This is a genomic window from Mucilaginibacter dorajii (genome assembly GCF_024808255.1).
GTDB lineage: Bacteria > Bacteroidota > Bacteroidia > Sphingobacteriales > Sphingobacteriaceae > Mucilaginibacter > Mucilaginibacter dorajii.
Genome location: NZ_JANTYS010000010.1, coordinates 173,014 through 230,205 on the forward strand (window position 1 = coordinate 173,014; position 57,192 = coordinate 230,205).

48 protein-coding genes (1 of these 48 only partly in view) are annotated in these 57,192 nt (G+C 43.3%); 12 read left to right on the forward strand and 36 right to left on the reverse strand.

What is annotated here, in order from left to right; genetic code table 11:
- The 3 genes from glyA to FHS10_RS15580 all read right to left on the reverse strand — a co-directional run.
- Nucleotides 1-695: the 5' portion of a serine hydroxymethyltransferase gene (glyA, locus tag FHS10_RS15570; protein ID WP_259092053.1), read on the reverse strand. 592 nt of this gene lie to the left of the window's left edge; the window shows 695 of its 1,287 coding nt (coding positions 1-695); it begins with the start codon at nt 693-695; the stop codon falls past the left edge of the window.
- A gap of 214 nt (nt 696-909) precedes the next feature.
- Complete coding sequence (locus FHS10_RS15575; RefSeq protein WP_259092054.1) at nt 910-1,104, reverse strand: hypothetical protein; 195 nt, start codon at nt 1,102-1,104, stop codon at nt 910-912.
- Nucleotides 1,105-1,121: 17 nt separating this feature from the next.
- Entirely contained in the window at nt 1,122-1,868 is a 747-nt protein-coding gene (locus FHS10_RS15580) for a segregation and condensation protein A (RefSeq protein WP_259092067.1), read from the reverse strand.
- Between the two features lie 304 nt (nt 1,869-2,172).
- Here FHS10_RS15580 and dxs point away from each other — a divergent pair, with 304 nt between their 5' ends.
- The 3 genes from dxs to FHS10_RS15595 all read left to right on the forward strand — a co-directional run bounded on the left by dxs (nt 2,173) and on the right by FHS10_RS15595 (nt 6,795).
- Nucleotides 2,173-4,104 (forward strand): 1-deoxy-D-xylulose-5-phosphate synthase, encoded by a 1,932-nt coding sequence (dxs, locus tag FHS10_RS15585; RefSeq protein ID WP_259092182.1) that lies wholly within the window; start codon nt 2,173-2,175, stop codon nt 4,102-4,104.
- Between the two features lie 237 nt (nt 4,105-4,341).
- Nucleotides 4,342-5,214 carry an ABC transporter ATP-binding protein gene (locus FHS10_RS15590; protein WP_259092069.1) on the forward strand — a complete coding sequence of 291 codons (873 nt, stop codon included), beginning with the start codon at nt 4,342-4,344 and terminating at the stop codon, nt 5,212-5,214.
- 3 nt (nt 5,215-5,217) lie between these two features.
- Nucleotides 5,218-6,795, forward strand: a complete 1,578-nt coding sequence (locus FHS10_RS15595; protein ID WP_259092071.1) for an ABC transporter permease — start codon at nt 5,218-5,220, stop codon at nt 6,793-6,795.
- 99 nt (nt 6,796-6,894) lie between these two features.
- Here FHS10_RS15595 and FHS10_RS15600 read toward each other — a convergent pair whose 3' ends face one another.
- The 19 genes from FHS10_RS15600 to FHS10_RS15690 all read right to left on the reverse strand — a co-directional run bounded on the left by FHS10_RS15600 (nt 6,895) and on the right by FHS10_RS15690 (nt 26,130).
- Complete coding sequence (locus tag FHS10_RS15600) at nt 6,895-8,484, reverse strand: gliding motility protein RemB (RefSeq protein ID WP_259092073.1); 1,590 nt, start codon at nt 8,482-8,484, stop codon at nt 6,895-6,897.
- A 27-nt stretch (nt 8,485-8,511) separates the two neighbouring features.
- Nucleotides 8,512-9,648: a GDP-mannose 4,6-dehydratase gene (gmd, locus tag FHS10_RS15605; protein ID WP_259092076.1), complete on the reverse strand. Its 1,137-nt coding sequence runs from the start codon at nt 9,646-9,648 to the stop codon at nt 8,512-8,514.
- Nucleotides 9,649-9,878: 230 nt separating this feature from the next.
- Nucleotides 9,879-10,442 (reverse strand): DUF3109 family protein, encoded by a 564-nt coding sequence (locus FHS10_RS15610; RefSeq protein ID WP_259092077.1) that lies wholly within the window; start codon nt 10,440-10,442, stop codon nt 9,879-9,881.
- Nucleotides 10,443-10,451: 9 nt separating this feature from the next.
- Nucleotides 10,452-11,228 carry a DUF3108 domain-containing protein gene (locus FHS10_RS15615; protein ID WP_259092080.1) on the reverse strand — a complete coding sequence of 259 codons (777 nt, stop codon included), beginning with the start codon at nt 11,226-11,228 and terminating at the stop codon, nt 10,452-10,454.
- Nucleotides 11,229-11,438: 210 nt separating this feature from the next.
- Nucleotides 11,439-11,954 (reverse strand): DUF2480 family protein, encoded by a 516-nt coding sequence (locus FHS10_RS15620; RefSeq protein WP_259092082.1) that lies wholly within the window; start codon nt 11,952-11,954, stop codon nt 11,439-11,441.
- A gap of 291 nt (nt 11,955-12,245) precedes the next feature.
- A complete protein-coding gene (locus tag FHS10_RS15625) occupies nt 12,246-14,381 on the reverse strand; it encodes a peptidylprolyl isomerase (protein WP_259092085.1) in 2,136 nt (711 codons plus the stop codon).
- A 95-nt stretch (nt 14,382-14,476) separates the two neighbouring features.
- Entirely contained in the window at nt 14,477-15,058 is a 582-nt protein-coding gene (gene lptC, locus FHS10_RS15630; RefSeq protein ID WP_259092087.1) for an LPS export ABC transporter periplasmic protein LptC, read from the reverse strand.
- A gap of 7 nt (nt 15,059-15,065) precedes the next feature.
- The gene (bamG, locus tag FHS10_RS15635; protein WP_259092089.1) at nt 15,066-16,385 is read right to left on the reverse strand and encodes a BamG family beta-barrel-assembly machinery protein; all 1,320 of its coding nucleotides are present in this window, start codon (nt 16,383-16,385) and stop codon (nt 15,066-15,068) included.
- Complete coding sequence (locus FHS10_RS15640; RefSeq protein WP_259092091.1) at nt 16,378-17,121, reverse strand: type III pantothenate kinase; 744 nt, start codon at nt 17,119-17,121, stop codon at nt 16,378-16,380. Before FHS10_RS15640 ends, bamG begins: the two co-directional genes overlap by 8 nt.
- A gap of 216 nt (nt 17,122-17,337) precedes the next feature.
- Entirely contained in the window at nt 17,338-18,324 is a 987-nt protein-coding gene (locus FHS10_RS15645; protein WP_259092094.1) for a DUF6427 family protein, read from the reverse strand.
- 44 nt (nt 18,325-18,368) lie between these two features.
- The gene (locus tag FHS10_RS15650; protein WP_259092097.1) at nt 18,369-19,376 is read right to left on the reverse strand and encodes a glycosyltransferase family protein; all 1,008 of its coding nucleotides are present in this window, start codon (nt 19,374-19,376) and stop codon (nt 18,369-18,371) included.
- A 227-nt stretch (nt 19,377-19,603) separates the two neighbouring features.
- Entirely contained in the window at nt 19,604-20,458 is an 855-nt protein-coding gene (locus FHS10_RS15655; protein WP_259092100.1) for a UDP-2,3-diacylglucosamine diphosphatase, read from the reverse strand.
- A gap of 259 nt (nt 20,459-20,717) precedes the next feature.
- Nucleotides 20,718-21,242, reverse strand: a complete 525-nt coding sequence (locus tag FHS10_RS15660) for a DinB family protein (protein ID WP_259092102.1) — start codon at nt 21,240-21,242, stop codon at nt 20,718-20,720.
- Nucleotides 21,243-21,250: 8 nt separating this feature from the next.
- Nucleotides 21,251-21,448 (reverse strand): type II toxin-antitoxin system HicA family toxin, encoded by a 198-nt coding sequence (locus FHS10_RS15665; RefSeq protein ID WP_259092104.1) that lies wholly within the window; start codon nt 21,446-21,448, stop codon nt 21,251-21,253.
- Nucleotides 21,449-21,451: 3 nt separating this feature from the next.
- Nucleotides 21,452-21,679: a type II toxin-antitoxin system HicB family antitoxin gene (locus tag FHS10_RS15670; RefSeq protein WP_259092107.1), complete on the reverse strand. Its 228-nt coding sequence runs from the start codon at nt 21,677-21,679 to the stop codon at nt 21,452-21,454.
- A gap of 80 nt (nt 21,680-21,759) precedes the next feature.
- Complete coding sequence (locus FHS10_RS15675) at nt 21,760-22,461, reverse strand: YjjG family noncanonical pyrimidine nucleotidase (RefSeq protein WP_259092110.1); 702 nt, start codon at nt 22,459-22,461, stop codon at nt 21,760-21,762.
- Between the two features lie 188 nt (nt 22,462-22,649).
- Nucleotides 22,650-23,633, reverse strand: a complete 984-nt coding sequence (locus tag FHS10_RS15680; RefSeq protein WP_259092113.1) for an MBL fold metallo-hydrolase — start codon at nt 23,631-23,633, stop codon at nt 22,650-22,652.
- Nucleotides 23,634-23,727: 94 nt separating this feature from the next.
- Nucleotides 23,728-24,297: a Crp/Fnr family transcriptional regulator gene (locus FHS10_RS15685; protein ID WP_259092116.1), complete on the reverse strand. Its 570-nt coding sequence runs from the start codon at nt 24,295-24,297 to the stop codon at nt 23,728-23,730.
- Between the two features lie 273 nt (nt 24,298-24,570).
- Entirely contained in the window at nt 24,571-26,130 is a 1,560-nt protein-coding gene (locus FHS10_RS15690; protein ID WP_259092123.1) for a DHA2 family efflux MFS transporter permease subunit, read from the reverse strand.
- Nucleotides 26,131-26,352: 222 nt separating this feature from the next.
- Between FHS10_RS15690 and FHS10_RS15695 the strand changes: the two genes are divergently transcribed.
- From FHS10_RS15695 to FHS10_RS15710, 4 genes are all read left to right on the forward strand, one after another.
- Entirely contained in the window at nt 26,353-27,261 is a 909-nt protein-coding gene (locus FHS10_RS15695) for a helix-turn-helix domain-containing protein (protein WP_259092125.1), read from the forward strand.
- A 97-nt stretch (nt 27,262-27,358) separates the two neighbouring features.
- Entirely contained in the window at nt 27,359-28,099 is a 741-nt protein-coding gene (locus FHS10_RS15700; RefSeq protein WP_259092135.1) for an SDR family oxidoreductase, read from the forward strand.
- Between the two features lie 154 nt (nt 28,100-28,253).
- Nucleotides 28,254-29,168, forward strand: coding sequence for a helix-turn-helix domain-containing protein (locus FHS10_RS15705; RefSeq protein WP_259092137.1), 915 nt, complete (start codon nt 28,254-28,256; stop codon nt 29,166-29,168).
- A gap of 117 nt (nt 29,169-29,285) precedes the next feature.
- Nucleotides 29,286-31,211: a M1 family metallopeptidase gene (locus FHS10_RS15710; RefSeq protein WP_259092139.1), complete on the forward strand. Its 1,926-nt coding sequence runs from the start codon at nt 29,286-29,288 to the stop codon at nt 31,209-31,211.
- Nucleotides 31,212-31,221: 10 nt separating this feature from the next.
- On the opposite strand, the gene FHS10_RS15715 is transcribed toward FHS10_RS15710, so the two are convergent.
- The gene (locus FHS10_RS15715; protein WP_259092141.1) at nt 31,222-31,560 is read right to left on the reverse strand and encodes a winged helix-turn-helix transcriptional regulator; all 339 of its coding nucleotides are present in this window, start codon (nt 31,558-31,560) and stop codon (nt 31,222-31,224) included.
- A gap of 120 nt (nt 31,561-31,680) precedes the next feature.
- On the opposite strand from FHS10_RS15715, the gene FHS10_RS15720 reads away from it, so the two are divergent.
- From FHS10_RS15720 to FHS10_RS15730, 3 genes are all read left to right on the forward strand, one after another.
- Entirely contained in the window at nt 31,681-32,091 is a 411-nt protein-coding gene (locus FHS10_RS15720; RefSeq protein ID WP_259092142.1) for a DoxX family protein, read from the forward strand.
- Nucleotides 32,092-32,129: 38 nt separating this feature from the next.
- Entirely contained in the window at nt 32,130-33,044 is a 915-nt protein-coding gene (locus FHS10_RS15725) for a helix-turn-helix domain-containing protein (RefSeq protein WP_259092145.1), read from the forward strand.
- A gap of 91 nt (nt 33,045-33,135) precedes the next feature.
- A complete protein-coding gene (locus FHS10_RS15730; protein WP_259092147.1) occupies nt 33,136-34,026 on the forward strand; it encodes an NmrA family NAD(P)-binding protein in 891 nt (296 codons plus the stop codon).
- Between the two features lie 85 nt (nt 34,027-34,111).
- Here FHS10_RS15730 and FHS10_RS15735 read toward each other — a convergent pair whose 3' ends face one another.
- Nucleotides 34,112-35,041, reverse strand: a complete 930-nt coding sequence (locus tag FHS10_RS15735) for a winged helix-turn-helix domain-containing protein (protein WP_259092148.1) — start codon at nt 35,039-35,041, stop codon at nt 34,112-34,114.
- Nucleotides 35,042-35,145: 104 nt separating this feature from the next.
- Here FHS10_RS15735 and FHS10_RS15740 point away from each other — a divergent pair, with 104 nt between their 5' ends.
- Nucleotides 35,146-35,748: a YceI family protein gene (locus tag FHS10_RS15740; RefSeq protein WP_259092150.1), complete on the forward strand. Its 603-nt coding sequence runs from the start codon at nt 35,146-35,148 to the stop codon at nt 35,746-35,748.
- 223 nt (nt 35,749-35,971) lie between these two features.
- Here FHS10_RS15740 and FHS10_RS15745 read toward each other — a convergent pair whose 3' ends face one another.
- The 3 genes from FHS10_RS15745 to FHS10_RS15755 all read right to left on the reverse strand — a co-directional run bounded on the left by FHS10_RS15745 (nt 35,972) and on the right by FHS10_RS15755 (nt 38,880).
- Nucleotides 35,972-36,880: a helix-turn-helix domain-containing protein gene (locus FHS10_RS15745; RefSeq protein WP_259092152.1), complete on the reverse strand. Its 909-nt coding sequence runs from the start codon at nt 36,878-36,880 to the stop codon at nt 35,972-35,974.
- Between the two features lie 45 nt (nt 36,881-36,925).
- Nucleotides 36,926-37,690: an SDR family NAD(P)-dependent oxidoreductase gene (locus FHS10_RS15750; RefSeq protein WP_259092154.1), complete on the reverse strand. Its 765-nt coding sequence runs from the start codon at nt 37,688-37,690 to the stop codon at nt 36,926-36,928.
- 281 nt (nt 37,691-37,971) lie between these two features.
- A complete protein-coding gene (locus FHS10_RS15755; RefSeq protein WP_259092156.1) occupies nt 37,972-38,880 on the reverse strand; it encodes a metallophosphoesterase family protein in 909 nt (302 codons plus the stop codon).
- Between the two features lie 216 nt (nt 38,881-39,096).
- Between FHS10_RS15755 and FHS10_RS15760 the strand changes: the two genes are divergently transcribed.
- A complete protein-coding gene (locus FHS10_RS15760) occupies nt 39,097-39,906 on the forward strand; it encodes a lysophospholipid acyltransferase family protein (protein WP_259092158.1) in 810 nt (269 codons plus the stop codon).
- Between the two features lie 328 nt (nt 39,907-40,234).
- Here the strand turns inward: FHS10_RS15760 and FHS10_RS15765 are convergent, their stop codons facing one another.
- The 9 genes from FHS10_RS15765 to FHS10_RS15805 form a co-directional block, all read right to left on the reverse strand.
- The gene (locus FHS10_RS15765) at nt 40,235-41,269 is read right to left on the reverse strand and encodes a hypothetical protein (RefSeq protein WP_259092161.1); all 1,035 of its coding nucleotides are present in this window, start codon (nt 41,267-41,269) and stop codon (nt 40,235-40,237) included.
- A 399-nt stretch (nt 41,270-41,668) separates the two neighbouring features.
- Nucleotides 41,669-42,646, reverse strand: a complete 978-nt coding sequence (locus FHS10_RS15770) for a glycoside hydrolase family 43 protein (RefSeq protein WP_259092164.1) — start codon at nt 42,644-42,646, stop codon at nt 41,669-41,671.
- A gap of 278 nt (nt 42,647-42,924) precedes the next feature.
- Entirely contained in the window at nt 42,925-43,929 is a 1,005-nt protein-coding gene (locus tag FHS10_RS15775; RefSeq protein WP_259092168.1) for a family 43 glycosylhydrolase, read from the reverse strand.
- Between the two features lie 179 nt (nt 43,930-44,108).
- Nucleotides 44,109-46,082: an alpha-L-arabinofuranosidase family protein gene (locus FHS10_RS15780; RefSeq protein ID WP_259092170.1), complete on the reverse strand. Its 1,974-nt coding sequence runs from the start codon at nt 46,080-46,082 to the stop codon at nt 44,109-44,111.
- A gap of 310 nt (nt 46,083-46,392) precedes the next feature.
- Nucleotides 46,393-47,877 carry an arabinan endo-1,5-alpha-L-arabinosidase gene (locus FHS10_RS15785; protein WP_259092171.1) on the reverse strand — a complete coding sequence of 495 codons (1,485 nt, stop codon included), beginning with the start codon at nt 47,875-47,877 and terminating at the stop codon, nt 46,393-46,395.
- 226 nt (nt 47,878-48,103) lie between these two features.
- On the reverse strand, nt 48,104-49,660 hold the full coding sequence (locus FHS10_RS15790) for a RagB/SusD family nutrient uptake outer membrane protein (protein ID WP_259092173.1): 1,557 nt from the start codon (nt 49,658-49,660) through the stop codon (nt 48,104-48,106).
- A 31-nt stretch (nt 49,661-49,691) separates the two neighbouring features.
- Complete coding sequence (locus FHS10_RS15795; RefSeq protein ID WP_259092174.1) at nt 49,692-53,036, reverse strand: TonB-dependent receptor; 3,345 nt, start codon at nt 53,034-53,036, stop codon at nt 49,692-49,694.
- Between the two features lie 156 nt (nt 53,037-53,192).
- Nucleotides 53,193-54,287 carry a FecR family protein gene (locus tag FHS10_RS15800; RefSeq protein WP_259092176.1) on the reverse strand — a complete coding sequence of 365 codons (1,095 nt, stop codon included), beginning with the start codon at nt 54,285-54,287 and terminating at the stop codon, nt 53,193-53,195.
- Between the two features lie 274 nt (nt 54,288-54,561).
- Entirely contained in the window at nt 54,562-56,946 is a 2,385-nt protein-coding gene (locus FHS10_RS15805) for an ABC transporter permease (protein WP_259092178.1), read from the reverse strand.
- Nucleotides 56,947-57,192: the final 246 nt, after the last annotated feature.

Consider the following 57,192-nt stretch of genomic DNA (forward strand, 5'->3'; position numbering starts at 1 on the left):
ATCAAACCACCACGCGGACCACGTAAAGTTTTGTGGGTAGTGGTAGTAACAATATGGCAATGTGGCAGCGGATCTTTCAACAAACCACGGGCGATAAGGCCAGATGGGTGCGAAATATCGGCCAGTACCAAAGCGCCAATCTCATCGGCCACGGCACGGATAAACTCATAATCCCAATCGCGCGAGTATGCAGATGCACCGCAAATGATCAGTTTTGGTTTTTGCTCCAAAGCAACTCTTTTAAGCTGCTCATAATCAATTAAACCGGTTTCTTTAACCACACCATAAAAATGAGGCTCATATAATTTACCAGAAAAATTTACCGGCGAACCATGGGTTAAGTGACCACCATGTGAAAGATCAAAACCTAATATTTTATCACCAGGCTGTAAGCAAGCCAACATTACCGCGGCATTGGCCTGCGCGCCAGAGTGCGGCTGCACGTTTGCCCATTCGGCATTAAACAATTGCTTGGCACGGTCAATGGCAATGGTTTCAATTTCATCAACCACTTCGCAACCGCCATAGTAACGTTTGCCAGGTAAGCCTTCGGCGTATTTATTGGTAGCAACAGAACCAGCCGCTTCCATCACCTGCCGGCTTACAAAATTTTCAGATGCTATCAGTTCAATGCCTTCTTCCTGGCGTTGCTGTTCTTCATCTAAAAGTTTAAATATTAGTTTGTCTCTTTTCATTATGTGTTTTTAAACGCCGCTAAGATAAGCAATTGATATAGATTTGAGATGCGAGATATGAGATTTGAGACCGAAGGGATTAGATTTTACCTATAAGATAATCAGCACAATATAATTTGCCATACAAGCTTTTATAGCTAATATTTTTTTGCGAAAATTAGCTTTAACCTATCGTACAGCGATGATAGGCTGATTCAGAAAATTCGTAACTATTCTATCTGTTTAAAAAGCGCGCCCTTAAGGTGGCCATTACCTGATCATGAGAAATCCCTTCGCCCCTGTCGAGTTGATGTTTAGCTTTATCAATAGCGCACTTAACCTCGTCCGGAACATCAGCCCAAAAATCGTTTTCAGATAAATTAATTGATGACGTCAGCTTTGTAGAATCGCACTTTCCGTTCTGTCTCATATCTCAAATCTAATATCTCAAATCTCCTTAGCCGAAATCCAAAAATTATTATATCCCAAGCCTATCTGAATATCAATCAGCTCCTGCTGCAGCATTTCTAATACTGCCAGGAAGTTGTATACAAAGTGCACCTTATTTTCTGATTCTTTGGCCAGCGCCTTAAAATCCAGCATTTTATTGATCTTCAGCAACTCGGCAACCGCCTTCTTTTGCTTTTCGATGGTGTAAGGATATTGTACTACGGTATGCTTTACCTCGGTGCTACGGTTAAGGTAATTACGCATCAGGCGATCATGTACCATCATCAGTTTATAAAGGCTTATTTCTGATAGTTCTTCACCGGGTAAAACCACTTTTTCCACCTGCTCCAGATCGTGCTTAATGTTACCGCGCTTTTCCTGTTTAAAGCGTTCATCTTCGTAAGGGCGCAGTTCCTCGCACAGTTCTTTGAACTTTTTGTATTCTATCAGCTTACGGATCAGGTTTTCTTTGGTATCGGTATCATCGCCGGCTGCTTCGCTTTCGTATCGCGGCAACAACATTTTGGCTTTGATGCGCATCAGCGTGGCAGCAACAAATATGAACTCGCTGGCCAGCTCCATGTTAAGGCTGGTCATCTGGTGAATGTAGTTTAAAAAATCATCGGCAATTTTAGCAATGGGGATATCGTGAATATCCAGTTCATCGCGCTCAATAAAAAAGAGCAGCAAATCAAACGGACCTTCAAACTGGGGCAACCTTATCGCAAAACTATCGTCGATCATAATTGTAAAAGTAAAGAGGAGAGTCAAGAATCAAGAATCAGGAGTCAAGATTTTTTGATTTCGGATTTCGGATGTTCGATTTCGGATTTATTTCTGAACCGCGATTAAACAGATTTATCAGATTTCAGGATTTTGATTAACTCGATTGGCCGTTTTTACTCACAAAAACTGCCCTTGCTCCTTTGTCCATAAGTCCTTGCTCTATAAGTCCATAAATCCTTACTCTATTTTTTACGCAAATCGATGGCCTATATTTATAAATAAATGGCTTACTTTGTAAGTTAAAATACGCTAACTAATGTCAATGCAGGTACCGGCCGGAGATTTATTATCGAAAATAAATTACCCTTCTGATTTAAAGCAACTTACCGAAGATCAACTTGAGAAAGTTTGCCAGGAACTGCGCCAGTATATCATAGATGTGGTATCGGTAAATGGCGGGCACTTTGCCGCCAGCCTGGGTGTTGTTGAGCTTACTGTTGCCCTGCAATACGTATTAAATACCCCTTACGATCAATTGGTATGGGACGTTGGCCACCAGGCTTACGGTCATAAAATACTAACCGGTAGGCGTGAGGATTTTCATACCAACCGGGTTTATAAAGGTATCAGCGGCTTTCCCAAACGATCAGAAAGTGAATACGACACCTTCGGCGTAGGGCACTCATCCACCTCAATATCAGTAGCTTTGGGCATGGCCGTGGCATCGCAATACAAAGGCGAAACCGACAGGCAACACGTAGCCGTAATAGGCGATGGTGCCATGACCGCCGGTATGGCTTTTGAGGCACTTAACCATGCAGGTATTGAAAATTCCAACCTGTTGGTGATCCTGAACGACAACAACATGTCTATAGACCCTAATGTTGGGGCTTTGAAGGAATATCTTACTGATATTACTACCTCTAAGCCTTATAACCGTTTCAGGGATGATATTGCACACGTACTGGCCAAGTTATCAGCTATTGGTCCGGATGCATTTAAGATGGCTCAAAAATTAGAGAAAAGCGTAAAAGGCACCCTGCTTAAGCGCAGCAACTTTTTTGAGGCTTTAAAATTCAGGTATTTTGGCCCGATAGATGGTCATGATGTAAATCACCTGGTGAAGGTTTTAAAGGATCTGCGCGATATTCCCGGTCCTAAGTTACTGCACTGCGTTACCACCAAAGGTAAAGGCTATGCTTTGGCCGAAAAGGACCAAACCAAATGGCATGCGCCCGGCTTGTTTGATAAAATAACCGGCGAGATCAAAAAAGCTAAATTTGATAAACCACAACCGCCTAAATACCAGGATGTGTTTGGTATCTCTATCATAGAACTTGCGGAGCAAAACCCTAAAATAATGGGTATTACCCCGGCTATGCCATCGGGCTGCTCATTAAACCTGATGATGAAGGCTATGCCTAACCGCGCTTTTGACGTGGGCATTGCCGAGCAGCACGCTGTAACTTTTTCGGCAGGTTTGGCAACACAAGGCTTAGTTCCATTTTGTAATATCTACTCCAGCTTTATGCAAAGGGCATATGACCAGGTTATACATGACGTGGCCATACAAAAGCTCAATGTAATATTTTGCCTTGACCGTGCCGGTTTTGCCGGTGCCGATGGCCCAACCCACCATGGTGCTTATGACCTTGCTTTTATGCGTTGCATTCCAAACATGACCATATCGGCACCAATGAACGAGGAAGAACTGCGTAACCTCATGTACACTGCCCAACAGGAAAACATGGGTCCGTTTGTCATCCGGTATCCGCGGGGTAACGGTGTTATGGTTGACTGGCAGCGCCCGTTCAAAGCCATACCTGTTGGTAAAGGCCGTAAGATATGTGATGGCGAGGATGTTGCTATTTTATCCATAGGTGCTATCGGTAACGAAGTTGTAAAAGCGACCGCCGCTTTAAATGCCGAAGGCTATTACCCTGCTCATTATGACATCCGCTTTGTTAAACCGCTTGATGAGGCATTGCTGCATGAAGTATTTAAAAAATTCAGCAAGGTGATCACTGTTGAAGATGGTTGTATTGAAGGTGGCATGGGCAGCGCCATATTAGAGTTTATGGCCGATAACGGTTACCAGCAAACCCAGGTAAAACGCTTAGGTATCCCAGACAGGATTGTTGAACATGGCGAACAACCCGAGCTTTGGGCCGAATGCGGCTTTGACGCCGCGGGTGTAGCCCAACAGGTTAAAAACTTAGGGGCAAAAAGGAATGCGCATACGATAGCATCATAAGAATAGCTATATCCTTTACTAAATATAGTCTTAATCGTTATTACTTGGTTTTCACTCATTACAAATTGTAGATCCCAGACTTACGAAGTTTTGAAAACTTCGTAAGTCTTTCTTCGCTTTATCATTACCATATTCAAAGTCCTCAGGTTTTAAAACCCGAATGACGCACGGGTTTATTTGCTTCCTCCTGTAACTTAAATCTTCACCACGCATCTTATAGGCCATAAAAGCACCCCTATGTCCTTAGTCATTAAAGATCTTACCAAACAATACAACAAACATAAAACCGGCCTTTCCGATTATTCCATCACCATTGAAAAAGGCGTATTAGGTTTACTTGGGCCCAACGGGGCGGGTAAATCTACCCTGATGAAGATCATCGCCACCATCAGTAAACCAACAACCGGCACTTTATTTTTAGATGGCGAAGATATAGTGGCCAATCCCGACCGTATCCGTAAGATCCTCGGGTATTTACCACAGGATTTTGGCGTATACCCCAACCTGAACGCTTACGAATTTTTAGAGTACATAGCTGCTATGAAAGGGGTGGGCGGTAACAATCTGCGTAAGCGGATTGATCTGCTGTTGGAGGGCGTTAATTTAACGGCAGATGCCAAACGCCCCATAGGCACCTACTCTGGCGGCATGAAACAACGCATTGGCATTGCGCAAGCACTGCTCAACGATCCTAAAGTGTTGATATTTGATGAGCCAACCGTAGGACTTGATCCCGAGGAACGGGTAAGGTTCAGACAGCTAATCTCCGACCTGGCCGACGATTGCATCATCATCCTTTCATCTCACATCGTATCAGATATTGAAACCATTGCCGATGAAGTGGCGATCATGAAAAACGGTAAATTAATAACCAAGGCTGCCCAACCCGATATTATTAAATTGGTTGAGGGCAAAGTTTTTGAAACACTGGTTGACAATAATGACGTTGCCGCTATTAAAGCTAAATACCAGGTAATTGATACCGGCAGGCAAAAAGATAAAACCCGGGTACGCTTCATTTCGCATACCGGGGCAACAGAATTAGCTGCGGCAACCGTGAGTGCTACCTTAGAGGACGCTTATTTGTTTTTAACCCACGATAATAAATAAGCCGTGAGATACATCAACAGCATTATTAAGGCCGATTATCTGCAGCGCATCCGCAGCTATGCTTTTTTGATTACCCTGGCCATCACTTTTTATGCCGCTTATTCATTTGTTCCGCCACCAACGGCATCATATACCACACTAAACGTAGTGGGCTATAAGGGTGTTTATAATTCGGCCTGGGTAGGGTATGTTTCGGGGATGATGACAGCTATTATGCTATCTATGTATGGTTTTTTCCTGGTAAACGGCGGCATTAAAAAAGATATCGATACCGAAGTGGGCCTGATCATTGCCACAACCCCTATCAGCAATTTTGGTTACCTGCTTAGTAAAATGCTCAGCAACTTTTTGGTGCTGCTTACCATTGCAGGCTGCACCTTTGTGGTAAGCATCATTATGTTTTTTGTGCGTACAACCGGTTCACCTTTTATCATCGGCAACTTTTTAACGCCCTATCTGCTATTTGTAGTACCTGCCATATTTGTAATCTCGTCCCTGGCCGTTATTGCCGAAGTTTTTTTAGGCAGGCGCAGTATATTGCAATACATCGCCTTTTTTTTCTTTTTCGGCGCGCTGATGGCCAATATCAACCAGCAAAAAAATGAAACCGTAGCTGTTTTTATCGACCCTTTTGGTGTGCGCACCATGACCAGCAGCATCAAAAACCACATCAACACCAAATACCATGAACATATTGAAGGCATAAACCTTGGCTTTACCTTTAACAGCAAACGGGGGTTCAAAACTTTTGAGTGGAATGGCATAAACATTACCGGCGAGTTTTTACTAAGTAGGCTATTGTGGGTAATAATAGCGCTGGGATTGGTATATCTATCATCCTTCTTTTTTCACCGGTTTGATTTTAAACAGCCGGTTAGCAAAAAGAAAAAGCCTGGATTAAACGAACAACATACAGATACCACTGCACTTGCCCCCGCCGGCATCAACAGAACCCTTATGCCACCTTTAGTTACCGACTATGGCATTATACCATTCATAAAAACAGAGTTACTGCTATTGACCCGCAAAGGCTCCAAATGGCTTTGGTTAATCAGTATAGGCGCAGCTATTAGTATGCTGTTTGCACCGTTAAATATATCCCACCTTTATATTTTGCCTGTGCTTTGGTTTTTACAGGTAACCCGCTGGTCGGAGTTAACCACCAGGGAAGAAACCAACAGGCTACATTACTTCACTTACGCTTCGTACAAGCCATTACAGCGCATGTTGCCTGCGCAATTATTAGCAGGTGTTGTTATTGCCATAGTACTGGCATTGCCATTAATAGTGCGTTATGTAATAGCGGCCGATGGCTACGCGATATTCAACATCATTAACGGGGCAATATTTATTGTATTATTGGCCGGATGCCTGGGTATTGTTAGCGGGGGTAAAAAAATATTCGAGATCTTTTTCTTTTTACTTACCTACGCGCTTACCCAAAACATTCCTGTGGTTGATTATCTTGGCGCGGTAAAACACGATAGCAATGCAGTGTACATAGCTGTGATGTTAGCATTTAACCTGCTATTGATAGCGGTAAGTTTTGGGGTGAGGAGTTATAAATTGAGGAATGTGTAGGCGGCTTTCGGCTGTTGAAATTCAAACTTACGAAGTTTTAAAAACTTCGTAAGTTTCTAAGCGATAATCAAATAATGAAGAATGATGATGCAGCAAGCATCAATGCACCTTATAACTCGCAATATCATTATACATGCTGCGGAACGAGCTGCGGATGCCGAAGCTTATCATAGCAGTTTTGTCATTAAACTGGGCATTTTTTTCGGTACGGTAAAGTCCAGCCAGCTCAATACGCAGGTTATATTTGGGATTTAACAGGTAGGCTATCTTGCCCTCTAAAAACACCATGTTGGTAGTTAAGCCCTGACCTGTGTAGTTGCCATATTGCCTTGAAGGATCAATATATAACTGGTACAAATCTTTGCCATAGTTTTGACCGTTAATATCCAGGCCATAGTGACCGTAATCTGCCTCGCCGCTAAAATCAAACCTTTTATACGAGTAATTTAACAAGCCCACAACCTCGCGGAAGTTAGCTCCCCATGGATGCGCAAGCGATTCGCCATTGTCGGCATAATTTTCAACCGAACCACGTTCAGAATAAGTATACGGTTTAACGTTATTGGTTTCAAGAAGGTAGTTCAACCCTTTTACACCAAAAAGGTTGGGCCCCCTTAAGCCTAACTGAAAACCATATTTATTACGGGAGCTTCCTTTGCTTGAAAAGAAACTGCTGCTTTCAAACTCATCTAATAAAAATTGCCCGTAAGCAGTGACACCATCACTTATTTTATATTTACCGGTAAAGCCGATTAAAGCATTATCCGGCGATCCGTTGGAGGCTTCCAATGGCCTCAGGAACACAAGTGGGTTAAGGTAAGTATATTCAAAGCCCCTGTAATGGCCGGCATTGTCCTTTTCGGGCCAGATGATAGAATCAAAAAAACCAAAAGACAGGCGATTGCTTACATTCCAATCTAAATAATGAAATACACCAAACTTCTTCCTGTCGCTATTATCAACACGGGCAGTAAGCGGATCGTCCATATAAGCCCACATCGCCATATATCTTACACTGCCTAACGTGGCTGTTACTTTAAAAAACGGATATGGTGATGCATAGTCAGATAATAATTCAGAGCGATAACCATCACCGATAAACGTTTTATCGCGGCCGGCACTGATATTTAAATACTTATTTGGCGTGTATGAGGCTACTGCTGTAATGTACGACCAACGATACTCAGAACCATACAAACCGGCATAAGCCTGCCCGCGTGCAATACCTACCTGGTTGGTATAAGTGGCCAGGTATTCGGGTAATTGAGCGCGATTTTCGTATCCGGCTACGTAATAAGAAAACTGCTTGCCAACAGTGCCCCCAAATTGTAAACCCAATGAGCCGAAGCTTGTATTCTTTTTCCCGGAAAAATCGCGGCTAATATTAAAATCAGGCAACAGGTCGGCGTAAAATGTGGAGTTTTTCCCTTTTACATCAATCTGGTGATCTGTAAAAAACTTTCCTTTAAAACCGCCAATTCCATTCATCAACGAATCATAGTGATGCTTAATCAACGAGTCGTCAACAAAAAATGGCTTCAAAGCACTGTGCACACTGGTTTTAGTTGAATATACATCCTCATCCAATTTTTGATAAAACTGGTATGAATAGGGCTGATAAACAGACTGGGCTTTTACAATTCCACCTGTTAAAATCATTAATAAAATGCTGGTAAATATTTTCTTCATATGTGGAATTGATAAATCAATTTTTGCTTATTCAAAATAATTGTGGGTTGCAAAGCCTCCCTTTTTTAAGTATTCGTCTTTTTTTACCAAATGCAGGTCTGATTGCATCATATCGGTAACCAAAGCCTGCAAATCATATCTGGGCTTCCATCCCAATTTATTAAACGCCTTTGATGCATCGCCAATTAACAAATCAACCTCCGTAGGGCGGTAATATTTGGCATCAACCTTTACAACCGTTTGTCCAAATCTTAAGGCCTCCAAGTTTAAACCAAGATGGAGGGCCTTTTGTTCGTCAATATCAATAATAACCCCGCGCTCATGTTCATTTTTGCCGCTAAACTCAATTTCTATACCCAGTTCATAAAAGGCCATTTTAATAAAATCGCGCACGGTGGTGGTTACACCCGTGGCAATTACAAAATCTTCGGGCTTATCCTGTTGCAGCATCAGCCACATGGCTTCAATATAATCTTTAGCATGGCCCCAATCGCGTTGGGCAGAAAGGTTGCCCACATACAGATAATCCTGCAAACCAAGGGCTATTTTTGAAGCTGCACGGGTAATTTTACGGGTCACAAAAGTTTCGCCCCGGATAGGGCTTTCATGATTAAATAAAATACCGTTACAAGCGTACATCCCGTATGCTTCGCGGTAGTTTACAATAATCCAGTAAGCATACATTTTTGCTACCGCATATGGCGACCGGGGATAAAACGGTGTGGTTTCGCTTTGCGGCACCTCCTGCACCAAGCCATACAGTTCAGATGTTGAAGCCTGGTAAATTTTTGTTTTTTTTACCAGATCAAGCAATCTTACGGCTTCTAATATGCGTAATGTACCAATCCCATCAGCGTTGGCCGTGTACTCTGGTGTATCAAAACTAACTTTTACATGGCTTTGCGCGGCCAGGTTGTAGATCTCATCGGGCTGTACTTCCTGTATCAGCCTGATCAGGTTAGTTGAATCGGTCAAATCGCCGTAATGAAGTTTAAACTTTACATTAGGCTCGTGCGGATCGTTGTATAAATGATCTATTCTTTCGGTATTGAATAATGAAGAGCGCCGTTTTACACCATGAACTTCATAGCCTTTTTTGAGCAAAAACTCGGCTAAGTAAGCACCATCCTGACCTGTAATACCGGTTATTAAAGCTCTCTTCATTATTATTTTTCAATATTACAATATTATCCAATTTAATTGTAAAAACCCGCATAGGGCGTCACTTAAGTTCAGAGGATTTCAGATTTGGGATGTTCGATTTCGGATTTTAGGGTAGATTAGATATCATGATATAGCAAATTCGCCCTGCACGCGGGAGACGCAATTATGCATCTCTACGACGAAGCAAAAGGCTTTTTGTCTTGATTCTTGACTCTTGATTCTAACGTCTATTACCTTCCCGCAACCTCGTTTTCCAGTTCCTGGTACCACTCCTCGCCATATTTACGAATCAGCGGACCTTTTAAAAACTCGTGCACACGTACTTTCAGTTCGTCGCCAAAGGTACAGGCCGGGCTGCAGATGCTCCAGCGGTCGTAATTCAATACATCAAACTCCGGGTAAGCAGTAATACGGATGGGGTATAAATGGCAGCTGATAGGCTTTTTCCAGGTTATGGCACCTTCTTCGTAGGCTTTTTCAATACCGCATTTGGTAATGCCGTTTTCCCATATCACATAGGCGCACTCTTTATTGGTATCCACACAGGGGGTGGTGTAGTCGCCTTCAAAATCTTTTACATAAACACCATCTCTTTCAATGGTTTTGATGCCTTTGGCAGTAAGGTATGGTTTTACTTTGGGGTAAATTTCTTTTAAAATATCCAGTTCGTCGGCATTGAGCGGCGCGCCCGAGTCGCCCTCCAAACAGCATGCACCCTTGCATTTGTTTAAATTGCACACAAAATTTTCTTTAATCACATCTTCGTGCACCAACACGTTGCCAACCTCAATCATATTTTAAATTTACTTCTTTACGGGGTTTAAGGGATACTTCAATCCGCTTGCCGATTTCAGTTCCATTGTAATACTGCCTAAAATAACCTCCACATGGGCTTTTACAGGTATCCTGTTGCCATCATTGGTAACCCAAAGGTACAACTTACTATCCTTACGAAAAATACGACCAGGAATAATTGTAGGATTAAACTTCAAACAGTTAAACGTACCCATATCACATTTAATGGTTTCGGTACCCGCGTAGGTAATGCTCATGTCATGAAAGCCATCATCCAAAAAATACTGCAGCTGAAAAGTTTGCCCCACTTTTAGTTTAGTTACATCAATGGTACGCGCAAAATAATAGGCCGATACAAAATCGAAGGTTTTACCCTTGTAACTAAACTCGCCTTTATTGGCAGTTACCTTTTTATCTTTCTGATCAAAGTTTACGTTATCGGTATGCTTCCATTTCCCTTCGTGTCTGTCCTCGGTATAAAAATAAGGTTCAAGCGTAGTTTCATCAACGTACGATTCATATTTGTTCCTCACCTTATAAAAAACATCAAACGTGCCCGCGGTTTTGCCTTCGGCAATGAGATGAAAGGCCGGTCCGGGTAATTTTTTATCACTGGCTTCAACACGTATATCGGCTTCGGCGGCGGTGAAAAAGCCATATTGCATTTTATAGCTTAGTTTTTCGCCAACCTTAAATACGGGTTCGGTTATTTTGGCAACATCCTGTGTATAGCCTGTTAAGTAACAAAGCAACAGTATGGCAGAGCATAGGAAATATTTTTTCATTAACAGGTTTGCTAAATATCACCGCTTTAGTGTTTACGGCGTGCGCGGATTATGACACCTGCTAATATAAATGGTTTAAATGCTATTTTATTGTACCCCAACGCAATTACATTTTGGGCGTTTCCCCAATAAGGATTGGGGCCGGGCTTTACGCTTATACTGCACAGGCCTTAATCACAGGCCGGTATCCGCTGCAATCCCTAACGCAAATCAGTCTTTACGTTTATAAATAGGCACTGTTGAACATGGTTCGCCAAACATCAGGCTTTTTACTATTGGGGTAAGTTTTTTAGTAAGTTCCACATAGGCCGAAACCGGTACAGCTATATCGCCGCAACCTTTCAACACTATCCGCTGACCAGCATATTGTTCAAAATCGGCTTTGGCAATTTCTTTTTCAAACAACACCGTTTCTAAAACGCCGGCATCGCCAAACACAATTTCGCGGGCGTAGGGGGCCATACGGTTGGCCAGTAACATGTAAGCCCAGGTGGGCACAATGGCATCGGCCGTGCAGGTTATTCCCACGTTTTTGCCCTGGTATTGGGTAAAATCGTGTTCTTTAATAAAGTCGCGCAAATCTTTTTCGCGTAGCATCAGCCCATGAAACAGGTTATCCTTAATATCATAAATAACACGCTCGCCTTCGGGATAAAATGCGGCCGGATCTAAAGTGACCAAACCACTTTGCGCCACCTTATTTATTATATTTTCCTGTATATCCATGTTTTGTAAATGCTAAATGATCAAGCTATAAATTCTAAAGTTTAAATCCCAAGCTATAAATGTTGCGAACCCGCCATGTCACTGCTTAATGCCTACCCATGACAAGTTGTAGATCCCAGACTTACGAAGTTTTAAAAACTTCGTAAGTCTCTCGTCGCTTTGTCATTTCCACCTTCAGAGGCCACCGGATTTTACAACCCGCAACGACATAATTACCTTTAAAATTCAAACCCAAAAAAAATCCGGGAGACAGTTAACTGCTCCCGGATGTAAAATTAGTTTATTTATGTATTATAACACCTTAGCTCTGTTATCTTTTACATTGGCATTATCTTTCAAAGCTTCTAACACCTGGCCATCGGCACGTTGTACCAATGCCTGGGCAATTTGTTGCTTTTGCCTGATGTTGTTGGTAAGCGGAGCAGGGTTGGTAAAGCCATCAACGTAGTATACAAATACGCCTTGTGAACCATTAACCGGTTTTGACAATTTATTTGGCTGTGATCCAAAAATAGAACCGATTAGTTTATACTCTGCAGACTGGCCCGGGATGATTGGGTTAGCAAACACAATATTTTGAACCGGAACTGCTTTTGTACCTGCTTTTTGAGCAACCTGGTCAATAGATGAAGCTCCGTTTAAAGCAGCCTGGAATTTCTCATCCAGTTGTTTGCCTTTTACTTCGTTAAGTACGGCCGGTTTAATTTGTTTTTTAACAGCATCTAAAGAAAGAATTCCTTTAGGTTTAATCTCGGTTAAACGAGGTACAATGTATTGGTCACCAACGGTAAATACCTTGTCGGTTATATCACCTTTATCAGCTTTGTAAGCCCATCTTACTACGTCACGCACATTATCTAAACCTGGCAGGCTGGCAGCTGTACCGGTAACTTCTTCGGCAGTACGTGGTTTCAAACCTTCTTTTGTCGCTTCGGCATCAAAGTTATCTTTGGTTATCGAACCTAAAAACTTCTGCGCTTTGCTGTAAGCAATAGTTTGTGTTTTGCTGCTTGGTGTTATAGGTTTATCAACAACGGCTACTTTTATTACTTTGACAGATCCTTTTTGATCTTCTACCTGGATCAGGTGAACACCAAATTGTGATGTAACAACAATCAGATCACCTTTTTTGGCTTTGAAAGACGCGTTAGTATACTCAGGAGCGATTTGGCCCTGGCCACCGCCCATTGCACCGTTTACATCAAATGCAGGGATATCACCACCTTTGGCAGCACTGCCCCTATCTGAAGAGAAAGTAGTTGCCAGATCGGCAAATGATTTACCACCTTCAATAAGTTTTTTAATTGAGTCGGCTTTAGCAATTGCTTTATCCAATCCGCCTGTTAACTGTGGATTAATCAGGATATGCCTGGTTTTAACCGAATCGAATGTGGTTTTCACATCGCTCAGTTTTGCTAATTTGTAGCTTCCATTTGATACATAAGGGCCATAAACAAAACCTTTTGCCGAGTTAAACATCAATGTATCTAATTTAGGCTCAAGCGTACCTTTCTTTTGGAAAGCAAGCGGCGTTTTAGTTTCAGAATTGATTTGTACAAAAAGTGAATCGTTTGTGCTTACTTTAAGGCTATCTGCCAGTTTGATTACTTCGGCCTTAACCGCTGTACTATCGTCTTTTGAAGGAGAACCATTAAAGCTTACGTACTCAAAAGTCCTGGTTTCCTGTTGGTTTTTAAATTCAGCTTTATGGGCATCGTAGTACGCGCTATAATCGGCGTCCGTTACGGTTACTTTTGAATCTGGGATAGAAGCGTAATCAAGTGTAGCATATTTAAAGTTAACCAGCTTGTTTTTGGCCTGGTAGTCGTCATTAGCTTCTAATGAGTTTACGTATAAACCATTGGTAACCATAGTTACGTACTTGGTTTTTTGTTTGGCTTCAACTACCTGTATAATAAAATCTCTCCATTGGTGCTTTTGAACGGTATCAGCTTTAGCAGATGCCAAATAGGCTAACGCCTGGTTAAGCCTGTTACGGTCAAACGCGCCGGTTTGAGGATCTCTAAACTGGCTCGCAATCTGCGGATCGGGACTATTACCGCTAACCATAGCGTCATTTTCATCTTGCCCAACAACTAAACCTAATTTCTCAATCTCCTTTTTAAGCAACAAATCACTTAACAACTGGTTCCAGGTAGTTTCCTGAATGTAACTGGTAATCTGGCCTGATAAAGGCTGACCACCTGACTGTTGTTTAAATTGATTTGTATTTTGATCCTGAAGTTTATTAAACTTATCCAACGGAATCTTTTCACCGTTTACTACGGCAAGTTCATTACTGTCGTCCCTAAAAAAAGAACCACCTGATCTTACAACCTCGCTTATTATAAAAGCAAGAAGCGCGAAGCCGATAAAGAATGCGAGAATTTTCCCCATTCGCTCGCGCAAGAAACCCATTATACCCATATACTTCTTATAATTTTATATTCTTTTAAAAGAGGGCGCAAGATACAATTTTTAGTAAAATTCTATAACACAAAATTTTCCTGAAAAAAACAACATTATTGTGTCACTTTTTCATCAACATGAAATACGCCTGTACTGCTTTTTAGTGAGGGGTGAAGGAAATTATCATCGCTTTCAAAGGTATCACCGTTTAATACGTTGCCACCTTCCATAACAACCTGTACCGGTTTGTTTGAATAAACCTTTTTCTTTACCTGGTCCCAAAACAACTCGTCAGATTTATAGGTTTCGCCTTTAACATTGGTGGCCACTACATTTTTGTGAAATTCGATGAGTCTTTTGTCATCATCATGCATGATCCCTGTATCGGCAATGATGGTCCCTTTTTCAATCCCACCTTCGTAAAGTACAACCTTTACGCCCTTTGGCATTAATTTATACGGTTTTTTGGTTTGATATTGGAGCATCAATGGGGCGGTAAGATGCAATTTAACTTTAGCCGAGTCGCTCATGATTACATCCAGGCCGGTTGTTGGCTCCACTACTACCCCACCTTTTTCGGTAGACGCGATCTCTTTAACCTTGTTCAAATCGTTTTCGCATGATGATGCAAAAAGTGCAAGCAGGGGCAATAACACCAGGCATAAGCCTTTTATATTTATTGCCCCTTTATACATGATATGATTAATCGAATTTGTATTTGCGGAACCACCTGTCGTTAATAACGAAGCCTAAATGCAGGTTAACGTAATTTTCTTTTACCAGGCCATTAGCCAATGTACCTCGTACGCCAACTTCGGCAGCTATGTTTATTTTGTAAAAGCTGAGCCCATCCTGTGAAGGGCGCAAAGGCAAGCCTAAGCCAGCTGTAATGGCATATCTTTTTATACGGGTATTGTTAACCATCATATAAGTTTCATCGTAGATACCACCAATACGGTAATCAACTGTTGCCAGGTAGTTACGCAGGGTGTTTATATTGGGGGTGTATTGCGCGCCAACATTAATGGTACGGCTGTTTTGCAAGCCCTGGTTTACATCGCTAATACTTAAGTCAGACCATTTACCCATTGAATAATCGGCACCAACCAAAAACTTACCGTCATCCTGGAACGAGATACCGAAACGGTTAATGGCCGGCAATTGTAATTTCCCTTTAGCTCCTTGTTTACTAACTACGCTATCAACCGCTATGTTGTTGTTACCCTGAGCATCTTTAGTGTACTGGCTTACAATATAGCTGCTTGTTGAACCTATTTTTGAACCTACCGATGCAGAATAGCCCAGGATAAGGTGTTTGGTATCAGAAAAATCAAAAGAGTATTGCGCGCCGTAGTCATAGTTTAAACCGCCAATGGCATTGCTTTGCTCAATCCGGGTATTAAAAGTGCCTACAAGGCCAGGAATTTCTGTTGTGCTGATATCTTTAAGGTTACCAAATATATAGGATACGTTACCACCCAGCAATAAATGTTTGGCTACGGTAAAACCATAACCTATATAAGCTTTTGATAAGCCTCCGTCGCCACTGTAATTATAATTGGTAACGTTTGTATCGGCGGGTGAGTTAGTACCTAAATTATTAACCGATTTTTTATAATTATAACCACGTTCGCTATATGGTAATAAACCAAAGCTAAGTGCCGAGTGCTTTGAAACCGGGATACCAAAGGCTACATGGCTAAGCCTGAAATTTTTATCAGTTTGGCTGGCCTGCCCTGTTTGGTTAAAGGTAACAAAATTGCTGTAAACACCAACATCAATAGTGGTTATACCAATAGCCGCGTATGATGCCGGGTTAATAACGTTGATATTGTTAAATAAGCTTATCCTGTTAGTAGCTACGCCTATACCGCCTATACCAATATTTTGGGGCATTAATTGTGGAGAGATATCACCCAAACCAAACCTGGAATACGGTGAACTTGAAGTTGCCTGTGAAAATGCTGCAAGCGAGCTAACAGCAAATAAAAGTGTTAAAAAAAACCTGGTATATTTAATCATTATGCTTTTGTATAGCTGCGTTTAATCCTTTTAAAACCAAATAAGGTTCATTTTTTATATAGGGGGCAAAGATGCTATTTTTTAGCAGCCTATCAAAAAAAATACTATTGCCCCCGCTTAGTACTATATTGAGCTGATTATTAATTGCTTTATAGCTTTCTATAAAACCCGTTAACTCATATTTTATACCGTTTTGCACGCCCGAGCGTATAGCGGTTTCTGTGTTGTTACCATATACGGCATCAAAATCAGCATCGGCGTTGATGAGCGGTAACCCGGCGGTATAATTATTTACTGCCTTATAACGCATATTTAAACCCGGTGATATACTGCCTCCAAAATAATTGGCACCGCTATCTACATAATCATACGTAATGCAGGTGCCTCCTGCTATAACCAGGCTGTTTTGCCCGGGATATAAGTGGCTGGCTCCTATCACGGCGGCTAATCTGTCGGTACCTAAAGTACCGGGTGTTAAATAATGGTTTTTGACCCCGCTGGTCATTTGGTTATTAAAATAAATGAGGGGGATCTTTATCTCTAAATCAGTTTGCCAGGCTTCGGTATGTTTTTTTACTGACGATACTATTGCCTTGGTAACCTTATATTTATCAAACAATTCATTAAGATAATTTCCCTCAACTATCTCAAACTGATTTACCTGCACCAATTGGTCCATCTCAAAAACCGCTACCTTGGTTAAGGTATTGCCAATATCTATAACCAGGTGTGTCATTAGGTCCTAACTAAATTAGAGCCGGAAAATATAACTACACCAAATTTCATTCGATTTATTTTATTGTGTAATAGTTGTTTAAAAAGCCCCCTAAAGCAGCATCATCTCAAACAGTATAATGAAGTCATTATTAGTTTAATGTATATTAAACCAGCTTACTAATAATTTCACGGTACAAAACTAACATAACCCCCGAAATTTGGGCGAATGTAAAAGTTAAAATTTGTTAAACTGAAAGTAGACAATGCTGATTAGCAGCAATAAAAACAGGCTTTCGTAAAACCACTTTTTGGTTGCATACAAAAAGTAATAAGCAAAAAACACGGCGGCGGGCACTACACACAATACAAAATGATTGATGTGAAACGCAGCGTTCACATAAAATGAAAAGGCAGCTATCAGAAAAATAAAAAATAAAAGCTGGAATGATTTACGGATCTGCACATAGCTTTTAAAGAAGTTTTGCTGCAGTTTATAAAAACACAACACCAGGATCATGATAACCGGGATAAGCAGCAGGTAGTTGTATGAATTTATGCTGATATGATCCGGAAACTTTTTCCCTAATGGCAGCCAGATGAGGTAAAACTTATTAATCCTGTCATTAAGATAATAAAAAACGGCCAAAAAGAAAAATATAGTGCCATAACCCAAAATACCAGAAATCCACTCACGCCAATTAAAAGGCCTGAACAGGATAAGCGCTATCCATATTGCTAAAAAAAGGTAAATAAATGGAAAATAAATAAGCGACCCCAACGCTACGATCATACCAGCATCATATGCTATTGATTTGGCGTCCTCGCCTTTATATAGGGTCATGAACTTAAACAGCATCCATATCAGCAAAAAATTACAAATAAGCGGAGGACTTAAAATCAAAAACGGCGAGAACAGGCCCGAAAGCGTTATATACATTAATGCCGGCAAAAACGTAGGCTTACCTAATAAGTTGTAATGATTTATCAAATAGTTAACCAGCAACGCCTGTATAAAAATTAATACAGCGGCCAGTAATATATTAACCGCCGGCGAAAAAACATATTCATAGGCTACCGGCACCAAAAGGCGCGCAAATGGCTCAACAAAAACAAACTCAACTTTATCTGGAATATTGAACAGGTAACCAACCCGGGTAAGCAGCAGCACAAACACCAGCCACAAAATATTCAAAGGATTAAAAGACCGGAAAACCTGGATCATATAGGGCGACAATTTGCGGTGGTAAAATTAGCACAAAAACCGCATTACACTATAATGCTTTGTGGTTTTGCGTAGGTCTTTACCAAATTATCAACTATTTGCGCCGTTTCATCGGGGAAATCAACAACAATCTTTTTATCATCGTTAATCCATTTATGGAGGTGAACACCAAACTGATCATTAATTTCGGCCACTACGGGTACACCTAATTTTGATGCCGAAAGGGCGTTACATTGTTGCTCATACTGCCCCCTCATGGGTATCATCATTACCTTTTTCCCCAGGAACAAAGCCTCGGCCGGGCCTTCAAAGCCACCGCCGGTAAGCAGCCCGGTGCAGCTTGCCAGGCTTTTGTTAAATGCCTCATTATTTACCGGGAAGATCTCGACATTACCTGACTGATATGGTGCCTTTTGCCGTTTAGAGAAAACCTGCCACTTTACATCTTTTGCCGCGCCCAAATGCTTTAATAATGTTTTATCATCATAAGCAGGCAGGTAAACGGTGTAATGCCCAAGGTTTGAGGTTTCCATTTGCCTGATCTCGCTGCGGATAACCGGCGTATTTATAAAAGTATCATATCTTTCAAAATGAAAACCCACGTGATAAGCAGTTGGCGAGTAATTTTTTAAAAGCCACTGCGCAAAAGGGTCTTTTTTTGCCGGCCGTGGTGTGTTTGCAGATACAAAAGAACACTGGTGGCTTAACGATACCGCTTTTACCCGTTGCAGTTTGCAGGCCCAGGCACTTACAGGTTCAAAATCGTTAATAATAAGGTCATATTGTTTGAGTGGCAGGCTCCAGCAATCGCGGATAAAGCGGCGCAGGTTCATGATTTTCCAGGTGGCCCAGTTATCAACGCCGCCATTGGTGCCAAACACAAAGCTAACCCCGTGAAACCTGTACTTAAGCGGCTGCGATAATGAAACCTCAGCCTCGGTACCGCTTACCAGCAAGTCAACCTCGCCGTATTGCTGTAATAAAGGTACAATTTCCCGTGCCCGGCTAATATGCCCGTTGCCGGTTCCTTGTATAGCAAACAATATTTTCATGTAGTGAATAGAGTCAAGAACCAAGAGTCAAGAATCAAGACCAAAAACTGGCCTAATTGTAGACTGATGGGCTTTATTTTAATTACGGCCTCAAGTTAATAAACAAATTGCTATTTGAAGATGAGCTTTTTTGAAAACAATTTTATTTTTCTTTAATACCAAAGATCTGGCACCAGTGACGCCAAGTTTCCTGCCTTGATTCTTGACTCTTGGTTCTTGACTCTCTTTCAAGATGGCTCCTGTTTAAACCTTTCCAGCAGGCTTTTAACATCCATTTTGGCATCAAGGTCCTCGGCGTCGGTTTTGTCGTCCTCGTCGGCATCTGTATTAAAATCGTCGGGATTGTATTTGAAAATGCTCCAGTTGCCGTTTTGGTATTCAAGCGAGGTAAGGCTTTCTACCCAGTCGCCAGAGTTAAGGTAAAGTACCGAACCTGTTTTATCGGTATTTTCTATGGTGCGGATCTCGGCATGGTGAATGTGACCGCAAATTACATATTGGTAGTTTTTATCTACGGCAAGGTCGGCAGCGGTTTGTTCAAACTGGTTTATGAATTTAACAGCCTCTTTAAAACGCGCTTTAACCTTTTGCGAAAAACTCATTTTTTGACGGCCTATAGCGGTAAGTATCCAGTTAGTCATACTGTTGATAAGGATAAGGGTATCGTAACCAACAGCACCCAGCTTAGCCAGCCATTTGGAGTGCTGCATGGTAACGTCAAATACATCGCCGTGAAATATCCAGGCCCGTTTACCATCAATATTCAATACAACTTTATTGAGCAGCTTGAATGACCCCAAATCAAAATCGGCAAATTTGCGCAGCATTTCATCGTGGTTACCGGTTAAATAGTATACAGGTACGCCATCGGTAACAAACTTAAGGATACGGCGTATCGCCTTCATATGCGCCTCTGGCCAATACGATTTACTGAACTGCCAGATATCGATAATATCGCCATTAAGGATAAGCGTTTTTGGCTTAATGCTTTTTAAATATTTAAGCAATTCTTTGGAGTGACACCCATAAGTACCAAGGTGCACATCAGATATTACTACGATATCTACTTCACGTTTTGCCATTAAAGTTTGGGGGTTAAATGCTCAGCCGGCGAAATTTGCCGGTTAATATATGTAGGTAAAATAATTAACAAACGATTATTCGTCGTCGTCGTCTTCATTAACGTTTAATTCATAAGGGCTGGCGTAAAAGATGCCAACCAGCAGCAATAAAGCTATAACAACCAAATACGCGTACTCAAAATTCATCACAAATGATTTTTACAAATATCAGAAAATCAACATTATTATACTGTTAAGACTCTGTTAAATGTAAAAGGTTTCATCGTTGTGATAATTTTCTTTTTACCCTGTCTAACTGCTTTAAATGATGCTGCAAATGGATGCGGATAAACTTAAACCACTGCCCTGCATTTAACATTCCCAGGCGGGGATGTTTATACCTGCTTGTTTTGTTTGCCGCGGGTACAAGCGGCGAAATGGCTTCCATACGCTTACGGCATTTGATGATAAGATTTTTGGCTTCCTCTTTAGTGATCTTTACCGCCGGCATTTTTTGGTTGACTACCGCAGGCGCGTTAGCCCGTGGAAACCGGCCGAACAACAGGAGTATCTTGCCGACCAGCGTAGTGCCCTTCTTGGTAGGTTCGCAGTTGTTATGGATGCAACGCTCCAACGCGATGGATGAGCCTAAAGTTGCCTGTAAAATATGGCTGTATACTTCGGCAAAGGACCATCCACCATCGGGCGGCGTTTGGACAAAAGCTTCATCGGTGATAACATCTAACCGTTCGCGATAGTTATCAAGGGCCTCTTCAATGGCACGGCGTTCGTTGGCAATACTCATAGTTGAGATTATTTCAGATCAATTCCGGCTTGTTTGAGTATGCCGTGTAATGTTCCCTTTTTTAACTCCTTAGCGTGCATCGGCACAACCGTTCTTTTCCCTGTTGTTCTGTTAATAAATATTTGATGACTCCCATTGGTTCGGGCAAGTTCAAACCCATGCGCCAAAAGAACAGAAACAATTTCTTTAGGAGCGTAAGACTTCATTATTTATGAAGCAAAGGTCAAAGAATACTCCAGGCTACGACTATCATCCGGAACAGGTTCGCCCTCTTCCTCCAAAGTTTCTACATATAATGTGATCGCTTCTTTGGCCATAGCAATAGCTTCATCAATTGTTTCGCCCTGGGTAAAGCATCCTGGCAATGCGGGAACTGAAACGCTGAAACCACCCTCATCTTCGGGTGTTAGCAATATGCGGTATGTGCGTTGTGTCATATACAAATTTAAACAAATATTTTCTTTTATATTGATAAACCATTCACACTAAGACGTCAATATTCATAATATCTCAATACTTAAAACATCACGGTCAGCTCTTTCAAATGGGCTATCTGCGCAGGCACATCATTGGGCTTAGGCGCGTTGAAGGGGTTAAAATAAATAGCATCCATGCCAAAGTTAAGCGCGCCATAAATATCAGCTTCCAGGCTATCGCCTATCATCACACTTTCATGTTTGATGGCACCGGCAAGGTCAATGGCATGCTGAAAAATCGCCTTATCAGGCTTATTAACGCCTACATCCTCAGATATAATGATGTTTTGAAAATACCCCGCAAGATTGGTACCGGCCACTTTAATACGGGTTGAATCTTTAAACCCGTTTGAGATGAGGTGTAATGTATATTTATCCTGCAGATATGCCAAAGTTTCGTGCGCGTGCGGGAAAAGGTTAGTTTTTGTAGGGCATAGCTTTACATAAGCGTCTTCAAAATCAACAGGCATCAAGTCGGGGTGCAGGCCGAGATCTGTAAAGGTGCTTTTAAAGCGGGCATCACGTAACTCATCCTTAGTGATCTCGCCAATGTGATATTGCGCCCAAAGGCGATGGTTATTGCGGGTATAGGTTTCAATGAATAAATCAGGACTGCTTAGACCAATATCAGCCAAACCGTGAATATGATAAAGCTCGTGCAGGGCTTCCTCTGCATTTTTGTCAAAATCCCAGATAGTATGGTCAAGATCAAAGAAAATATGTTTTTTGGATGGATAGTTCATTTTTGAGCGCTGGTATTATTGCTCAAAATTAAACTATTGAGGGCTAAATCCGAACCAACTTGTTAAAACAAGGCACGATCACTAAATAAATATATCTTGACATTCACGAACACTTCATTTGAGATAAACAAAAGGCAGCCTTGCCAAAACCTGGAGAACTGCCTTTTTATTGATGTTTTTACAGCAGATTACCGCCCGCTCACATAAGTACTGTAATTGGCCGGCACCCATTCATATTTTGATCCATCCGCTTTTAAATGCCCTATACCAGGGAACGAAACGTGATCTGATGCTATCCAGTACCCGTTTTTTGCAGCATCGGCAAAGGCTTTTTTGCGGGTTGCGGCGGCGGCCTTAGGATCAACATCGTAAACAATAGTTACCGATGGATCTGCTAATTGCACAGCGGCGGCATGCATAATATCACCCCAGAAAACCATTTTTTGCCCTTTGCTTTCCAAAACGTAAAAAGTATGCCCCGGCGTGTGACCAGCAGCGGCAATTGGTTTAATGTCGGGAAATAATTCCTGATTATAGTCAAACGATTTCACTTTGCCCGCCTTAAGATATGGGCCCACCGTAGCTTCGGCATAAGCAAAGTATGGCTTTAATGCTTCTGGCGCATTGGCTTTACTTTTTTGGGTAAACCAAAAGTCAACTTCGGGTTTGCTGAGGTAAATGGTGGCATTGGGAAATACCATTTTATCACCATCCATTAAACCGCCGGTGTGATCTATGTGCGCATGGGTTATCAAAATCGCGTCAATCTGTTCGGGCTTATAGCCTACGGCAAGCAAGCTTTTTGTTAACAACCCAAGCGTTGGGCCATAATTACCGGCTGTGCCTGCATCAACCAATATCAGTTTACCATTTGCTTTAATGAGGTAAGCATTTACCGAAGTTTCTACCGTGGTGGGCAGGTAATTGGCAGTGAGCAGGTGGGTAATTTCACCGGGCTGTGTATTAGTTAACAGCTTGGGTAACTCCTGGGGTATGGTACCATCTGATAGGGCGATAACTTCAAAATCGCCAACCTGCATGCGGTAGTACCCCGCTTGCGCTATTGCATTAGCTGTTTGCGCCGAAACAGTATGGTAAGACAATGATAAAAGGCCCAGGCTGGTAGCAAGTGTAAATGCCGGGCGTAAGATTAATTTAATTGAGCGTTTCATTTTATAATTATTTATAAAACAAAACTCCCCAATTGGTCGACCCCGACGAAGGACAATTGTCACTTTGATTTTGTGACAATTGTCACTTCAGGAATTATAAAGCATAAAGCCTGCTTAGCGTTTCCCTTGATACGCCCAGGTATGATGCTATAAATGATTTTGGGATACGATTATATAAATGCGGGTATTGCTGGATAAAGCTTTCGTAACGTTTTTTGGCATTGCCCATGATCATCATTTGCAACCGCTTTTGCAGCGAGTTGTAGCCCCAGTTGGCTTTTACGGATAAAAAATGCTCGTACTTCCACATTTCGGCACCCAGCTTTTCGCGATTTTCGAGGGTGATGCCCAGCACTTCGCAATCTTCCAGGCAATCTACATTGATGGTGGCTGCCGATTTTTTAAAATAGGCTTCCCTATCCGTTACCCACCAATCTTCCACAGCAAACTGGTAAATAAACTCTTTACCGGTATCCTCATCGGCCACGTAAGCCTTAAGGCAACCCTTCATTACAAAATAATCATACTTTACATGATCGCCCTGCTGCACCAGGAAAGCGTGTTTTTTTAGTTTCTTAACTACAAAATGCGATAATATATAGGCAAACTCCTCGTCAGATATGGGGCTGATGGCGTCTATTTGATCTTTGAGTAAATGCTGCACAACAATGGGGTTATTTATGGGAAGCAAAATACAAATTTAGCCGGGTTTATACTGTTGGGCAAATGAACGATGTTAAAGCCTCGCCAACTTTAGATTTTTTTAAATGAATTTATTCGTTGCTGTTGACTTTAGTCAATGGTAAAAGAGAACATCGTTGCGGGCTTTAGCCCAATTATTCAAGCGAAATTTTGGCTAAAGCCCCTCACATTTCAGCCAGTATCCCGTTGACTAAGTCTACGGCAATGATCTATCACAATCAAATTTAAACACCCCTTAATGCGCGTCCGGGATCTCTATTTTACCCACCTTAACAACAGGCCTGCGTTTAATGGTAATTACCACCAACGGAATGCACAGCGCATTTAAGATAGCCAATAGCAAAAAGGCATCCATATAGCTTAACAAAAATGTTTGTCGTACTACTGTGCGTTCCAATGCCTCGATAGATTGCTGTACCGCATGCAGGTAATTGGCACCATGCGCCATAAAGTTACGAACAAAGGATTGCCGGCGTTGCAGCGTAATAGCATCAGATGCTGTAACGTGCGTAATTAAAGCTGTACGGTTAATAGCTTCGCGATGCGCGATGTAGGTATTGGTAAGCGCTATGCCAAACGAGCCTCCCATTTGCCTCATCATGTTATTTAACGACGCGCCCTGCGGGATATCTGCCGGTTTTAGATCTGAAACTGCCAGCGCCGTAAGCGGCACGATGAGTAAGGCCGCACCAAGTCCCCGGAAGATGAGTGCCAGCAGAAAATTGGCATCGCCCGATTCGAGGTTATTACGCGACATCATAAAACCAAAGGCCGCCGTTAAGCCAAAGCCGCAAATGATAAGGTACTGCGGGCGAATACCATTTTGCAGCATCTTACCCAAAAACGGCGAGATGAGTGCCGCCATCATAGTACCCGGCAACAGGATGGTTCCTGTTTGAAAAGCAGTGTACCCGATGATGCGCTGTGTATAAAGCGGAAAAACAAACAGCGCGCTAAGCAAACCGAAACCTAACACAAACGTCATGATGGCCGATATAGCCAGCGTACCGCTCTTGAGTACTTTAAGATTGATCACCGGATTATCGATAGAAAGCTGACGCCAAACCAGCAGCAGCAAGCTGATCACCGAAATTGCGGTTAGCGCAACAATGTAATTGGCGGCAAACCAATCGTCGGTTTGGCCGCGCTCCAATACCACCTGTAAGGAGCCTATCCCCGCAATGAGCAGCAGGATGCCCCACCAGTCTATTGATTTTTGAACCGTTGGCTTAGGCGTATCCCGCAGGTAGATAAAGGACAGGAAAGCTGCCAGCAGGCCTATCGGGATGTTTACGTTAAAGATCCATTGCCATTGATAGTTATCTACGATATAGCCGCCTAACACCGGCCCAATTGAGGGGCCTACAATAATACCGAGGCTAAAAATGCCGCTTGCCAGTCCGCGTTCTTTAACAGAAAAGGTTTCAAACAAAATAGCTTGCGAGGTTGATAGCAAAGCCCCGCCACCAATACCCTGGCAAAACCTGAAAAACACCAGTTCCCAAAGGTTAGTAGAAAACCCACAACAGGCTGATGCGGCTGTAAATAAAAGTATGGAACCTATATAATATTGCTTGCGACCAAAGGTTTGGGCCAAAAAGCTGGTCATGGGGATGATGATCACATTGGCAATAGCGTACGAGGTGATCACCCATGCAGTATCCTCCAACGTTGAACCCAGGTTACCGCTCATGGTATTGATAGATACGTTTACAATGGTTGTATCTATCAACTCAATAATTGTAGATGTTATAATGGTTATTACGATGATCCATTTCCTGAAACCTGTCTCCATAAAATCAAAAATTTACCCGACAAAAGTAGAGCGACAAACAAGGGAGCTGTTTATAATATTCAAGCAGATATTTATAATTTTCAAACACCGGAAAATCGAAAAGTATTAAATCAAACCAATTTTACTTTTAAAAGACAAAACATACACTACAAATCAATTATCAACTTATAATAATCAAACATATCACTTGCAGTAAAAACATAACGTCATTAACTTTACCTTATGGTACGATTAGAAACCCTTGAGCAGTTTTACGCACGGCATTACGCCGGTAAATACCAGCCTGCAAATAATGCAGGACAAGGCCACTTTAATGTGTTTTTGAGAGCCTGCAGCCAAAAAACACCGTTAAGCCGAAGGGACTTTTACAAAGTGGCCCTGGTAATTGGCAACGGCATTATGCATTATGAAGACAGGCAAGTAGTTATTGAACGCCCGGCCCTGGTATTTACAGGTCCGCAGGTGCCATCATCATGGGAACCTACATCTGACGAGCAAAGTGGCTGGTTCTGTTTATTTACCCAGGCCTTTATTGAAAACCAGGAGAACAAGTATGCCATACAGGATTTCTCCTTGTTTAAAGCAGGCGGTAATCATGTTATTTTTTTAAACGACAAGCAACTGGCATTTCTTTCGGCCACGATGCAGCAAATGATGGAAGAGATGGGTTCCGATTATGTAAACAAATACGATCTGCTGCGCAGCTACCTGCGCATTTTAATGCATGAAGCTTTGAAAATTGAACCAATGCCTTTGGTTGAAAAAACAATAGGTCCTGCCACCAGGATCACAACCTTGTTTTTTGAACTTTTAGAGCGACAGTTTCCTATTGACTCGCCAGACCATGCCCTGAAGCTAAAAACGGCCAATGATTACGCCGAAAGCTTATCGGTACATACCAACCATTTAAACCGATCTGTTAAAGAGATCACCGGCAAAACCACCACCCAGCATATTTGCGACAGGGTTTTAAAAGAAGCCCAGGCCCTGTTAAAACATACCGACTGGAACATTGCCCAGGTGGCCAATGCCCTTGGCTTTGAAGAACCAGCTTATTTTACCAACTTTTTCAAAAAGCATACAGGTGCCGCGCCGGGTGTTTCGAGGCATGCTACCGCTTTAAGTTCATAATGCACCGTTTCCGTTTTTCTGACTACATCATTTGCGCTTTTGGCTACTTTTGGGAGTTACGTAATGCTGAACTTTGCTTTACAAAATTTAGCAAACCATGGAAAACGGAATTAAAAATAAAGTAATAGCCATTACCGGTGCCAGCAGTGGCATTGGTGAGGCTATAGCGATACAATTTGCCCAGCAAGGAGCCAAAGTAGTACTTGGAGCACGCAGACTTGACAGGCTTAAAGCACTTGCCGAAAAGATAATACAAGCAGGCGGCGAGGCCAGTTACATAATAACCGATGTTAAAAAGCGCGGTGACCTGCAAAACCTGGTTAAGTTGGCCTGTGACAGGTATGGCAAACTGGATGTGATGATCAATAACGCGGGCATCAGTCACCTTTCGTTGATAGATAAATTGCAGGTGGAAGACTGGGAAGAAATGATAGACGTAAACCTTAAAGGAACCTTATATGGCATAGCGGCGGCTTTACCTGTTTTCAGGCAACAAGGATCGGGGCATATCATCAATATTATTTCAACATCGGGCTTAAGGATAGTGCCATTGCAGGGCGTTTATGCAGGCACCAAAAACGCGGTGCGCACCATTACAGAAGCATTACGACAGGAAGCAGGTCCAAATTTACGCGTGACGGGTATTTCGCCGGGCTTTGTACAAACCGAACTTGCCGATCATATGAAAGATGAAAACATCCGCGCGGCCATCAAACAAAAAGCAGCACAGATTGCCATTTCGCCTAATGATATCGCTGCGGCAGTAAGTTATGCCATCAATCAGCCGGCCAATGTTGATGTGGGTGATATGGTGATCAGACCTACAGCACAGGATTGATGATACCCCAACTTTTAATGTAGAGACGCATCACATGCTTCTGTCGCTGTACAGGGCGAATTGTTATTTGAGCATATTTGATTTGCATGCGGGAGATACATGTGGTGCCTCTCTACAAAATTTGTTTAAATTTAAACATCTGTTACCATCGAAAATGAAAACACCCGGCCAGGAACCATTGGTATTTAATAGCATATCTGCTTTAATGAGGCGACTGGAACAACCGGCCCCAACGCATCCGCTTGTGGCGCTGTTGAACTACGACGAAGTAAAATTGACTCTGGCCGATGCGGGCGGGAAATTCCTGCTTGGTTTTTATAAGATCTCTTTTAAATCCAATTTTAAAGGGCAGGTAAAATACGGACAAGGCTATTATGATTTTGAGGAAGGCGGGATGGCTTTTTTAGCACCCAACCAACTGGTCAGCATGTCGGCCGAAGAAAGCGCCTACCAGGGCTATGCACTGTTTTTTCACCCGGACCTGATCAGGAATTATCAACTGGGAAAAAACATTCAGCAATATGGTTTCTTCTCCTATGCCGTTACCGAGGCATTGTTTTTATCTAATAAAGAAAAGAAGGTAATCGCTACACTCTTTGAAGCCATTGCAATAGAACTTGAAAACAACATAGATCATTTTAGCCAGGATGTATTGGTATCGCAAATTGAGCTACTGCTTAACCATAGCAACCGTTTTTATAACCGGCAGTTCATCACCCGTAAAAACGTTTACAACAATATAATCGGCAAAATGGACGCGTATCTCGCCAACCGGTTTCAACCTAAAGTCTCATTAACCGGACTGCCAACCGTACAGGAGGTATCAGATCACCTACAGGTTTCGCCAAGGTATTTAACAGATATGCTCAAATCGCTCACCGGCCAAAGCACCCAGCAACACATCCATAACCGGCTTATTGAAAAAGCGAAGGAGGTGTTAGGTAATAGTAACCTTACCATTGCCCAAATAGCTTATGAACTGGGCTTTGAGCATCCGCAATCATTTAATAAACTTTTTAAGCGCAGTACCAATTTATCGCCCAATGAATTCAGGCGGTCTTTTAATTAGCCGATTATCTAACTATCCTAAACTCATTCATCGGTAAAACGCTGTAATTAAAGGCTACGAAACCTGCGTTAGTCTAAAAGCTAAAAAACATCTACTGGGAATGTTCAATTTAGCCCGATGAAAGATCAAGGGCATGGATCACTACGGGCGAAGTTTTCAAGAGCAACGATTAGCAAATTTACATTCTCATTAATCGTTTTTACTACGGGCATAACCCATGCACAAACCCAGCTTCCGCTTGCAACTAACCTGACTAAAGCCTACAAACAACATACCCGTAGTTTAACCGGATCACCCGGAGACCATTACTGGCAAAACAATGCCGATTACCAGATCAACACAACATTTAACCCCGAAACCGGGCTATTAACAGGCTCCGTCGGTATCGATTATCAAAATAACAGCCCTGATACGCTTAAACAGGTAGTTTTTAAACTGTATCCCAATTTGTATCAGCAACAGACTATGCGCAACACGCAAATAGCGCCCGAAGACCTTACTAACGGGGTTGATATTAAATCTTTGGAGGTTAACAATCAGCCTATCGATACAAAAAAAAGAATAATCAGGGGCACCAATATGTATGTTAGAGGCGTGCAGATGCTACCGGGTGGTAAGGTCCACGTTGATGTTACCTACGCCTATGTATTAAACAAAGGTTCATTTATCCGCACGGGCCAGGTTGATTCCGGGGCGTTCATGATCGCGTACTTTTTTCCGCGGATAGCGGTTTACGATGACATTGACGGCTGGAACGAATATCCCTATGCCGGCAAAGAGGAGTTTTACAACGATTACTGCAATTTTAAAGTTAACATCACCATTCTAGGTAATTACCAATGCTGGGCTACAGGCAACCTTAGCAACACAGCCGAAGTTTACGAGCCTGAATTTGTGAAACGGATCACCCAGGCAGAAGCCGGCGATTCAGTCACCAATATTATTACCACCGCTGATATTAAAGGCGGGCACATCACCAAAAGCAATCAAACCAATGCCTGGAAGTTTGAAGCCACCAACGTTACCGACTTTGCTTTTACCATTAGCAATCACTATGTGTGGCAGGCATCAAGTGTAATGGTTGATCCTAAGACCAACAGACGTACAAGGGTTGATGCCGTTTACAACCCGCTACATAAAGCATATGGGCCGGTTATTGGTTATGCCCGTAAAACAGTGGAGATCATTAGTTACCAAATTCCGCAGATCCCCTTCCCTTATCCGCATCAAACCATTTTTGAGGGCCTGGACGCTACCGAATACCCAATGATGGTGAATAACCTGCCTTTTGAAAAAGCAGAATCCATAGAGTTTACCGTGCATGAAGTGTTCCATGCCCTGTTCCCGTTTTTTGTAGGCAACAACGAAACCAAATATTCATTTATGGATGAAGGTTGGGCTACCTTTTCGGAGTTTAGTCTCTCGCCGCTCATCGATCCTAAGCTGGCAAACACCTATGATATGAGTGATGTAAACACCAGTGCAGGATCGGACCAGGACGTGCCTATCATGACCCTTACGCCGCAACTGTACGGCAAAGCCCGTTTTGCTGATAAGGACCTGAAACCGGCGCTCGGTTTTCACTACATCAGGGAAATGCTGGGCGATAGCTTGTTTTTTAAAGGGATGCGTTATTATATCGATCAATGGAAAGGCAAACACCCAAGTCCGTACGATTTCTTTTACACCATGAATACTGGCGCGGGAAGAAATTTGAACTGGTTTTGGAAAAACTGGTTCTTTGAAAAAAACATTCCTGATTTAGCCATAACCAAAGTTATCCATACCAAACAGCAATACCGCGTTGTGGTGAGCAATTTAGGTACCGAGATAGTACCCCTTCATTTAACCATTTATTACAAAGATAGAACCACGCAGACGCTGGGTAAAAGTATCGCCTGCTGGGCAGGTGGAAATAAAACAGTTACCATCGCTTTTAAAACTAACAAACCTGTAAGTAAAATAATACTGGGAAAGCCGTATGACGCGGATATCGACCTGAAGAACAATGTTTGGGTAGCTGCTTCCCGTAAAAACATTTAGAATATCGCGGCTATTTGCCAATCACCTGTTTCCTATGCTCCTGGCCCCAGTGGTATAATTCTTCCAAAACTTTCTCTAATGATTTACCATGCGGGGTAATGGAATATTCAACCGTTGGCGGGAAGGTATCGTATACTGTTCGCTTGATCAGTTTATTGGTTTCCAAAGTTTTCAACTCCTTGGAGAGCATTTTATCGGTAATACCGGGAATCTCTTTCGAGATTTGTTTAAAGCGTTTATTGCCCAATGACAACGAAAGCATGATCAGCAATTTCCAGCGGCCTTCTAATGCTTCTAAAGCATCTTTTATAGCCAATACACTTTCGGGGCACCCTTCCCTGGTCAGCATTTTTATTTGATTTACTATTGCGTTTTACGATACTATCCTTTTGGATATCGCTACCTGCAGAGATAGTACTATACCCAGGATAGCAAATATAAATAACTTTGTTGTGTTAATAAAAACACGATGACAGATCAACACAAACCTTCAAAACTGTTGAATATTATCCTTTGGGTAACGCAGGTACTACTGGCAGCAACGTTAATATGGGCAGCCGCGATGAAATTGTTTCAACCTATCGAAAAATTATCGGCCATGTGGCCATGGGCCGGCCAGGTACCTGTTGCGCTGGTTAAATTTACGGGAATAATTGACCTGCTGGGCGCGCTTGGTTTACTATTACCTGCGTTATTACGCATACGTCCAAAACTTACACCCATCGCAGCTGTTGCAATTATTGTATTAATGGTATCCGCAAGCATTTTTCATATTGCACGTGGTGAAGCATCAGTAATTGGGGTAAATATTATTTTTGCATTGATGGCGGCGTTTATAGCTTGGGGACGATGGAGCAAAGCCTCCATATTGCCCCAATAAAATGGTCTATTTGTTTAACCGGTAAATTTTAAAGGGAAATGAAAAGCACACAGCCGATGAGGATCAAAAGTATAAGTGAGTATCACCGGGTGATGAAACTGGAGCAGCCTGCGCATCCCTTAATCAGCGTGATCAGTTTTGAAGCCATTAAACGCATGGCTGGCGAAGGGCAACAAAGCATAACTCATGATTTTTACTCCATCGCTCTTAAAAGAAATTTTAACGGTAAAATAAAATACGGCCAGCAGGAATATGATTTCGACGAAGGTGTAATGCTCTTTATTTCGCCGGGTCAGGTTTTTACTATCGAAGCCTATGAAGAGCTAAAGCATGTGGGTTGGCTGCTGTTGGTACACCCCGATTATTTATGGAATACACCATTAGCAAAAGCGGTTAAACAGTATGAATATTTTAGCTATTCGGTAAACGAAGCCCTGCACCTGTCAGAAAAAGAAGAGTTCATGCTTGCCGGCATTATGCAAAATATTGAACAGGAATATCATTCCAATATTGATCAGTTTAGTCAGCAGGTAATTATTGCCCAGCTCGAACTGCTGTTGACCTATGCCGATAGGTTTTATCACCGCCAGTTTATCACCCGTAAAATAACCAATCACAAAATATTAAACCGGCTGGAAGATTTGCTGACCGCTTATTTCCAAAGCGATGCACTCACCCAAAAAGGACTGCCAACGGTAAGCTATATTGCCGATGCCTTAAATGTATCGCCCAATTATTTGAGCGTGATGCTAAAACTGCTCACCGGCCAAAGTACCCAGCAGCATATCCATGATAAACTGATAGATAAGGCTAAAGAGAAACTATCGGGTACCAATCTGTCGGTAAGTGAAATTGCCTATGCATTAGGGTTTGAGCATTCGCAATCGTTCAGCAAATTATTTAAAAGCAAAACCAACATCTCGCCGTTGGAGTTCCGGCAGTCTTTTAATTAGCAGCTAAAGAAATGGCTACAACAAACCAAGATTAAGCTACAGGCAAAAATTTCATAGTAAGCACCTTTGTTCAACAAAAACAAAATAAGCTATGAAAATTATAGTAACAGGTTCATTAGGTAATATTGGCAAACCGCTCGCCGCAGAATTGATAGCAAAAGGGCATAACGTAACCGTAATAAGCAGCAACCGCGAAAAACAGAAAGACATTGAAGCCCTGGGCGTAACAGCTGCCATAGGGTCATTGGAAGATGTCGATTTTTTAACAGCCACTTTTGCCGGCGCAGATGCGTTATTTGCCATGGAACCGCCAAACCATACTGCACCTGATACCAGGGCCGCGTACCGTACCATCGGAAAAAATTACGCGAGGGTGATTCCGCAATCGGGCATCAAACGGGTGGTGCATTTAAGCAGCTATGGCGCTCATTTAGATAAGGGCACCGGGTTTATTCTCGGGGTTCACGATGTGGAAGGTATTTTGAACAAACTACAGGGAGTAGCTATCACCCATTTGCGCCCCGCCTTCTTTTATTACAACCTATACAACTTTGTAAACATGATTAAACAGGCAGGCTTTATCGGCACAAACTATGGTGGCGATGATAAATTAGCGATGGTTGCCCCCAGCGACATAGCCGCTGCGGCAGCCGAAGAATTGGTTACGCCAACGGTTACTACAGGCAATAACGTGCGCTATGTGGCCAGCGACGATGTTACCGGCCACGAAGCCGCCCGCATTTTAGGCGAAGCCATTGGCAAACCCGATTTAAAATGGGTGGTGTTTACTGATGAACAAACGCAGGCTGCAATGGAACAAAACGGCGTACCTGCCAACATTGCAGCGCAGTATGTTGAATTAGGTGCCGCCATTCACAACGGCACATTGCGCGGGGATTATGACCTACACAAACCGGCAGTTATGGGCAAAGTAAAACTGGTTGATTTTGCAAAGGAGTTTGCGGTGGAGTTTGAGAGATGATTCTAAAAAAGAATGTCAAAGCGACGAAAGACTTACGAAGTTTTAAAAACTTCGTAAGTCTGGACTCTATAATTTGTCGTGTCCATTACGAGTTAACATTTTCTCCCTGATCCTGGCCATCCCCTACCTGCAACTTATACCCCTTGCCATGAATATTGATCAATTTTATCGAAGAATCATATTCCAGCTTCTTCCTTAATTTTGAGATAAACACATCCAGGCTTCGGCCTACAATTACACCTTCATCCTCCCAGATCTCTTTTTGCAGCCGACTTCGTTCTACAATAATATTTGGCGATTGGGCAAGGATCAACAGCACCTTGTTTTCTTTTACCGTGAGGTCTGCTGTGGCTTCACCGGCTATCAGCTGCCGTGTTTGCGGATCGAACAAGATCTTCCCTATCTTGAGTTTGCCGTCTGTAACATCTACAGGTTCGGGCAGCGTTTTCTTTCGGGGTTTTACAGATCGGGAAACGATCAGTCCGATGAAGGCCAACAAAGGTATCCCCCCTATTAAATAACCTTTTTGCGAAGTGCTTATACTATTGCCTTGAAACTTAATATCGATAAGATAACAGCTTTTAGGCTGCTTGCGACCCGAACAAGGCACTATATTATCTTTTTTATTGCTGGATATGGCGTACCCGAATATCACCCCGTTATCTGAGCAGTTTAAAACATTCACAATGTAATTATGTGCCAGGTTATTTTTTGCCAGCGAGCGACGGATGATCTGCACTAATGAGTCTGACTGAAAGGTAAACTCATTTTCAAACCGTAGCTGGTATTCGTTTTCGGCTATTTTCTTTACAGGCAACACCCGCGATGTGCTATCTCCCGAATGTAACAGGATCTGGTGCCCTATATTCCTGAGCATGATCTCCTGCCGGGCCAGGTCAAAACCGTCATTACCGGTTAAACTAAAAGCCGCGCAAGCTATGGTCGCCAACATCAGTAATGCAAGGCCAAGCAGGTATTTGGCCCTGGTATTTAAGCGTGCTTGATAGCTGATCATAAAATGCCGGTTTAATTTTACAAAGTTTACAATTTTATTTACAATAATTATAATTACCAACCTACTGTAGATGAATAGGTTTGCTGCAACAAATTTATTAATTTATGCTTAAGAAAATTGCTGTTATCCTGGTGCTGGCCCTGGTTCAAATATCGGCCAATGCACAACAAACCTACCATTTGGATATCAAAAAAAGTAAAATTTTATGGAATAACCGTAAAACAATGGGTGGTCACTATGGCTATATCCTCTTTAATTCGGGTACACTCAATTATTCGGCCGGCAATGAGCCGCAAAACGGCGTTTTTAGCGTGGATATGAACAGCATGCGCAGCACCGATCATGAAGATACGGCAAAGAACCAAAAAGTGGATAAGGAGTTAAGAACGGCTGGCTATTTTGCAATGGACCAATACCCTGCCGCTACCATGAATGTGAAACAAATAAAACACATCGGTAAATCAACAACCTATGAGGTATTTGGCGACCTGACCATCAAAGGCATCACCAACCCAATTGAATTTACCTCCACAATCGTTAGAAAAGGAGACGCCATAACGGCAACTGCACAGTTAGAGATAGACCGCCTTAAATGGCATATTAATATGCAGCAAAACCCAAAATCATGGGATCCGTTCGCGGCGCTACAGGATCATATCATTTCTGATAAAATAGCAGTGACGCTTAATTTGGTGTTTGTGAAGTAGGAAAGAACCTTGCCCCAACTTATGTCATTGCTGCAAGTTTTAAAATCCGCGAACTATGACGATGGAAAATGACAAAGCGACGAGAGACTTACGAAGTTTTGAAAACTTCGTAAGTCTGAATCTACAACTTGTCATGCGTATGCACGAAGCAATCCCGTCGCCATGCTTATTCGCTCTGTAAAGCTAAGAGATTGCCGCGCTACGCTCGCAATGACATAGTGTACTATAACCTAAACGCCGCCGGCGTAAACGAAGTTTGTTTTTTGAAGAAGTTGGAGAAATGGGCAATATCATCAAAGCCTAAGGTGTAGGCAATTTCGGCAATGTTCCAGTTGGTTTGTTTGAGCAGGATCTTGGCCTCCTGGATCACTCTTTTGCTGATGATCTGCGTGGTGGTATGGCCGGTAACTTCCTTTAATACTTTGTTCAGGTGGTTTACATGTACCGCCAATCTATCGGCATAATCTTTAGCAGTGCGCAGGCCGAGCCTTTGATGGAGCGAATCTAACGGAAACTGGCGTTCCAACAATTCGATAAATAACGACGAGATCCGTTCCGATGCATTCTGCGCAGCACTTAATGCCGACATCGGCTGCAGCTTTTGACCATAATGGATCAGCTCCAACACCATGTTACGCAGTAAGTCGTATTTATATTTATAATCGGCGTCCAATTCTTTGAGCATCTTTTTAAACAGGTATTCAATTTCCTGCGCTTCCTCCGGGTTCAATTGAAACGCGGGAAGCTGACCAGGCTGAAAAATGGGCAGATCATCCAATGTAACCCCCGCCTTGTGGGGCAGCAGAAAATCGGCAGTAAAAATGCAGAACATGCCGGTTTGGTTGGCATCTGCCGGAATCCAGTGGTAAGGAATTTTAGGGGTTGCAAAAAGCAGGGCGCTATCACCCATATCAATAACCTTATCGGCGTATTCGGCCCTGCTTTTTCCGTTTATCCAGCTAATTTTATAATATTCCCTGCGGCTGTAGGGCATTATCCGGGTGCCGGTCTTTTTGTCAAACAGTTTTTCAGCTTCAAAAACATTAAAATGACCAATCTCCTTAGTAATCCCATCAGGAAGCGGCGCGCCGTTTCGCTGGTAAAAATCATCAAGAGAAGTGTTAGTGATCATTATGCTTTGTAAACTCAAAAATAACAATTTAAACCCGTTAATGGCTTACACCAACATCCCGCCGGATATCTCAATACGCTGCCCGTTAACCCATTTTGCATCATCGGTACAAAGGAAGGCAACCACGCCGCCAATATCATCGGCTTCGCCGGGCCGGCCCAGAGCGGTCATGTCACTCACCATTTTTTGCGATTGCTCGCTGGCCCGCAGGTGGCCGCCGCCAAAGTCGGTTAGTATAGCACCCGGCGCTATGGTATTGGCCCTGATGCCGCGTGCGCCCAGTTCTTTGGCCAGGTAACGGGTAAATACCTCAATAGCCCCCTTCATACAAGCATAAGCCGACGACCGGGGCAACGAAACCCGGGTGAGGCCGCTTGATACATTAACTATCCCACCACCGTCATTCATCAGCGGAAGCGTTTTTTGGGTTAAAAAGTAAACGCCTTTATAGTGTACGTTCAGCAATTCGTCAAAAAACTCTTCGGTTACTTCTTCAATCAGTTTGTAACCGCCAATGCCTGCATTGTTTACCAAAAAATCAAGATGATCGGTACCGAATTCGGTGCTTAGCACCTCTTTCACTTTTTCAATAAAAGGGTCAAAGCTTTTGATCTCGCCTGTGTTTAGCTGTAGTGCGGCAGATTTTCGGCCGGTTTGTTTAATTTGGTTTACTACGTTTTGCGCTTCATCGGCGCTGGTGTTGTAGGTGATGATCACATCTAACCCCTTTTCGGCAAGCCTGAAGGCCATGTCCTTGCCCAGGCCTCGGCTGCCGCCGGTTACCAGGGCTATTTTATTTTTACTTTCCATATTGTATTATATCTAATGATACAAAGATGGTAAGGATAACAAAGGCGGTGTTTGAAGAAATCAATCGGTAATTTGCGAATTTCAATCAATTAATAATATACCTGCCCCATTTGGCAGCTTCTGCGCGTATGTATCTTTGTCATCCCAAAACTGTTGTGTTGCGCAACAAGCGAAACACAACAAAACAGCATCTAACTAATAATCAACAAATTAGAAATTGTCACATCTTACAAAACGCTACAAGAACACAACAGTTGGCCAGACTGCTTAATGGAATAGCCCTATCCCAGGTAATTCACATAACGTTCTTCAAAGCTACCATCGCTGTAAAGGTCAATTAAGCCGTATCCGGGGGCAGTTTCGCGGCGGTTACCTTCCCACCAGGCACCACTTACGGCACCGTTGCAAATGTAGGTTACGTTATCATACGTTACCCTGTCGCGGATATGCTGGTGCCCACTTAAACACAGCTTCACATTGGGGTGTTTATTAAACAGGCTGATGAGTTTGATGCTATCGGTATGCATATCGCCGCCCAAAACTTCCCATTTGTTAACCACATCATCAATCAAAAGCGGGGTGATGCTCAGGATAGGGATGTGCGACAGGATCAGCACCGGCATAGCAGGATCGGTAGTATTCAATTCATTTTCTAACCAGGTAAACTGTTCTTCGCCCAGTTTGCCAATGTACCACGTGCCGTCAACATCAAGGTGTACGCTATCCAGCAAAATAAATTTCCAGCCGCCCTTTGTGAAGCTGTTGTAGGGCTTGGTTAGTTTTAGCTGATCCATGGCGTATTGTTTGCCATAAATAGCTTGTTCTTTATCATTCTCGTTCCACCAAATGTCATGGTTGCCCAGGCAATAATGTACGGGGATGCTGCTTTCATTTTTCAGGATGCCGTTCATTAGCTGCCATTGATCATTAATGGTGCCGATGTTTTCCTTGTTCATATCAAAAACAATGTCGCCACCGTTCAGGATCAAATCGGGTTTGGGATTTTGCTGTTGCAGGTGATGCAGGCATTTAACAAACTTGGCGGGGGCGTCGAATTTGTTTTTGAGGTGAATATCGGTAAGGTGTGCAATTCTCATCACCGTTTTTTTGGGGTTGATTACGTTGCCCAAACCCAATGAAGGCACCAATAACAGGCCGCCTATACTTTTTAATACTGATCTCCGCTGCATATCCAGGTACTATTAAAAACAGACGTAGGGAAAGGGGTCGAACCTTTCATATGCTGCCGGCCAGCGCCCTACTTATTGATCTTCTAAATCGCCCCAAAGTTAAATGCAGTATTTGTAAATAATGGCGATGGATAATTATTTAACAAAAAGGTAATATGTGCGAAAGCATAACAGCAACCGGCAGATTACTTTACACCCCCTTGCTAATTTTGCCAGATGGATTTGATCAGCAAAAATGATATTATAAAAGCAACCGGGATTAAAAGACTTCCCGGTTTGGCAACACTGTTAATGAAGCTGATTAAAATAGATGCTTTTAATGATATGATGCGGCAGGCCGGCATTTTAAAAGGTGTTGATTTTACCGCTTACGCGCTTAATTTTTTAGGGATCAGGCTGGAAGTTCACCCGGATGACCTGGCCAATATCCCGGCCGCCGGCGCATTTATAGCCGTAGCTAATCATCCTTATGGCGCCGTTGAATCGCTGGCTTTGCTTAACCTGTTGGTTTCGCAAAGGTCCGATACGTTATTTATGGGCAACTTTTTGTTAAAACGCGTACCCAACCTTGCCGATTACATCATCGCGGTTAACCCCTTTGATAACATCAAAGACAGTTCCAGCATCAGCGGGATAAAAAACACTTTAGGTAAACTAAAAAGCGGTACCCCTGTGGCTATTTTCCCGGCGGGCGAGGTTTCGGCATTCAATTTTAAAACGCAAAAAATTACTGATAGGGAATGGCATCCCGTAGTAGGCAAAATCATTGCCAAAGCTGGCGTACCCGTACTCCCGGTTTATTTTCATGGCGATAATGGCATTGGCTTTAGTCTGTTGCGCTACATACACCCGGCCTTGCAAACCGCCATGTTGCCAGCCGAGCTTTTCAATAAAAAAGGATTGGTACTACGCGTACGGATTGGCAAACCCATATCGCCTTGTAACTTTAACGCCCAGCAAAAATGCGAAGAGTTGTTACCTGCATTGCGGGCAATAACCTACGCGCTTAAGGAAGAAGCGGCGTAATTGAAGTTAGATTTAAAATGAAAAAGGCGGGGCATCGTACGATTCCTTCCCTGGCAAACTATTGTGTGTGTACACGTCTTTTAGAATCGTATCATTAAACAAAAACGTTGTCATTTCGAACGAACCGGTGGAGGATTGTGCACCGGAGGTGAGGAGAAATCTTGTAAAAGCGGCCACGTTTGCTCGTCGCTAGTACAAGATTTCTCTTTCGCCCCCCGCTCATACCCTCTCCTTCGCTCTATCGAAATGACATTTTTTCTTTGATGAAAAAATGTGTACACCCCAAACTCCAAAAGGCGGAATAAAAATATCCCGAAAACTTCAGGTGTTATTCCTCGTTGTATTGCGGTTTCGGCGCGTCCCGAATTTCCCGTAACCGGATGAACGTGCCGTCCTTATGGTCAATTTTCATTTCGTAGGTAGCTTCGGCGTTTGATACCATCATACTTCCTATCATACCTAAAAGCAAACCTGCTGTAACCTGTTCGGCCGCGGATGCTGCCACCTTTACATTCCCGGTGAATATAAAATCGGCACCAACTTTTTTAAGCGGACAATATTGATACTGGGTAGCCATGTAAGGCTGGCCCTTGTAAACTATAGCGTATATTTTTGAAGTCTGCACTTTTTTTAGTTTGCCGTTTTCATCCTTCGCTTTTACCGCATCGGGGTAAAGTTCGTATCCATCTAAAACGATCTGTTTATCGGGTGTTTGATTACTAAATGATTTATAAGTGGTATAAACCCCATCGGTATAGATTGTGGTAGTATACAGGTTGAGCTTACTTTTTTCAACGCTATCGATATTTAAAATTTCGTGCCGGGTATAAGACTCAACGCCACTGGGTTGTTTTAATAGGTTATCGGCAATAAAGGTTCCCATTATGGCGCTTCCTGCTTTCAGGATCCCCCCGGTTACATCCATCGCCTTTACTAAAAGTATGGTGTCAATAGCGCCTACCAGTTGGTACTTTTCAGCATTATTTGCATACAATTGCGCCTTTACATAACAATATCCTTTTTCGCTGAACGAGCCGGTTACCTCGGCAAAGGCGAACTGCCTTAATTGCAGCAGCAATTCATTGTGCCTGGCTGATGAATCGGTAATGGCGCCTATTAAACCCGATAGCTGCCTTGCCAATGGTTTGTTGGGCACAACAATAGCCCTACGATTCATCATCCCGGTTTGTACAAAGCCCATGCTGGCAGTATCATTCCGTAAATCAATTAGTTTAATACTATTATACAGGCTATTTTTAATTTTTATTTGGGGAGTATCCAGGTTAAAACCTTGCTTGTGTTGGGCTCTTAAGGTTAAGGGACTTAACAGAATAATTATCTGCAGAATAAAAATTTTGCGCATGCGTTTAGTTTAGACGCACAAATATATAAAAAGGAGAATCATCCTGAACTTGTTTAGAGATATCAAAATCCAGTAGATTGAAGAAAATAACAATATAAGCTATGTCATTGCGAGTTATAAAATCCGGGGGACTCTGAAGGTGGAAATGACGTAAGAGTTTGTCATCTTGAGGAACGAAGGATCTTCTTCGCCCTGCTAATTGCAGACTTTTATAGCGAAGAAGATCCTTCAAACGTTCAGGATGACAAACGTTTTTTACAAAACGTCATTGGTAGGCACGAAGCAATCGCGAACTATGCAGATCCGCCCTGTAGAGTATGAGATTGCTTCGTGCCTCGCAATGACATGATGAATTATCACGGGTAATCTGTCGAAGCATAACTTCCTTTTTTTGACGCGTTACTTCACCTTCTTCACCCCTTCACTTGTCATCACCACCCGTTTTATACTACCATCTGTATTATAATACAAATAATCAATACAAACCGACCGGTGGAAACTGCCTGCATCGGGTACTAAAGCGCCGTTATGGTAAATAAAATAGCTTTTGCCCTTAAAATCGATGATAGCCTGGTGATTGGTATTAGAGTTGCCGGCCAGCTCATTGATAATGCCTTTGTAAACCCATGGTCCGTTAATGTTGCGGCTCATGGCGTAGGCTATTTTCTCGGGAAACTCATAAGCGTATGATAAATAGTACCAGCCATTGCGCTGATGGATCCAGGGTGCTTCGGTATAATGCGGCAGGGTAATGGTTTTTATTTCGCCGTCAAGCTCTGTCATGTTGGGTTTTAATTTTGCGTAGTAACAAATGCCATTACCCCAAAACAGGTAGGCCTGCCCGTCTTTATCAATAATAACCGATGGATCGATATCATCCCAGGGGTGTTTCATCGCCTTAGTCATATCATTGGTAATCAAAGCCGAACCACGTGCATCTTTAAACGGACCAAGCGGACTATCGCTTACCGCCACTCCGATGGCTTTACCCGGAATAGTGCCATGCTCAACCGCCACATACCAGTAAAACTTACCGTTTCGTTCAATAACCTGCGATGCCCAGGCATCGGCTTTGGCCCAGGCAAAATCCTTCACGTTTAATGGTGATGAATGTTCCGTCCAGGTAACCATGTCTGAGGAGGTAAAGCAGGTCCAGTTGTGCATTACGTAGCCGTTTTGATTGGCCGGTGCCTGATCATGCCCCGTGTACAGGTACACCTTGCCCTTATACACCATCGCCGCGGGATCTGCCGTATATTCATGACGAATAATGGGGTTGCCGTTGCTATGAATAATGGTATCTGCAGGGTTTGCTGCTTTTGCAGTGTTTAGATATCCTGTTAGTAGTAGTGGTAAAATGTATTTTAGTATTTTCATTGTAACCTGTGCTATACTTTTATTATAAAATGTCATGCTGAACTTGTTTCAGCACCTCATCGGCAGAGCCGCTATGCAAGTGTAGATATGTCCTATGGGTTCCCGAAACAAGTTCGGGATGACTTCACAAAACTCCCGCGGGCTTTCAGCCCGTGGGTATCATGGCTGCAGCTTTTAGCTGCCTTCTTTGTTATCGGGTAACGTAAGCTGAAAGCTTACCCCAGTTTTACCCACGAGTTACGCTACGCTAACCTCGCGGGAGTTAAATTTACTGTTCATCACTTCCCAACCACCGGCCATCCATCAACCCAATCCAACTTCTCCAACCTCAATTTCGAGATCCCCCTATCCGCTGCATCATAACCGTGAAAAATAATATAATCCGCGCCATCAAAGCTGGCTACACCGTTGTGGCCTACACCATACCATTTATCATCGCCCTGCAGTAAAATACTGCCCCCACCTTTGTTCATAGCGATGCCTGCTTTATCCAGGTAAGGGCCTTTCAAGTTTTTTGATCTGCCGATGATCATTTTGTAGGTACTTTTTGGTCCTTTACAGCAATAATCTATCGATGCAAAAAGATAAAAGTATTTGCCATGCCTGTAAATAAACGGACCTTCAATAGCATTGCCGCCTGCATCAACCGGGTTATTATCCACCGCAGGCAAATCCTCTGTAGCCTGTTTGCGGCGCGTGGCAATGGTTGGGATGTTGTTGATATCTTCGGCAACACTCAACCTATCTTTATTGAGCTTTACCAGTTTTAAACCATCCCAAAACGAACCGAAAACCAGGTAAGGCGTACTATCTTTATCGATAATCAAATTAGGGTCGATGGCATTCCAGTTGGTTTTACCTGGGATAGATTGGATCACTTTACCATGATCAACCCATTTATAAGCCGGACCATTAGGATGCAGTGTAGTATTGGTAGCCACCCCGATAACTGAGGTATTTTTACCAAACGCCGAAGCCGAATAATACAGGTAATACAATCCATTATAATAAGAAATATCGGGTGCCCAGATGTGGCCTTTAAAACCTGGAATAGCGTCAACTGCCCATTGTGGCGCGCTTGAAAAAACGGGCTGTTCATGTTTCCAATGCAGCTTATCTGTTGACGACCACACGGCTATGCCCATACCTGTACAAAAAATATAATAGGTACTATCCTGCTTAATGATCACCGGATCATGTACCGATATATCGGTTTTAAGCTCCTGCGCGTGGGTGGCAAGGCTGGTGATGAGAAAGAGGAGGGCGAGGGTTAGTTTTTTCAAGGCGTGTATTTATTTACCTGATAAAACCATGTCATTGCGAGGCACGAAGCAATCTCATGCTCTACAGGGCGAATTTGCACAGTTCGCGATTGCTTCGTGCCTCGCAATGACATAGCTTTATATTGCCATTTTCCTTTTCAGGTCAACGGATTTCACCATCCGTAATGGCATAATTTTTCTTATTTATTCTTCAACCTAATCACCTGCACGGTATAAGCCTCAATAGTAGTATTAACCAATTTACCGTTAACCGCCATGGTACTTTCAACCGGGCTGATGGTTTTAGGATTTTCCAGCGAGTTTTCGGTATCGCCTCTATCACTATGCAGGGTAATTACATTTGCTTTTTTCTGGTAAGCGCCACCGTTAATTTTAAAGCTTACCGGTTGGGCTGTTGCGCCGGTATTTACAAACTTGATGATCAGTTCATTAGTATTTTTATCCAGGCTGGCGGTGGCAAAGCAGCCCTCCTGCCCGGCAACAGATTCGTTATTGAGGGTGAGTGGTACTACATCCGTCCCCTTGTTTAATGAAAATAATTGCTGCACATAATAGCTTGGAGTACCGTAGCTTTTCAGATTATCAAACCATATCAGATCCGGGGTCCATTGCCAGCCGTCAACATGGGCAAACAACGGGGCGTATGAAGCCATGTTCACTACATCGGCATTACGCTCCAGGCCGGTCATGAAGGCGGCTTCGGCCAGGGCGCATTCCCAGTTATTTTTATTAAGCGGGCTACCGGTTTGCACGCTTTGCGCGGCGTATTCACCGGCGAAGATCTTTGGCCCCTTACGATCGTAATTATCATAACGGCGTGCATTATCACGGAACCATTTTGGCGATGCATAATAATGCTCGTCCAAAATATCAGCACCCAGGCTGCGGAAGGTTTTGTTGAGCAGATCAAACTCCGGTCCTTTAGGGAACGGGCCTAATGCCGATACAATCTTAACATCGGGATATTTGGCTTTGATGGCTTTGGTGAAAATCTTCCACCTGTCAATATATTGCGGTCCCCATTGCTCATTACCTACACCAATCATTTTAAGGTTAAACGGCGCGGGGTGACCAAGATCGGTACGCAGCTTACCCCATTGGGTGCTGGCATCGCCGTTGGCAAATTCTATCAGGTCGAGCGCGTCCTGTAAATAGGGATCGAGCTTATCCAATGGTACCATTTCGCTGGTATTGAACTCGCAGGCCATACCGCAATTCAAGATCGGCAGTGGCGAAGCGCCAATATCTTCGGCAGTCATAAAATATTCCATAAAACCCAACCCGAAAGTCTGGTAATAATCGGGGGCGGGGCGATGCGCGAACTCAGTGTTCCAGCGGTTGATGATGTTGGTGCGTTTGTCAATATCGCCAATACTTTTTTTCCATTGATAACGGGTATTCAATTCTCGGCCCTCCACAATACAGCCACCCGGGAAACGCAGGAAGCCAGGTTTAATATCGGCCAGTTTCTGTACCAGATCGGCACGTAAGCCACCGGGACGATTTTTCCAGGTATGCTCCGGAAACATCGAGATCATATCCAAATCAATAACGCCTTTACCACTTAGCCAAACAAAAACCTTTGCTTTTTTTGCAGTGGCCGATGAACTGAATTTTACGCTGTAGCGGTTCCATTCTTTATCAGTTGGGCTAAGCTCGGCTTTGCCTATAATGGCATCGTTATCACCGTGTAACTCTATATTCAGCTTTACGTTGCCGTCGTTTTGGCGGGCCATTACCGAAAAGCTATAGGTCTCGCCTTCTTTAATGCCTGTTCCACCACGGAAACCCTCATTCTCTAAACCAAAAGATCCGGTTTCTGATGTTACATAAGCCTTGATAAAGTGCGCGTTTTCGGGACGCTCGGTAGCACGGTTAATAACCTCTAACCGGCCATCGCCGCCATCCTTTTTTTGCTCATCCCAACCCATCAAAGGCATGTTAAACTCAAACGAGCGGTTTTTTATCAGTTCGGCGTAAACACCGCCATCGGCTGCCTGGTTAATATCTTCAAAAAAGATCCCGTACATGGTTTTCTGTATGGGCGTTTTTATTTTATCGGCCTGTATGGTATAAACCTTTGGCGTTTGCGCCTGTACCGATAACAGCACACCGGCGCTGCAAATTGTCAAAAAAGCTTTCCTGATCATCATTGGTTAAATTGGAAGCTAAATCTATAAATAATTATTTAATAAGTGTTGATTTAACAATCATTATTTTTTGAAATAAAAATGTCATTTCGAAACGAGGTACGAGTGAGAAATCTTATACGCTGTTCTGCCGCGCGCTTATCGCTCGTATAGGATTTCTCCTCTCGCCCCGCTTTTCCCTGCGCCTGCTCGTTCGAAATGACATTTTTTATAAAGATTGCACGTAAAATCGTACAACTCTCGCTTTTTGTCCTTGCTCCTTTGTCTAAAAGTCCTTGCTCCAAAAGTCTCATAGTCCAAAAGTCCCAAAAACCTACTTCTTCTTTCCCCAAACAGCGGTACCTGTGTTATCCAGGCCGGTAAAAATGAGGGTTGATGTTATTTTGTTTTCCCAATCACGCTCACGTTCTACCTTTAGTTTGTAGGTATCACCGGTACTGTATTTTAGGGTGATGTATGACGATGTATACGTCCAGGTATCGGTTGCGCTGCCGTTGATGGTACCGGCGGCATCCAGCTTGAAGCTTGTGGAAACCTGGAAATCGGGATTGGTTTGCTCCGTTCCATAGCCTGGTACAATGTGATAGCCTAAGGAAATCTTTTCATAAGTACCTGCTATATCTGTGCTTGCAATAGCCGTTTGGGCAACATTGGCATATCTTTCCGGCGATACTATCGGCCAGCCGTCTGGTGTCCATGATATTTTGCGTACGTGCAAATCCATAAAGTAGGAGTTGATTCCCGGCCTGCCCTGGTGCGCCATAAAATACTGGCCGCTGCCATCATCAAACACGGCGCAATGCCCTGTTCCCTGCCAGCCGCTTTGGTTGCTGAACTGGTAAGGCGCTAAGATCATCGGCCCATGGTCTTCATTGGTATTGATGTCATGACCGTTATAATCATAAAACGGACCGGTCGGGCTATCGCCCCTGCCAACCCTTACGTTGTATTTGGTTTGCAGCCAATCATAACTGATAAACAGGAAATATTTTTTCAGGTCGGGGTTATAAATTACCTCGGCACCTTCAATATTGCCGTTGTATTTACCGCCTGTAAAACCACGGTTAGCAATGCGCTTTCCTTTATCGCCTGGCGATGCCGCCAAACCTGTAGCCGCGTCCAGCTTTAAAATATAAATACCATCCCAGGCCGAACCGTAATACATATACTGCTCGCCAGTGGTAGTGGTAATTACTGTTGGGTCGATAGCGTTGGTTTGTATCGTGGCATCGTTGGCCGATGTTACCACCAAACCCTTTTCTGTCCATGGCCCATCCGGCGAGCTGGCCGTAGCCATACCAATAACGCTCAACCTGGCAACTGCCGATGATAAGGAATAATAAAGCCGGTACTCCGATCCTACCTTCATTACATATGGCGCCCAAAGCGCGTTGAATGGTGTGCCGCCTTTACCGGTAATATAAGCGGAGCCCTGCGCCGGTAAGGACGAAAATACCCAACCCACATACTCCCACTGCACCAGGTCTTTCGACCGGCGGATTTGCAATCCCGACCGTACATCTATCCCAAAACCAACATCTGTACTGTAGCAATAATAATAATCGCCAAACTTTTTGATGGATGGATCATGCACGTTGTACACCGTCCATTTGGGATAATAGATAAATGCCGAAATATCAGCATAGGTATCACTAATACTATTGATATCAAACGCGGTAGTTACCGGCGTTGTGGTAGTAGTATCCGTTTTAGCAGGTGTTGGCGTTTCCTTTTTTGAGCAGGAAAACAGTATGGTTGCCAGTGCGGCTATCCAAAAAAAGCGGGCTTTCGTCGTCATATTCATCCTCATTTAATTTTTGTCATTTCGAACGATAGAGAGAAATCTTATGCGCCTTGCTTGCGGACTTTGCATGTCCGCTTGTCGCTCGTACAGGATTTTTCGCTGCGCTCAAGAGATAGTTTCTCTTTCGCCCCACCGTTCAATCCCTCTCGCTCTATCGAAATGACATTTTTATAAAAATATTCAAAAGCCCTCCCCTTCAGGGGAGGGTTGGGTGGGGCTCCTAATACCCCGGATTTTGTACCAAACCAACATTGGTTTGTACCTCGGTAAGCGGTATTGGTAAATACTCTTTACCGGTGGTATAAGTGTTAAATTCGGGATCACGGGATTTTAGCCAGGCCAGCTTGGTGGCATCCTGTAACCAGCCCCAGCGACGGATATCGTCAAAACGGTGACCCTCTAAAGAAAACTCCAGGAAACGCTCATGCCCAATCTGTTCGCGCATATCGGCCTGGCTCATGTTTGGTTTTACGGTGGCCAGGTTGGGTAAACCAACACGGTTACGCACTATTTGGATATATTGGTAAGCATCGGAGGTTTGGCCCAGCTCATTCAAACACTCGGCGTACATCATCAATACATCAGCGTAACGCATCAACCTTTCGTTAATGCCCGAGCGCCAGTCGTACTCATCAGCCTGGCCGCTATCACCATTTTCGTACTTATGGCAAAACACCGCATTTAATGACGAGCTGCCCGCATACCGGGTAGCAAAATCCTGGTTGTATAGCTTTTCGCCGGGTTTGTTGTAATACATGGTTACATCTAAACGCGGATCTACAGCGCCTGTAGTAGTTTTTTCCTGCAGATACTCATTGTAGAGTACCGGTGTTGGCTGCACATCGCCAAAACCAAAACTTGGTGCGCCAAAAGTTATAGCGCGGGCAGATGTACGGCCCCATCCTGACGATGGATCGCCACCCCAGCCCAGGTCTGTACCGCCGGCATCCCTTGAAAACTGAACCTCGAATATCGATTCGGCGTTGTTTTCATTATTGGCGAAAAAGTTATCGTAATAATTAGGCACCAGGCTGTAAATACCCAAATCCATCACCGTTTTAAACTGCGCGGCGGCTTCGGTATACTTTTTGGTGAACAGGTAAGTTTTACCCAAAAATGCGGCGGCGGCCCCTTTGGTAGCACGGCCCACCTGCCCATCCGGCGATAAGCCGCTGTAGGTTGTTGGCAGCATATCTTCGGCGGCTTTAAAATCGCTGATCACCTGGGCCCAAACTACATCCTGGGTTTGTTGTTTTTGAAAATAATCGGCACTTGACGCTGCAGGTACCAAAGGCATAGGCACGTTTTTATAAAAATCGGCCAGGTGAAAATAGTACAGGGCTCGTAAAAAATAGGCCTGGCCCAATACCCTTTTCTTCAGATCGGCATCCATGTTAATGGCAGGTACATATTTCAATACTTCGTTGGCACGTAAAATACCCTGGTAGTAAGCGGTCCATGAAAAAAGTACACCATCACCGTTACTTTGCATGTTAAACTTACCCATGTTATAAATCTGATCCCAGGGGCTGTAGCTTGTAGCATCATCGCCCCGGGTGTTCTCCACAATTGGCGAAAAACGCATGTAGGAACCATCAATAATTAAGCTGCCGTATACGGCGTTAATACCTTTTACCGCATCACTGGCATTTTGCCAAAAGGTTTGGCTTGTTTGCGCGTTGGGGTTTACCGTGGTTAGGTCGCCCTTTTTACAGCCCATGGCAAATACAGCAACCAACATCACCGTAAATACCGCTTTTGTATATATCGTTTTCATTATAAATAATGTTAAAATCGTTAATCAATTATTAAAGCCCTACCTGCAAGCCAACCAGTAAAGTGCGCGGGTTAGGGAACGAACCAAAATCAAAACCGCGGTTAATGGTACCATCGTTAATAAAATCAGGGTCGAAACCTTTGTATTTGGTGATGGTGTACAGGTTTTGGCCAGACAGGTAAATCCTGAAGCTTCTGAAAACATGCGTGCGGTTCAACAAACTGGCCGGTATGGTATAGCCCAGCTGCGCGGTTTGCAAACGCGCGTATGACGCGCTTTGGATAAACCTATCCGAGTTGCGGTTATTCGCGTTAGGGTCGCCAATAATTGGGCGGGGAACGTTGGTATTGGTATTAGTTGGTGTCCAAAAATTCAGCTCATCGGTGCTGGCATTGGTATATTGGCCGGTCATTAAAGCCTGGTATACACCATTGGCTATTTTGCTGCCGTAGTTACCTTGTATAAATATAGATGCATCAATGTTTTTATAATTGGCGCTAAAGTTAAACCCATAATATAATTTAGGAATGGCCGAGCCTAAGTAAACCCTATCGGCATCATTAATAACCCCATCTTTATTGGTATCCACAAATTTAACATCGCCGGGGGCAGCGCCGGTTTGGGTGGCATGGGCCGCAACATCGGCAGCATCTTTAAAAATACCTTCGGTTTTAAAGGCGTAAAGTTCGCCTACTTCGCCACCTACAGCGGTTTTGCTGTATGCGCCGTAAATAGGGTTGCCACCGTTACCTAAGGATAACACTTTGTTTTTAACGGTTGAAGCGTTTGCGCTGATCTGATAATTAAACGGACCGCTGTCCTTGCTGCGATAGGTTACCGTAAATTCGATGCCTTTATTGGTAAATGACGCGGCGTTAACCAGCGGAATATTGATAGCACCTACCGAAACCGGGATTGGTACCGGCAACAGGATGCCCACAATTTTGTTTACATAATACTCTGATGAAAAACCCAGCTTATCCTGAAACAAGCTTAGATCTAAGCCAACATTGGTGGTGCGTTTTTGCTCCCATTTATTGGTTTGATCAAACACCTGGGTTTGGGTAGCACCCGATGCCAGGGTATTGCCAAATACATAGCTGGCGTTGGCGTTTACCACGGCCTGGTACGGATAAAATGCCAACGCGTTTACGTTACCCAACGTACCGTAACCCGCTTTTAACTTTAACTGCGTAATAGCATCTGGCAAGTGCAGGAATTTCTCTTTGGCTATATTCCAGCCTACAGATACACCGGCAAAATTACCGTAGCGATTGTCAACCGGCAGTTGCGATGTACCATCGCGCCTATAGTTTGCGGTTAACAGGTAACGGTCATCATAATTATAGTTTACCCTGCCGAATATCGGCGAATAAAACTTACGTTCATTACTGTTGCCAAATACCGTTTTATCGGCAGTGTTGCTCACGTTATCAAACGAAAACAGGTATGGCTGCGGCAGGTTATAGGCTATGCCGGTAAGGTTATCGTTTTTATCTTTCTGATAAGCTGTACCTGCCAATAATTCCACATTGTGTTTGTTTACATGGAATTTATAGCTCAATGTATTTTCAACCAGGGCGGTGTAGTAATTGCCGCGCGCATCGCTGTAATAGGCAGATGTGTTTGGATAAAACCAGCCGAGGTCATAAATCGGGTCGAAATAAGTGTTCTTAAAATCATTACGGTCATAGCTTGCGCTCAAGCGGTATTTTAGATTTTTGATGATCTCTACCTCCATCCAGGCCGATGCCACCATACGGTTACGCTGCCCGGTGCTGTTCAACAAATTATTTACACCGATGATGTTCAGCGAGATAGCCCTTTGCGTGTTTTGATCAACACCACCGTAACCGCCAACACGGTTAGCATCATAAATTGGCATGGTTGGAATAGCGGTAACCAAATCAACTATCTGGTTGCCGGTGCCGTGTAAGTGCGGATAGGCCAGGTTATTATAATCACCCTCGGTATAGGCAAACTTGGTACCGAACGACACGATACCCTTTTTCCCCTGAATATTGCCGCTCAGATTATAACGGGTGTATGACGGACCAGAAACCGTTGTACCTGTTTGGTTATAATAATCAAGCGCCACATTATAGCTCATGTTATCATTACCACCAGATAAGCCCAGGTCATGACTTTGGGTATAACCGGTTTTGAAAGCCGATTTTTGCCAGTCGGTATTTACGTTGCTGATAAATTTGGCCGATGTTGGATCGTTACCCGGCGCCAAAGATAAACCGGCATTGGTTTCGGCTGCGTCGGCAATTTTCTGGTAACCTACCCTATCGGTAACCGATAACGTTTTAGGATTTTTCTGGAAACCCGCATAGCCGTTGTAGTTAATTTTCATGGCACCGTTTTTCCCTTTTTTGGTAGTAATAATAATTACACCGTTAGCACCACGGAAACCGTAAATAGCACCTGCCGATGCGTCCTTGATCACCTGCATGCTTTCAATATCTGTCGACGGGAAATCAAATGGCTCCATAGTTGGCACCCCATCAATAATATAAAGCGGGTTGTTATTAATTAAGGAACTCACACCACGAATGCGGATAGATACACCTTCGCCCGGTACGCCCGATCCGTTAACCTGTACACCGGCTACCTGGCCCTGCAAAGCTCTCGCAATATCGGGCGTGGCGCGTTTGTTGGCATCTTTCATGTTCACCACGGTAACAGAGCCGGTAAGGTTTTCCTTTTTTTGCGTACCGTAGCCCACCACAATAACCTCATTTAAGGAGTTTGAAGCAGCTTTTAGCTGAACGTTAAGTGATGTATTACCGTTCAGGGGTACCTCCTGTGTGGCAAAGCCTATAAACGAAAATACAAGCACCACATTACTGGCATTGGCATCGGAGATGTTCAAAATATATCGCCCTTGTACGTCAGTTTGGGCAGCTACATTGGTTCCCTTTACCCTAACGGTTACTCCCGGCATAGGCAGGTCGGTTTCATCAGTAACTCTACCTACCACGGATAATACGGATACCGTGCCCCCTTTTTCGGAAAGGATCACCAGGTTGTTATCACTTAGCTTATACGTTAGGTTGGTATTGGCCAACAAAGCCGACATGGCCTGGTCAAGCGAGGCGTTGGTAACGTTGAGACTGGCCAGCATGGCATTTTTTGCCAGCACATCATCGTTATACAAAAAGCGATAGTCAGACTTTTTTTCAATTTCTTTGAATGCTTTTTTAAGGCTTACATTCTCAAAATTTACGTTGATTATACTCTGTCCATATCCTTTTGCAAAAGACTGCAACGATGATACAATCACCAGGGCAAGGATAAATTTACACATAAAAAAGATCTTCAAAAATTGATTCAACCGCGCCTGGTTAACGTGGTGTGCATTTTTTTTCATAATTTAGCATTAAGGTTGTTTAACTATTTGGTTTACAAAAGGCTGGTAGTTAACTGTTACCACGTACAACGGGGGGATGCTGGAACATTCTCCCGTTTTTTGGTTTTAGTTTAGATATTTATCTAAGCATAGGCTGTTTAATTAATTTTTAAATGGTTAATAAACTAAAATTTGATTGTTATCGGTTTTATAATGGAAATAGGTTGTGGCTTGCAGTGCTTTTAGGGCCTTACCGATAGATTCTTTTTGAAACCTGCCGGTAAATCTTAATTTTTTTAATTCTTCGTTTTGAAAGCTGATGGTAACGCTGTAACGGCGCTCCAGCTTTTTGGCCAGGCTTTCAAAATCCTCGGCGTCAAAGGCCAGCTTATTTTCAATCCATAGCGCTTCTGATGGTAAAGTATCCTTTTTAGCCAGGTGAATGCGGCTTAGTGCCATTAAAGGGGTCTCCTCTTTTATGCCACTTTGCGGGGTTAACACCGCCTCCCGGGCACCGGGTAGCGGCTCGTTGTTAATGGTTACCTTATCGTCGGCGTTCAGGATGATCTTCTTTTCGGGCGTTTTTAAAACGGTAAGTTCAATACGGCCACGGATTAGCGAGGTTTCTGATGTACGGTCGCTGTTATAAGCCCTCACATTAAATTTGGTACCCAGTACTTTAATACTGATGGTTGGCGTGGTTACTATAAAAGGGTGCTGCGCATCTTTCACCACATCAAACAAAGCCTCGCCCAAAAGCGACACATTGCGCTGCTCTGTACCGTAATCGGCGGCATACACCAGTTTGCTGCCCGCGTTTAGCCATACCCTGGTGCCATCGGGCAATTGAATTTTACTGATGCCGTTTTGCGGGGCTACAATCTCGTTAGGCTTATTGTTATTGGTAACACTTTTTTTATTGATCAGCACAAAAACCAAAGCGAAACAGGCCGCTACCACCACGGAGATAATTTTAAGAAAGCGGATGATCCCTTGTTTGGGTTTAGCAGTTTCCGCGTTTTCTGCCGGGGCAGGCTCTTCTACAACAATCGTATCGGCAGCGTCGAGCTTGCTTTCAAAGGCGCTCCATTTATCTTCTAATTTGTTGATGGTTTTAGGTTGATGTTCGGCTTTCCAGATCTCTTCTAACATATCAATCGGATACTGGTCTGTCGCACCTTGTTGCAGCAGTTCTTCAAGTTCAAGCAATTCTTCGGCAGTAGCCTCACCACTTAACTTTTTACCAATAAGTATCCAAATGTTGTTGATCATTATTTAAGCCTCTATTGGTAAAGACTGTAAATAATTAAAACACCCTGGTGAACAATGAAAAATATTTTTTGGCCGGGTGAAGGGATATAAGTGCAGACATAACTCCGGCTAATTGTGAAGGGAAAATAACAAGGTGGCGAAAGACTTACGATTTTTTTTAAATTTCGTAAGTCCGGAATCTACAACACATCATGGGCAGCCTGTCGAAGCCCTCGGGCAACCGCCTCTACCCGCGATCCAGACCGACCAGCCTACTCACTTAAAAACATCATCTTTACTCGCTTCGCAAACTTCTCACCGGGTTGGCAAGCGCTGCTTTAATGCTCTGGTAGCTTACCGTAAGCATGGTGATTGCAAGCGCACCGGCAGCTGTTAGCCCAAACAACCAAACAGAAAGCCCTACATGATAGCTGTAATGTTCCAGCCAGCCATGCATTATAAAAGCTGCAACCGGGGCAGCAATGAGCAGGGCAATAACAATAAGTACCAAAAAATCGCGGCACAGGAGCAGCCACAGGTTAAGTACCGATGCGCCCAACACCTTACGCACGCCAATCTCTTTGCTACGTTGTTCGGCCATAAATACCGCCATACCAAATAGACCAAGACAACTGATCAGGATAGCCAGGCCTGTAAACAAGCTGGCCAGCGTTCCTATCTTTTGTTCCATTGCAAATTTTTTCTGGTATTCCTGGTCGGCAAATTTGAAATCGAAAGGCTCCTCCGGAACGTGATTTTTCCAAACGTTGGCAACACTTTTGAGAGCAGCCGGCAGATCTTGCTTCGGATTTAAACGGATATTCAGGAAGTTGCCCGCATCTTTATTGATGAAAAAGATGCTCTGTTTAACCGGTTCGTAAGGTGATTGCATCACCAGGTTTCTTACCACCCCAACTACCTGGTATTTTCTCCCCCACCAATCAATGGTTTGGCCGACAGGCTTTTTTAAATTCATATAACTAACCGCCGCTTCGTTAAGAATAACTGCCGAAGAATCGGAGGCAAAAGCAGCCGAAAAATCCCTGCCCTGGCTCAATGTCCAGCCTACAGTTTTCCCATACTGCATACTGGCACCCACCATCGCAAACTCATCATTCAAATTAGGGTCCTTACCACTCCATTTCAATCCCCCTACCGTATTGTAGATGTTGGTAGTCGGGCTTCCAGATTCGGCAACGTCTATAACCGCTCCGCTGTTGAGCATGTCGTTGCGAAAGGCCGCGAAATGGCTGTGAATTGCCGGCGAGTACATTTCCATAGCAAGTAGCCCGGCCCGGTTATAACCTACTTCGCGCTCCTGCGAGTAGCGCACCTGGCGGAAGATGACCAATGTGCCAATAATCAGCACTATAGAAACGCAAAACTGCACCACAACCAATACCTGGCGCGGCATTGCAGCCATTTTACCGGCACGAAATGTGCCTTTTAAAACTTTCGCCGGCTTAAAGCCTGAAAGATATAAGGCAGGATAGCTTCCCGCCAAAATACCTGTAAAAAAGCTGAACACACATCCGGTTAACCAAAATACCGGGCTTTGCCATAAAATAATAAGCGATTTATCAGCAACGTGATTGAAGTGAGGCAAAGCAAATTCAACCAGCACAAGCGAAAGACCAAAAGACAATAAAGCCAGCAAAACCGACTCCGTATAAAATTGCAGAATCAGCTGGCCGCGCAATGAACCAACCGCTTTACGCACGCCAACCTCACGTGCACGTTTTTCGCTACGCGCAGTGCTTAGGTTCATAAAATTGATACAGGCCAAAAGCAATACAAATATGCCGATGATCCCAAAAAGCCATACATAGGTGATGGCGCCCCCTGTGTTCAGCCCATTTTTAAACTCGGCATACAGGTGCCATTTGCTCATGGGGTGCAAAAAGATAACCGGTTTAAGTTTAGCACTTTCCGCATCCACGTTCCTGAGCTTGGCTTCCTTGATCAATGCCGATACATTGTCCATATCCGCACCATCCTGCAACTGCACATAAAGGGTATAAGAATTATTACCCCAATCACCGCCTGATTTAACCAGGTTTGGGTCGGCTATTTTGTATAAATCCCATGCTGCAATAAAGGCCAGGTTGCTAAACGTGGTATTTGAAGGCAGATCATGAAAAACGCCACCAACCTTAACGGTCATTTTGTTATCGAGCCTGAGTATTTTACCTGTTGCATCAACATTGCCAAAAAGAGCCTTAGCGCTTGTTTCTGTCAGTAAAACAGATGATGGATCCTTTAAAGCAGCCCTTGTACCACTGATCATTTGCAAAGTGAGCATATCGGGAATTTCGGCCTGCATATAACTCCCGTTCATCGTTAAATGCTTATCGCCGATGCTTAGGATGTGCTGCCAGGTGCCCGAGGCCAGCACAACATATTTAAAATTACTGCCATAAGTTGTACGCAACGTATTTGCTAAAGGTAGGGGTTCCATATCCCCGGTACTTGTAACCCCGTTGTTAGTGCGGCTTTGCATCACTTTTGCAACCTGGTTATAATGCTGATGATAATGATCAAAAGACAATTCATCACCAATCCATAAACCAATGATGAGCGCAACGGCCATGCCGAGGCTTAATCCACCAATATTGATAATAGCGGTAGATTGATTGCGCAGTAAATTGCGCCAGGCAGTTTTAAGGTAATTACGGAACATACTATATTTTTTTGCTGTACTTTCCTTCAAGCAAAATAATGCCAACATTAAAAAACACTGATATACAATGAATTAACAAAGTACCAGTAGATAGCTATGTTCGTTTTCGTTACAGCAACCGTGCGGTTTTAATCGAGATGAAACAGCATATTGACCCGTCCGGAAATAGCTATACAGATTTGTGAGTAAATCCTGTAAATACTATACAAGGTATTCTGTTAGTCCTAAGATGAACTATACAGGTCT

What these genes read in the sequence shown, in the direction of transcription:
- FHS10_RS15575 (WP_259092054.1), bottom strand. Translation starts at nt 1,104, where the DNA reads ATGAGACAGAACGGAAAGTGCGATTCTACAAAGCTGACGTCATCAATT.
- FHS10_RS15580 (WP_259092067.1), bottom strand. Translation starts at nt 1,868, where the DNA reads ATGATCGACGATAGTTTTGCGATAAGGTTGCCCCAGTTTGAAGGTCCG.
- dxs (WP_259092182.1), top strand. Translation starts at nt 2,173, where the DNA reads ATGCAGGTACCGGCCGGAGATTTATTATCGAAAATAAATTACCCTTCT.
- FHS10_RS15590 (WP_259092069.1), top strand. Translation starts at nt 4,342, where the DNA reads ATGTCCTTAGTCATTAAAGATCTTACCAAACAATACAACAAACATAAA.
- FHS10_RS15600 (WP_259092073.1), bottom strand. Translation starts at nt 8,484, where the DNA reads ATGAAGAAAATATTTACCAGCATTTTATTAATGATTTTAACAGGTGGA.
- gmd (WP_259092076.1), bottom strand. Translation starts at nt 9,648, where the DNA reads ATGAAGAGAGCTTTAATAACCGGTATTACAGGTCAGGATGGTGCTTAC.
- FHS10_RS15610 (WP_259092077.1), bottom strand. Translation starts at nt 10,442, where the DNA reads ATGATTGAGGTTGGCAACGTGTTGGTGCACGAAGATGTGATTAAAGAA.
- FHS10_RS15615 (WP_259092080.1), bottom strand. Translation starts at nt 11,228, where the DNA reads ATGAAAAAATATTTCCTATGCTCTGCCATACTGTTGCTTTGTTACTTA.
- FHS10_RS15620 (WP_259092082.1), bottom strand. Translation starts at nt 11,954, where the DNA reads ATGGATATACAGGAAAATATAATAAATAAGGTGGCGCAAAGTGGTTTG.
- FHS10_RS15625 (WP_259092085.1), bottom strand. Translation starts at nt 14,381, where the DNA reads ATGGGTATAATGGGTTTCTTGCGCGAGCGAATGGGGAAAATTCTCGCA.
- lptC (WP_259092087.1), bottom strand. Translation starts at nt 15,058, where the DNA reads ATGTATAAAGGGGCAATAAATATAAAAGGCTTATGCCTGGTGTTATTG.
- bamG (WP_259092089.1), bottom strand. Translation starts at nt 16,385, where the DNA reads ATGATTAAATATACCAGGTTTTTTTTAACACTTTTATTTGCTGTTAGC.
- FHS10_RS15640 (WP_259092091.1), bottom strand. Translation starts at nt 17,121, where the DNA reads ATGACACACCTGGTTATAGATATTGGCAATACCTTAACCAAGGTAGCG.
- FHS10_RS15645 (WP_259092094.1), bottom strand. Translation starts at nt 18,324, where the DNA reads ATGATCCAGGTTTTCCGGTCTTTTAATCCTTTGAATATTTTGTGGCTG.
- FHS10_RS15650 (WP_259092097.1), bottom strand. Translation starts at nt 19,376, where the DNA reads ATGAAAATATTGTTTGCTATACAAGGAACCGGCAACGGGCATATTAGC.
- FHS10_RS15655 (WP_259092100.1), bottom strand. Translation starts at nt 20,458, where the DNA reads ATGGCAAAACGTGAAGTAGATATCGTAGTAATATCTGATGTGCACCTT.
- FHS10_RS15660 (WP_259092102.1), bottom strand. Translation starts at nt 21,242, where the DNA reads ATGAGTATTGCCAACGAACGCCGTGCCATTGAAGAGGCCCTTGATAAC.
- FHS10_RS15665 (WP_259092104.1), bottom strand. Translation starts at nt 21,448, where the DNA reads ATGAAGTCTTACGCTCCTAAAGAAATTGTTTCTGTTCTTTTGGCGCAT.
- FHS10_RS15670 (WP_259092107.1), bottom strand. Translation starts at nt 21,679, where the DNA reads ATGACACAACGCACATACCGCATATTGCTAACACCCGAAGATGAGGGT.
- FHS10_RS15675 (WP_259092110.1), bottom strand. Translation starts at nt 22,461, where the DNA reads ATGAACTATCCATCCAAAAAACATATTTTCTTTGATCTTGACCATACT.
- FHS10_RS15680 (WP_259092113.1), bottom strand. Translation starts at nt 23,633, where the DNA reads ATGAAACGCTCAATTAAATTAATCTTACGCCCGGCATTTACACTTGCT.
- FHS10_RS15690 (WP_259092123.1), bottom strand. Translation starts at nt 26,130, where the DNA reads ATGGAGACAGGTTTCAGGAAATGGATCATCGTAATAACCATTATAACA.
- FHS10_RS15695 (WP_259092125.1), top strand. Translation starts at nt 26,353, where the DNA reads ATGGTACGATTAGAAACCCTTGAGCAGTTTTACGCACGGCATTACGCC.
- FHS10_RS15700 (WP_259092135.1), top strand. Translation starts at nt 27,359, where the DNA reads ATGGAAAACGGAATTAAAAATAAAGTAATAGCCATTACCGGTGCCAGC.
- FHS10_RS15705 (WP_259092137.1), top strand. Translation starts at nt 28,254, where the DNA reads ATGAAAACACCCGGCCAGGAACCATTGGTATTTAATAGCATATCTGCT.
- FHS10_RS15710 (WP_259092139.1), top strand. Translation starts at nt 29,286, where the DNA reads ATGAAAGATCAAGGGCATGGATCACTACGGGCGAAGTTTTCAAGAGCA.
- FHS10_RS15715 (WP_259092141.1), bottom strand. Translation starts at nt 31,560, where the DNA reads ATGCTGACCAGGGAAGGGTGCCCCGAAAGTGTATTGGCTATAAAAGAT.
- FHS10_RS15720 (WP_259092142.1), top strand. Translation starts at nt 31,681, where the DNA reads ATGACAGATCAACACAAACCTTCAAAACTGTTGAATATTATCCTTTGG.
- FHS10_RS15725 (WP_259092145.1), top strand. Translation starts at nt 32,130, where the DNA reads ATGAAAAGCACACAGCCGATGAGGATCAAAAGTATAAGTGAGTATCAC.
- FHS10_RS15730 (WP_259092147.1), top strand. Translation starts at nt 33,136, where the DNA reads ATGAAAATTATAGTAACAGGTTCATTAGGTAATATTGGCAAACCGCTC.
- FHS10_RS15735 (WP_259092148.1), bottom strand. Translation starts at nt 35,041, where the DNA reads ATGATCAGCTATCAAGCACGCTTAAATACCAGGGCCAAATACCTGCTT.
- FHS10_RS15740 (WP_259092150.1), top strand. Translation starts at nt 35,146, where the DNA reads ATGCTTAAGAAAATTGCTGTTATCCTGGTGCTGGCCCTGGTTCAAATA.
- FHS10_RS15745 (WP_259092152.1), bottom strand. Translation starts at nt 36,880, where the DNA reads ATGATCACTAACACTTCTCTTGATGATTTTTACCAGCGAAACGGCGCG.
- FHS10_RS15750 (WP_259092154.1), bottom strand. Translation starts at nt 37,690, where the DNA reads ATGGAAAGTAAAAATAAAATAGCCCTGGTAACCGGCGGCAGCCGAGGC.
- FHS10_RS15755 (WP_259092156.1), bottom strand. Translation starts at nt 38,880, where the DNA reads ATGCAGCGGAGATCAGTATTAAAAAGTATAGGCGGCCTGTTATTGGTG.
- FHS10_RS15760 (WP_259092158.1), top strand. Translation starts at nt 39,097, where the DNA reads ATGGATTTGATCAGCAAAAATGATATTATAAAAGCAACCGGGATTAAA.
- FHS10_RS15765 (WP_259092161.1), bottom strand. Translation starts at nt 41,269, where the DNA reads ATGCGCAAAATTTTTATTCTGCAGATAATTATTCTGTTAAGTCCCTTA.
- FHS10_RS15770 (WP_259092164.1), bottom strand. Translation starts at nt 42,646, where the DNA reads ATGAAAATACTAAAATACATTTTACCACTACTACTAACAGGATATCTA.
- FHS10_RS15780 (WP_259092170.1), bottom strand. Translation starts at nt 46,082, where the DNA reads ATGATGATCAGGAAAGCTTTTTTGACAATTTGCAGCGCCGGTGTGCTG.
- FHS10_RS15785 (WP_259092171.1), bottom strand. Translation starts at nt 47,877, where the DNA reads ATGACGACGAAAGCCCGCTTTTTTTGGATAGCCGCACTGGCAACCATA.
- FHS10_RS15790 (WP_259092173.1), bottom strand. Translation starts at nt 49,660, where the DNA reads ATGAAAACGATATATACAAAAGCGGTATTTACGGTGATGTTGGTTGCT.
- FHS10_RS15795 (WP_259092174.1), bottom strand. Translation starts at nt 53,036, where the DNA reads ATGAAAAAAAATGCACACCACGTTAACCAGGCGCGGTTGAATCAATTT.
- FHS10_RS15800 (WP_259092176.1), bottom strand. Translation starts at nt 54,287, where the DNA reads ATGATCAACAACATTTGGATACTTATTGGTAAAAAGTTAAGTGGTGAG.
- FHS10_RS15805 (WP_259092178.1), bottom strand. Translation starts at nt 56,946, where the DNA reads ATGTTCCGTAATTACCTTAAAACTGCCTGGCGCAATTTACTGCGCAAT.